This is a genomic window from uncultured Modestobacter sp., assembly GCF_947486615.1.
GTDB lineage: Bacteria > Actinomycetota > Actinomycetes > Mycobacteriales > Geodermatophilaceae > Modestobacter.
This window is the reverse complement of sequence record NZ_CANKUD010000008.1, coordinates 172354-227168: the sequence shown is the minus strand read 5'-3', so window position 1 is coordinate 227168 and position 54815 is coordinate 172354. Positions and strand designations below refer to the sequence as shown.

Annotated in this window: 58 protein-coding genes and 1 tRNA gene (2 of these 59 only partly in view); 23 read left to right on the top strand and 36 right to left on the bottom strand. The window is 73.1% G+C overall.

Going from position 1 to position 54815, the window contains the following annotated elements:
* The 4 genes from Q1A09_RS16075 to Q1A09_RS16060 all read left to right on the top strand — a co-directional run.
* Positions 1-17, top strand: partial view of a CBASS oligonucleotide cyclase gene (locus Q1A09_RS16075; protein ID WP_299956907.1) — the final stretch only. It extends 901 nt beyond the left edge of the window; the window shows 17 of its 918 coding nt (coding positions 902-918); the start codon falls outside the window, past its left edge; the stop codon is at positions 15-17.
* Positions 18-78: 61 nt separating this feature from the next.
* Complete coding sequence (locus tag Q1A09_RS16070; protein ID WP_299956904.1) at positions 79-579, top strand: hypothetical protein; 501 nt, start codon at positions 79-81, stop codon at positions 577-579.
* Positions 580-653: 74 nt separating this feature from the next.
* Positions 654-1331 carry a hypothetical protein gene (locus Q1A09_RS16065; RefSeq protein WP_299956902.1) on the top strand — a complete coding sequence of 226 codons (678 nt, stop codon included), beginning with the start codon at positions 654-656 and terminating at the stop codon, positions 1329-1331.
* 796 nt (positions 1332-2127) lie between these two features.
* Entirely contained in the window at positions 2128-3051 is a 924-nt protein-coding gene (locus tag Q1A09_RS16060) for a hypothetical protein (RefSeq protein ID WP_299956899.1), read from the top strand.
* Between the two features lie 147 nt (positions 3052-3198).
* Here the strand turns inward: Q1A09_RS16060 and Q1A09_RS16055 are convergent, their stop codons facing one another.
* The gene (locus tag Q1A09_RS16055; protein ID WP_299956897.1) at positions 3199-3792 is read right to left on the bottom strand and encodes a hypothetical protein; all 594 of its coding nucleotides are present in this window, start codon (positions 3790-3792) and stop codon (positions 3199-3201) included.
* A gap of 853 nt (positions 3793-4645) precedes the next feature.
* On the opposite strand from Q1A09_RS16055, the gene Q1A09_RS16050 reads away from it, so the two are divergent.
* Together Q1A09_RS16050 and Q1A09_RS16045 are read left to right on the top strand one after the other, a co-directional pair.
* Positions 4646-4798 (top strand): hypothetical protein, encoded by a 153-nt coding sequence (locus Q1A09_RS16050; RefSeq protein ID WP_299956893.1) that lies wholly within the window; start codon positions 4646-4648, stop codon positions 4796-4798.
* A gap of 154 nt (positions 4799-4952) precedes the next feature.
* Complete coding sequence (locus tag Q1A09_RS16045) at positions 4953-5147, top strand: AlpA family transcriptional regulator (RefSeq protein WP_299956890.1); 195 nt, start codon at positions 4953-4955, stop codon at positions 5145-5147.
* Positions 5148-5416: 269 nt separating this feature from the next.
* Here Q1A09_RS16045 and Q1A09_RS16040 read toward each other — a convergent pair whose 3' ends face one another.
* The 4 genes from Q1A09_RS16040 to Q1A09_RS16025 form a co-directional block, all read right to left on the bottom strand.
* Entirely contained in the window at positions 5417-6448 is a 1032-nt protein-coding gene (locus Q1A09_RS16040) for a M48 family metalloprotease (RefSeq protein ID WP_299956887.1), read from the bottom strand.
* A 201-nt stretch (positions 6449-6649) separates the two neighbouring features.
* Positions 6650-7102, bottom strand: a complete 453-nt coding sequence (locus Q1A09_RS16035) for a hypothetical protein (protein WP_299956884.1) — start codon at positions 7100-7102, stop codon at positions 6650-6652.
* Between the two features lie 379 nt (positions 7103-7481).
* Positions 7482-8717 (bottom strand): tyrosine recombinase XerC, encoded by a 1236-nt coding sequence (locus tag Q1A09_RS16030; RefSeq protein ID WP_299956881.1) that lies wholly within the window; start codon positions 8715-8717, stop codon positions 7482-7484.
* A gap of 80 nt (positions 8718-8797) precedes the next feature.
* Positions 8798-8870: transfer RNA gene (locus tag Q1A09_RS16025), tRNA-Asn, on the bottom strand.
* A gap of 93 nt (positions 8871-8963) precedes the next feature.
* On the opposite strand from Q1A09_RS16025, the gene Q1A09_RS16020 reads away from it, so the two are divergent.
* Positions 8964-10088 carry a diguanylate cyclase gene (locus Q1A09_RS16020; protein ID WP_299956879.1) on the top strand — a complete coding sequence of 375 codons (1125 nt, stop codon included), beginning with the start codon at positions 8964-8966 and terminating at the stop codon, positions 10086-10088.
* Positions 10089-10161: 73 nt separating this feature from the next.
* Positions 10162-10374 (top strand): hypothetical protein, encoded by a 213-nt coding sequence (locus tag Q1A09_RS16015; RefSeq protein WP_222193290.1) that lies wholly within the window; start codon positions 10162-10164, stop codon positions 10372-10374.
* A gap of 21 nt (positions 10375-10395) precedes the next feature.
* Here Q1A09_RS16015 and Q1A09_RS16010 read toward each other — a convergent pair whose 3' ends face one another.
* The 6 genes from Q1A09_RS16010 to dusB form a co-directional block, all read right to left on the bottom strand.
* The gene (locus tag Q1A09_RS16010; RefSeq protein ID WP_299956876.1) at positions 10396-10956 is read right to left on the bottom strand and encodes a hypothetical protein; all 561 of its coding nucleotides are present in this window, start codon (positions 10954-10956) and stop codon (positions 10396-10398) included.
* Positions 10953-13784, bottom strand: coding sequence for a DNA primase (gene dnaG, locus Q1A09_RS16005; RefSeq protein WP_299956873.1), 2832 nt, complete (start codon positions 13782-13784; stop codon positions 10953-10955). The genes Q1A09_RS16010 and dnaG overlap by 4 nt, the downstream gene beginning before the upstream one ends.
* Positions 13784-14293 carry a hypothetical protein gene (locus tag Q1A09_RS16000; protein WP_299956870.1) on the bottom strand — a complete coding sequence of 170 codons (510 nt, stop codon included), beginning with the start codon at positions 14291-14293 and terminating at the stop codon, positions 13784-13786. Before Q1A09_RS16000 ends, dnaG begins: the two co-directional genes overlap by 1 nt.
* A gap of 11 nt (positions 14294-14304) precedes the next feature.
* A complete protein-coding gene (locus Q1A09_RS15995) occupies positions 14305-14925 on the bottom strand; it encodes a YdcF family protein (protein ID WP_299956956.1) in 621 nt (206 codons plus the stop codon).
* Positions 14926-14992: 67 nt separating this feature from the next.
* Positions 14993-15451 (bottom strand): hypothetical protein, encoded by a 459-nt coding sequence (locus tag Q1A09_RS15990; RefSeq protein ID WP_299956867.1) that lies wholly within the window; start codon positions 15449-15451, stop codon positions 14993-14995.
* Positions 15452-15476: 25 nt separating this feature from the next.
* The gene (gene dusB / locus Q1A09_RS15985) at positions 15477-16634 is read right to left on the bottom strand and encodes a tRNA dihydrouridine synthase DusB (RefSeq protein WP_299956864.1); all 1158 of its coding nucleotides are present in this window, start codon (positions 16632-16634) and stop codon (positions 15477-15479) included.
* Between the two features lie 343 nt (positions 16635-16977).
* Between dusB and Q1A09_RS15980 the strand changes: the two genes are divergently transcribed.
* The gene (locus Q1A09_RS15980) at positions 16978-18093 is read left to right on the top strand and encodes a type IV toxin-antitoxin system AbiEi family antitoxin domain-containing protein (RefSeq protein WP_299956861.1); all 1116 of its coding nucleotides are present in this window, start codon (positions 16978-16980) and stop codon (positions 18091-18093) included.
* Between the two features lie 90 nt (positions 18094-18183).
* Here Q1A09_RS15980 and Q1A09_RS15975 read toward each other — a convergent pair whose 3' ends face one another.
* Complete coding sequence (locus Q1A09_RS15975) at positions 18184-19596, bottom strand: glycine--tRNA ligase (RefSeq protein ID WP_299956858.1); 1413 nt, start codon at positions 19594-19596, stop codon at positions 18184-18186.
* Between the two features lie 143 nt (positions 19597-19739).
* Between Q1A09_RS15975 and Q1A09_RS15970 the strand changes: the two genes are divergently transcribed.
* On the top strand, positions 19740-20252 hold the full coding sequence (locus tag Q1A09_RS15970; protein ID WP_299956855.1) for a hypothetical protein: 513 nt from the start codon (positions 19740-19742) through the stop codon (positions 20250-20252).
* 122 nt (positions 20253-20374) lie between these two features.
* Complete coding sequence (locus Q1A09_RS15965) at positions 20375-22348, top strand: methyl-accepting chemotaxis protein (protein WP_299956852.1); 1974 nt, start codon at positions 20375-20377, stop codon at positions 22346-22348.
* Between the two features lie 4 nt (positions 22349-22352).
* Here the strand turns inward: Q1A09_RS15965 and Q1A09_RS15960 are convergent, their stop codons facing one another.
* A complete protein-coding gene (locus Q1A09_RS15960; RefSeq protein WP_299956849.1) occupies positions 22353-22631 on the bottom strand; it encodes an antibiotic biosynthesis monooxygenase in 279 nt (92 codons plus the stop codon).
* A gap of 64 nt (positions 22632-22695) precedes the next feature.
* Between Q1A09_RS15960 and Q1A09_RS15955 the strand changes: the two genes are divergently transcribed.
* Positions 22696-23031, top strand: coding sequence for a helix-turn-helix transcriptional regulator (locus Q1A09_RS15955; RefSeq protein WP_299956846.1), 336 nt, complete (start codon positions 22696-22698; stop codon positions 23029-23031).
* Positions 23032-23073: 42 nt separating this feature from the next.
* Here Q1A09_RS15955 and Q1A09_RS15950 read toward each other — a convergent pair whose 3' ends face one another.
* The 4 genes from Q1A09_RS15950 to era form a co-directional block, all read right to left on the bottom strand.
* Positions 23074-23358, bottom strand: coding sequence for a hypothetical protein (locus tag Q1A09_RS15950; protein ID WP_299956843.1), 285 nt, complete (start codon positions 23356-23358; stop codon positions 23074-23076).
* Positions 23355-24107 carry an isoprenyl transferase gene (locus Q1A09_RS15945; RefSeq protein ID WP_299956840.1) on the bottom strand — a complete coding sequence of 251 codons (753 nt, stop codon included), beginning with the start codon at positions 24105-24107 and terminating at the stop codon, positions 23355-23357. Before Q1A09_RS15945 ends, Q1A09_RS15950 begins: the two co-directional genes overlap by 4 nt.
* A gap of 77 nt (positions 24108-24184) precedes the next feature.
* Positions 24185-24931: a DNA repair protein RecO gene (gene recO / locus Q1A09_RS15940; RefSeq protein WP_299956837.1), complete on the bottom strand. Its 747-nt coding sequence runs from the start codon at positions 24929-24931 to the stop codon at positions 24185-24187.
* Positions 24932-25011: 80 nt separating this feature from the next.
* Positions 25012-25929: a GTPase Era gene (era, locus tag Q1A09_RS15935; protein ID WP_299956834.1), complete on the bottom strand. Its 918-nt coding sequence runs from the start codon at positions 25927-25929 to the stop codon at positions 25012-25014.
* Positions 25930-26005: 76 nt separating this feature from the next.
* Between era and Q1A09_RS15930 the strand changes: the two genes are divergently transcribed.
* Positions 26006-26602, top strand: coding sequence for a hypothetical protein (locus Q1A09_RS15930; RefSeq protein ID WP_299956832.1), 597 nt, complete (start codon positions 26006-26008; stop codon positions 26600-26602).
* 74 nt (positions 26603-26676) lie between these two features.
* On the opposite strand, the gene Q1A09_RS15925 is transcribed toward Q1A09_RS15930, so the two are convergent.
* From Q1A09_RS15925 to Q1A09_RS15905, 5 genes are all read right to left on the bottom strand, one after another.
* Complete coding sequence (locus tag Q1A09_RS15925) at positions 26677-27009, bottom strand: cytidine deaminase (protein ID WP_299956829.1); 333 nt, start codon at positions 27007-27009, stop codon at positions 26677-26679.
* 86 nt (positions 27010-27095) lie between these two features.
* On the bottom strand, positions 27096-28436 hold the full coding sequence (locus tag Q1A09_RS15920; RefSeq protein WP_299956826.1) for a hemolysin family protein: 1341 nt from the start codon (positions 28434-28436) through the stop codon (positions 27096-27098).
* On the bottom strand, positions 28433-28930 hold the full coding sequence (gene ybeY, locus Q1A09_RS15915) for an rRNA maturation RNase YbeY (RefSeq protein ID WP_299956823.1): 498 nt from the start codon (positions 28928-28930) through the stop codon (positions 28433-28435). Before ybeY ends, Q1A09_RS15920 begins: the two co-directional genes overlap by 4 nt.
* 2 nt (positions 28931-28932) lie before the next feature.
* A complete protein-coding gene (locus Q1A09_RS15910; RefSeq protein ID WP_299956953.1) occupies positions 28933-29916 on the bottom strand; it encodes a PhoH family protein in 984 nt (327 codons plus the stop codon).
* A gap of 249 nt (positions 29917-30165) precedes the next feature.
* Positions 30166-30537: a histidine triad nucleotide-binding protein gene (locus Q1A09_RS15905; protein WP_299956820.1), complete on the bottom strand. Its 372-nt coding sequence runs from the start codon at positions 30535-30537 to the stop codon at positions 30166-30168.
* 174 nt (positions 30538-30711) lie between these two features.
* Between Q1A09_RS15905 and Q1A09_RS15900 the strand changes: the two genes are divergently transcribed.
* The 4 genes from Q1A09_RS15900 (at position 30712) to Q1A09_RS15885 (ending at position 35705) form a co-directional block, all read left to right on the top strand.
* Positions 30712-32271 (top strand): GAF domain-containing protein, encoded by a 1560-nt coding sequence (locus tag Q1A09_RS15900; RefSeq protein WP_299956817.1) that lies wholly within the window; start codon positions 30712-30714, stop codon positions 32269-32271.
* A 118-nt stretch (positions 32272-32389) separates the two neighbouring features.
* Positions 32390-33361 (top strand): putative selenate ABC transporter substrate-binding protein, encoded by a 972-nt coding sequence (locus tag Q1A09_RS15895; protein ID WP_299956814.1) that lies wholly within the window; start codon positions 32390-32392, stop codon positions 33359-33361.
* Positions 33358-34104 (top strand): phosphonate ABC transporter ATP-binding protein, encoded by a 747-nt coding sequence (locus Q1A09_RS15890; RefSeq protein ID WP_299956950.1) that lies wholly within the window; start codon positions 33358-33360, stop codon positions 34102-34104. The genes Q1A09_RS15895 and Q1A09_RS15890 overlap by 4 nt, the downstream gene beginning before the upstream one ends.
* Positions 34101-35705: an ABC transporter permease gene (locus Q1A09_RS15885; protein WP_299956811.1), complete on the top strand. Its 1605-nt coding sequence runs from the start codon at positions 34101-34103 to the stop codon at positions 35703-35705. The genes Q1A09_RS15890 and Q1A09_RS15885 overlap by 4 nt, the downstream gene beginning before the upstream one ends.
* 78 nt (positions 35706-35783) lie before the next feature.
* Here the strand turns inward: Q1A09_RS15885 and Q1A09_RS15880 are convergent, their stop codons facing one another.
* The 3 genes from Q1A09_RS15880 to hrcA are packed head-to-tail and all read right to left on the bottom strand — an operon-like array spanning position 35784 to position 38711.
* The gene (locus Q1A09_RS15880) at positions 35784-36536 is read right to left on the bottom strand and encodes a 16S rRNA (uracil(1498)-N(3))-methyltransferase (protein WP_299956808.1); all 753 of its coding nucleotides are present in this window, start codon (positions 36534-36536) and stop codon (positions 35784-35786) included.
* The gene (dnaJ, locus tag Q1A09_RS15875) at positions 36533-37672 is read right to left on the bottom strand and encodes a molecular chaperone DnaJ (RefSeq protein ID WP_299956804.1); all 1140 of its coding nucleotides are present in this window, start codon (positions 37670-37672) and stop codon (positions 36533-36535) included. The genes Q1A09_RS15880 and dnaJ overlap by 4 nt, the downstream gene beginning before the upstream one ends.
* Before the next feature lie 16 nt (positions 37673-37688).
* Positions 37689-38711, bottom strand: coding sequence for a heat-inducible transcriptional repressor HrcA (hrcA, locus tag Q1A09_RS15870; protein WP_299956802.1), 1023 nt, complete (start codon positions 38709-38711; stop codon positions 37689-37691).
* Between the two features lie 170 nt (positions 38712-38881).
* Between hrcA and Q1A09_RS15865 the strand changes: the two genes are divergently transcribed.
* The 3 genes from Q1A09_RS15865 (at position 38882) to Q1A09_RS15855 (ending at position 40030) form a co-directional block, all read left to right on the top strand.
* Positions 38882-39127, top strand: a complete 246-nt coding sequence (locus Q1A09_RS15865; RefSeq protein ID WP_299956800.1) for a hypothetical protein — start codon at positions 38882-38884, stop codon at positions 39125-39127.
* The gene (locus Q1A09_RS15860) at positions 39124-39465 is read left to right on the top strand and encodes a type II toxin-antitoxin system PemK/MazF family toxin (protein ID WP_299956795.1); all 342 of its coding nucleotides are present in this window, start codon (positions 39124-39126) and stop codon (positions 39463-39465) included. Before Q1A09_RS15865 ends, Q1A09_RS15860 begins: the two co-directional genes overlap by 4 nt.
* Before the next feature lie 229 nt (positions 39466-39694).
* Positions 39695-40030, top strand: coding sequence for a type II toxin-antitoxin system VapB family antitoxin (locus tag Q1A09_RS15855; protein WP_299956947.1), 336 nt, complete (start codon positions 39695-39697; stop codon positions 40028-40030).
* Between the two features lie 86 nt (positions 40031-40116).
* Here the strand turns inward: Q1A09_RS15855 and Q1A09_RS15850 are convergent, their stop codons facing one another.
* The 4 genes from Q1A09_RS15850 to Q1A09_RS15835 all read right to left on the bottom strand — a co-directional run bounded on the left by Q1A09_RS15850 (position 40117) and on the right by Q1A09_RS15835 (position 43569).
* Positions 40117-40725, bottom strand: coding sequence for a response regulator transcription factor (locus Q1A09_RS15850; RefSeq protein ID WP_299956792.1), 609 nt, complete (start codon positions 40723-40725; stop codon positions 40117-40119).
* Positions 40722-41849: a sensor histidine kinase gene (locus tag Q1A09_RS15845; RefSeq protein ID WP_299956789.1), complete on the bottom strand. Its 1128-nt coding sequence runs from the start codon at positions 41847-41849 to the stop codon at positions 40722-40724. The genes Q1A09_RS15850 and Q1A09_RS15845 overlap by 4 nt, the downstream gene beginning before the upstream one ends.
* A gap of 83 nt (positions 41850-41932) precedes the next feature.
* On the bottom strand, positions 41933-42673 hold the full coding sequence (locus Q1A09_RS15840) for an ABC transporter permease (RefSeq protein WP_299956787.1): 741 nt from the start codon (positions 42671-42673) through the stop codon (positions 41933-41935).
* Positions 42670-43569 carry an ATP-binding cassette domain-containing protein gene (locus Q1A09_RS15835; protein ID WP_299956784.1) on the bottom strand — a complete coding sequence of 300 codons (900 nt, stop codon included), beginning with the start codon at positions 43567-43569 and terminating at the stop codon, positions 42670-42672. The genes Q1A09_RS15840 and Q1A09_RS15835 overlap by 4 nt, the downstream gene beginning before the upstream one ends.
* 105 nt (positions 43570-43674) lie before the next feature.
* On the opposite strand from Q1A09_RS15835, the gene recQ reads away from it, so the two are divergent.
* Complete coding sequence (gene recQ / locus Q1A09_RS15830) at positions 43675-45531, top strand: DNA helicase RecQ (RefSeq protein WP_299956781.1); 1857 nt, start codon at positions 43675-43677, stop codon at positions 45529-45531.
* A gap of 118 nt (positions 45532-45649) precedes the next feature.
* On the opposite strand, the gene hemW is transcribed toward recQ, so the two are convergent.
* Positions 45650-46882, bottom strand: a complete 1233-nt coding sequence (hemW, locus tag Q1A09_RS15825) for a radical SAM family heme chaperone HemW (RefSeq protein WP_299956778.1) — start codon at positions 46880-46882, stop codon at positions 45650-45652.
* Positions 46883-46921: 39 nt separating this feature from the next.
* Here hemW and Q1A09_RS15820 point away from each other — a divergent pair, with 39 nt between their 5' ends.
* Together Q1A09_RS15820 and Q1A09_RS15815 are read left to right on the top strand one after the other, a co-directional pair.
* The gene (locus tag Q1A09_RS15820; RefSeq protein WP_299956775.1) at positions 46922-47707 is read left to right on the top strand and encodes an enoyl-CoA hydratase-related protein; all 786 of its coding nucleotides are present in this window, start codon (positions 46922-46924) and stop codon (positions 47705-47707) included.
* Between the two features lie 155 nt (positions 47708-47862).
* Entirely contained in the window at positions 47863-48018 is a 156-nt protein-coding gene (locus Q1A09_RS15815; RefSeq protein ID WP_299956772.1) for a hypothetical protein, read from the top strand.
* Between the two features lie 6 nt (positions 48019-48024).
* Here the strand turns inward: Q1A09_RS15815 and selB are convergent, their stop codons facing one another.
* The 6 genes from selB to Q1A09_RS15785 form a co-directional block, all read right to left on the bottom strand.
* Positions 48025-49770, bottom strand: coding sequence for a selenocysteine-specific translation elongation factor (gene selB / locus Q1A09_RS15810; protein ID WP_299956769.1), 1746 nt, complete (start codon positions 49768-49770; stop codon positions 48025-48027).
* Positions 49761-51071 carry an L-seryl-tRNA(Sec) selenium transferase gene (gene selA, locus Q1A09_RS15805; protein ID WP_299956766.1) on the bottom strand — a complete coding sequence of 437 codons (1311 nt, stop codon included), beginning with the start codon at positions 51069-51071 and terminating at the stop codon, positions 49761-49763. The genes selB and selA overlap by 10 nt, the downstream gene beginning before the upstream one ends.
* A 59-nt stretch (positions 51072-51130) precedes the next feature.
* Positions 51131-52204: an ABC transporter ATP-binding protein gene (gene ugpC, locus Q1A09_RS15800; RefSeq protein WP_299956763.1), complete on the bottom strand. Its 1074-nt coding sequence runs from the start codon at positions 52202-52204 to the stop codon at positions 51131-51133.
* Between the two features lie 56 nt (positions 52205-52260).
* On the bottom strand, positions 52261-53772 hold the full coding sequence (locus Q1A09_RS15795; protein ID WP_299956760.1) for an alpha-N-arabinofuranosidase: 1512 nt from the start codon (positions 53770-53772) through the stop codon (positions 52261-52263).
* Positions 53773-53888: 116 nt separating this feature from the next.
* Positions 53889-54809: a carbohydrate ABC transporter permease gene (locus Q1A09_RS15790; RefSeq protein ID WP_299956757.1), complete on the bottom strand. Its 921-nt coding sequence runs from the start codon at positions 54807-54809 to the stop codon at positions 53889-53891.
* Positions 54806-54815 carry the 3' portion of a carbohydrate ABC transporter permease gene (locus Q1A09_RS15785; protein ID WP_299956754.1) on the bottom strand. Its footprint extends 938 nt past the window's final position, so the window shows 10 of its 948 coding nt (coding positions 939-948); the start codon falls outside the window, past its right edge; the stop codon is at positions 54806-54808. The genes Q1A09_RS15790 and Q1A09_RS15785 overlap by 4 nt, the downstream gene beginning before the upstream one ends.

The window sequence follows — 54815 nt, the reverse complement described above, 5'->3', positions numbered from 1 at the left end:
TCGACGGCGGCGACTGACGTGGCAGCAAGCCAGACGGAGCTCGAGAGGCAGCGCCGGCTAGTCGACACGGCGGTGTCCATGCATGCCGCCCTGCGCGATCGGTACAACCGATTCGGCATCGGGCTGCTCCTCGTCGTTCTCGGCGCGTCGGCGTTAGGGCTGGCATTCGCCTTCGCTCCAGGCGACGCCAAGGTGACCGTCCTCAGCGTCGAGACCGAGCGCTCCACATGGCTCGGCTGGCTGGCTCTGTGCACCTTCGTAGTCACAGTCGCGGATCTCGTCCTGGACCTGCGCGGCAAGGGCAGGGAGCGCGACAGTGCGGTTCGGGCCTTGGCCGCGCTCAAGGCCGAGTACCGCTCCGCAGACCTGGCCGACCTTGATGACGCCGCGCGGCTCGCCGCCCGGTACGCCGCCGTGACCGATGCGGTGCCGCCCATCCCGGAACGGCGGTTCCTGGCGCTTAAGGCCGCTCACCTGCGCAAGGTTGAGCTAAGCAAGATCATCAGCGCCAGGCCCGGCATCGGGACCCTGCGTGCGCGCTGGGTCCTCTGGCGCCGCAACGCCTCCTCCGGCAGCTGACGTCCCGCCGCGCGCCGAACGCGACGTCCGGTGCTCGGACAGGGCAGTATCGACCTGTGGCGGCCACTCCTGCGATGCCGACCGACGTCCTCGTCGTTCGGTACTTGCAAGCCAAGCGCGCCGTGCTCGAGGCCGGCCACGCCGCGGAGATCGCGTGGCAGGCCCGGGCCGGCGGTGCGCGCCTGACCGCCGCCGCGTTCGTCCGGGAGGCCGCGTGGGTTGTCCTCTCGGCCGGAATGAGCGAGGCCGTGGTCCGCGCGAAGTTTCCAGCGCTGGAGCGAGCCCTGCACCACTTTCACCCTGGACGCATCGCCGCTGACCCCTTCGCTGCCCGGACCGCTGCTTTGGCCGTGTTCGGTCACGCGCGAAAGGTCGACGCCATTCTGTCCATCGCCACCACCGCCCTCGAACTGGGCGACGCGGAGCTGCGCGCGCGCATAAAGGGGGACCCTGAAGAGTTCCTGCGCGCGTTGCCCTACATCGGTCCCGTCACATGGCGCCACCTCGCGAAGAATCTGGGCGCGCCCGTCGCTAAGGCGGACCGGCACCTCGTCCGGCTGGCCGCCGCGACCGGCAGGCCGGACGTCGACACGCTGTGCGACGAGATATCCGGGTGGCTCGGTGAGCCTGTCGCTGTTGTGGACGTCGTCCTGTGGCGTTGGGCGGTCCTGCACGCGGCGGCCTGCCCGGCAACGTGCGACGGCGTTCCCCACGCTCCCGGCCAGGATCGACGGGAGACCAACCTCGTCTGACTCGGGGCGCGCACCGAAAGCCCCGGCGGGCCTCCAGAGCTCAGCGAACGGGTCGTGGCCGAGGGTGGTCCGCTCGACGGCACGGAGATCGACCTCGCAGGTAGGTCAGGAGAGGCCACCGCCGAGATGGCGGATCGCTCGCTCCACCGTTATGGGCGAACGAGTGTTGTACGCCCCCTCCAGTCCAGGACGGGCGGAGCAGTGTTCCGGTGGTCCGGCCGCCCATAGCGCGAACTGCGAAAGAGCCCGGTTGAGGATCGGTAAGCGAGCATCCTGCGACGCCAGGAGGCCGGAGTCGATGGGCGTCCCCTAGGGGATCCCTTTCTGAAATGTCAACAGCTGTGGACATGGGAGGGAGAGGCTGACCCGCCGGCCTTGCCTCCGCGGGATCGTCGCTGCCCCGCTCCTGTGGGTCTGGGCCCCCGTTGCGGCAGCCCGCTGCGAAGCAGTCGGCCTGGCGACGACACAGTCACCCCAGTGCCGACTGCATGCTGGCTCACGCCCCCGACCTCATCGCCGCCACCAACCTCTGCTTGGACCGCATGTCGACCCCCCATTGCAGGCCGACAGCGGGGATGCTTTTGACGTGATGGTGAAACGACGGCGAGGAAGGAACCCACAGGGACTCACTCGTAGGAACCGCGGCCAGCGATCCCAATCGGTCGCGCAGAACGCCGCGGAACACGACGCTGCCGCGCTGGTCGCGACGCCGCCAACCGAGGCAACGGGACGGAAAAGTGTCGTTCGCCGGTGGTGGCCGTTGATTGTCACGGTCTGCGGAGCCGTGGCCGTTGCTGTGAGCGCCGTCAACGACGGTTGGGGCATCCTGGACCGATTCTCCGAGGAGAACCCCTCAGGAGAAGTGTCGCTGCAGTTCGTCTCGGAGTCACCGGAAAGTCGGACGTTCGACGTCCGCTATCGCGCGGAGTCCCCCGACAGCAACGCAGGCCCTGTTCGACTGTTCCTAGAACTGCCGCGGAGCCGGCCCGCGGAGGGTCCTGAGCTGGAACCTACAGCAGATTTGGTTGCGGCTCTCCGCCTTGGGGGCCGCCTCCTCGACGAGGATCACCAGCGCATCGGGCCGCCCCCGCAATTATTCACCCAGATGTCGGTGCAACGAGACACCCTCGACTGGCGCCCCGCCGCAGGAGCTCCGGCGGGCTCGTCCGCCACGGTCGCGGAGCTGACCCGATACGGCCTGGTTGTGGGCTCGCCCGCCCCGAACTCGCCGACCGAGGGGGTTCTCTCCGTCGAGATCGACAAGAATCCGGAGGAGCGGCCGATCAGCGTGGACACCTACATCCGAACCGCAGGACAGGAAGAATGGTCGCGTCGCGTTGAGGCGCGACCGGGCGGCGTCGTCGAAGTCATGATCCGATTCGAGAATCGAGGGCCAGACGAGGCGCAGTCCGTAGTCGTGGGGAGCAACCTCCCCGACTATGTTCGCTACCTTTCCGGATCGACGGTCATGATCAACACGAACTATCCGAGCGGTACCGCCGCAAGCAGCAACAACGTCGCGGCGGGTGGAATCAACGTCGGCTCGTACGCCGCCGGTTCAGCCGGTTACGTCCGCTTCGACGTCGAGGTGGACAACGCCGGGGCGTTCGAACAGCTGGGCACGTACTCCCTCCGGCTGGTCGGTGTGGCCCGGCCGCGATCCGAGGACGAGGAGATCTGGGACGTCGCGTCGATCGATGTCGCGATCGGCGACGAATGACGCGCAGATCTCGGGCATCCCCTTGTGCGCGTCCCGCGCGGCGATCGTCTGCCGGAACCAGCATCAAGCCTGCTTCAACTTATGCCACCGGGCTGCAGTGGTCCGATCTCGAGGGCCTCGTCTACACCGCTGCCACCTGTTCAACGGCTAGAACACTGTTCCCCAGAGCGCAACGCCTCCCGCGACCAGGCCCGCCGCCAACAGCGAAGCCACGATCCCGACCAGGATCTGGCCCACTATGCCGATGACTCCGGCTGCGGTCCGTTGCGCCGAGTGATCGGGCCCCACAGCCTCGCGGAGGTTGGACGGCCAGCGGAGGAACGCCGCGAGTAGGCCAGTCAGTCCGCGCTCACGTTCGGCTGCCTCTACCGACGCCTGCCGCGACCGGGAAATCGCGGCCTCGACGGTGGAGACGATCGTTGTCGGTTCAAGCTGCTGCGGGTCCTGGATGCTCATCTGCCAGTTCGCGACCGGGTCAACGTTGTGCATGATGTACGCCGCGTTGCGCAGAGTGAAGGTGCCGCCATATCGGGGATAGGCGGATGCCGCGGCGCCGGCTGCCTGAGACACCTCCGAGTAGAGGCGCGTCCACTCGCTTTGGCTCACCCCAGGCGCCGCCTTGAGCACCGTCAGGGTGAGGCCCGTAGGGGCCGCGTGAGCGTGGTTGATCAGCTCCACGTAGGCGTTGCGGAACTCCATCATCAGGTTGGAGTCCTGCAAGTAGCGCTGACTCGGCTTCATGGGGTCAGTCTGCCGAAGCTATCCCACAGGCGAGCGGCTCGCCGAGAGTGGTTCGATCGCTCCGCTTCGACCTAGAGACGCCGTGCCTGCCTTACATCGCCCATGCGTCCCCGCATGCCCAATCGCCATCGGGAAACTGACAGCACCAATTTGGTTCATCCGGCGAGTCGTCCCGAATAGGCCGCCCGGAAGCGTGTCCGGGATCGGAGCGGTGTACGGCACGCTCCTTCAGCAGGAGCGACCCGGAGTGGGAATCGACCTCCCGACGGCCAGTCGGACACTCGCAGGCCCTCCGGAGTCCCCGGGCGACACGGACAGGCGCAATCAAGCTCCTCCTGCGCGGAGCGGCGCCAGACCGTCTGCGGAGCACCTCGGCCCGCCTCTGACCGCCCTCACCAAGAAACAAGACCACGACCTGACACACCTCTTGCACTCAGGGTTTGCCCGATTCGTGGTGACGAGTCCATGCACCTTGATACGGACAGTGGCCTGCATGGGTACCCGACGAACCGACGACTACCGCGCTCGCCGACGAGAGCGGAAGCGTCACCGTCGTCATCAGCAGGAGCGCGCCGTGGCTCGCCAGAACCGTGCACCGGTCCGGGAGCCGGTACCGACTCCCGCGAGCGGCAGCGCGCGGCGGGCCGCCGCCACGGCCTGCGGCTGGTGCAGCGGTCCCATCACACCGCGGGCGAGTGGACCGATCCCGAAGTGGTGCTCAAGCACCTGCCGGAAGCGCGCCTGGGAGCAGAAGCGGGCGGCAGCCTCGGGCCGGTCCGCGGTTGAAGTCGTCGAGCGAGTAGTTGCGGTGCCCACCCAGCAGCCTCCCCCGCTCCCTCGCCAGCTCGCCTGGGTGGATTTGCTCGGCGCACTCGTTCAGCAGCTGGACAGCGGAGCGGTCTACGACCGGCACCTGTTGGCCATCGCCGTCGCCGCGCAGGACGTCGTCCGCGCCGCTCAGCGGCGCAGCCTGGGAGCTCATGCGCCCGTCGGTCGATGGGCGTGACCGCACCGGTCGGGGTGACAACGGGGTGACGCCTCCGCAGGCCGCCCCGGGAGCACCCGAAGCGGTCTCACCCCGACGTGGCTGGCAGCAATCGAACGACACCAGCGCCTCCTGGGGGTGACCGGCACTACCCGTCGTCGACTGAGGAGATGCCATGACCGTTCGTCTGCTGACCACCGAAGAGGTCGCCGCCCGTTTCCGCACCAGCCCGGCCACCGTCCGCTACTGGCGTCACGTCGGCATCGGCCCCACCGGGGTCAAGGTCGGCCGTCGGGTGCTCTACGACGAGGCGGAGTGCGACCGGTGGTGGGAAACCAAGGTCGCGGCGTCGCTGCACGGCACCCGCTGAGCCGATCGAGCCGCCACCGGACCATCGCTGCTAACCGAAAGCCCTGTCCGCTGCGCTGCCATAGCTCGGCCTGGTGAACCTTCGGATAGGTGACCCAGCCGAATCGACCGACACCCCGTCAGGTCCTGGACCTCCTCGACCACGTTCGCGCCGCCGGCAACCTCCGTCCCTGAAGGCGGCTTCAAGGACTCATACGTATGACCTCTTTAGTCACGTTCACCGGTCGTGCCCGCTGACGCATTCGGTGGACGAGGGCCAGCGGGCACTGTTTACGCGAGGATGTCACTCAGCAGCAAGGCAAGTGGCGAGACCCAGGCCGAGGCAACCATAACGGCAGCGATGGTGCTTTGAATCCCCATCATCCGGAAGTCGAACTCATCACCGTCGCGGCGGCTAATGAACCACAGAGCGAAGCTGACTGCCACTAAGATTGCTGCAACCATAACGCTGAAGACGCCGGCTGACGCAAACAGAGCTGCCAGCTCAAGCCAACTCCGACGAGGTGAGGTCAGGACTACAGTCGCCAGAAATGACCCGGCTACAAGCGAAAGGAGCCACCATGGCGTCCATCTCGGCCTGAGTAGCGATCCGAAGGACAGGGTCCGCGCCACGGCGCCGCCAACTAGTGCAGCGGCCAGAATGGCTGAAAGTGGAATATCGAAGATCGGGAATGCTGCCCTGGACAGTAGTACGTTGAGTTGTCCTGCGAGCACAACGGCGATGCCACCCAGTGTGGCACATGGAAGCGACAAGCCTGAAAAGATGGCTTTAGGATTGCCCAGGGCCTCTACTCGCTTGGTGACGGACGGGTGAAACGCGAGCAGTCCGAACCGAGGAGTGTCGAGGATCGTATGGTTGGCAAGTTGATCTCGAACTGCGTCGCCAACGACTCCCGCAGAAATGGCGTCTGCAGCCAATTCCCTGGCACGGCTATACCCGCGGGAGTTGGCTGCGGCCAGTACCGCGATCAATAGCAGAGCTACAGTCGTGTATGGATCGCTGCGCACCAGTGTCAGTTGGACAAGAACCGCGATGACCAAAGCGCTGGATAGGTGATAGTAGACGAGCGAGTCTGCCAGCCCGATGTGCGCGCACTCGTGGGCCCACTGAGATTCACGGGCCATCGGATTGCGTTGCCAATGTAGTGCAGCTGCTCTGCTGAGCACGACGACCGGGCGATTGAAGGGGCCGCGCACACTGGCCGATGGGCGCGTCCCGGGGACAATCACAACGCTCGGGGTGATAGACCGTCCTTCGAAGTGGTCGGACAGGTGGCCATGCTGTTCAACGTCCCACGCCACGGCGCCCTTGGGGACTCTCCGACGCCACCGTGAGAGCTGGCCTGCGAGCAGTACGTTTGTGACCACTAGCAGGAGACCAGCATTGATCTCGGCATGAATCCAAAAGGTGAGAGTTGCGACGGCACTTGGCCAGGCGTGGATGTTTGCTGATGATCGAACAAAGGCGACCGTGTTCCTGCCGCGCCCGCGAGGACGCACTGCCTATGCCTGCCCTTTCTGAATTCGGCTAACTATTGCGGCAGCCAGCACACGCGCCTTTTCTGGTTTCATATTGAGGTCGCCGGCGAGGCGGGCGATCTCCTGCTCCAACTCATCCATGCTCAGCGACTCTGTCGCACGACCCGCCGTCTGTGGCGGTTCTACGTGGCGTCCAAGAACCTTGCGCGTCCAAAACTTCAGCTTTTCATCGAGGATCGCTTTAGCTTCGCCATGGACGACGCCAAAGGCCCAAGCTCCAACCACAATCGCGTAAGGAGCTACCAGATCGACTACGGCTTCCGCACCGAAACCCGCGGGACCAGAATTGCGATGAAACGTGACCCACCGACTCGGGGGCCGCAACAATTCTTGTGCGAGTTCGGTTTCGTCTGGCTGCGTCGCCTGCACCACGTCAAGGACAAGGGCGGTTTCCTGCGGCGACAGGTCATGCTTCATGAGGTCCGCCCTCGGGGTTGTTGCCATGATGGACAAGGATGCCCACCGCTGGGTAGCCCAGGGCCGACAACCGGACAGGCTCAGGCTGCATCACTAGGGCTCGGGTAATCAAGCGCCGACTCGCCGGTACGGGGTCGAGCTGAGGAGTTGCGACGGCAGGGGTGTCGTGGTCAGGCAGCCATCCTCTACTCCGTTGCGATGGCAGCCGTCCGTAACGCCGCCGGCTTCTGCGCCCGGGCCTACCTGGAGGGTGTCCCAGAGTGGGCCGCTTAGGGATACCCCAAGCCCCTGCCGATCTGCAGCAGCCGGGCGAACGTCGGCGGTCGCGGTTGCAAGTCAGCGTCAATCAGGTCGCCTAACCGTCGCAGCAGGTGACCCGTCATCGACCGAGCACCCGGGCGGCTTCGGCGCTGACCACCTGGCGGCCGAAATAGACGTCCAGAGTCATCGACGGGTTGGCGTGGCCGAGCTGATCAGCGACCTGGCGCGGGGTGAAGCCTGCTTCGTCCAGCCGGGTGGCCACGGTCTTGCGGAAGGTGTGCGAGGTGACCCACGACCACGGCCCCTCAGCGCAGCGAACCGGGCGGCCGGCCGCCGTCTTGCTCGTCGCCGGCTGGAGGCCGGTCCCGTCGCAGACCTCGCACTCGAAGGAGTCCAGCAGCTGGCGCAGGTCGCCGGAGACGCTGTTCGGGTCGCGCAACGTCCCGGCGAACGGGGCCGGGAACACCAGCGCGGTGTCCGGCCGCAGGGGTGACGTCAGCCGGCGGCGCACCATTTCGACCGCGAAGTCCGGCACCGCGACGATCCGCCAGCCGGCGGCGGTCTTGGTCCGCGGTTGCACGACCATCCCTTGCTTGGGCACCCGCACCGCGGTGGCGTTGACCTCCCAGGTGCCGGCGTCCAGGTCCAGCAGCGGCCGACCGGCGGTCTCCCCCGTCCGCAGCGCCACCGCCTCGCCGATCCGGGCGCCGGTCGCGAGCATCCAGTCGACCAGGTCGGGCAGGTCCAGGTCGTTGGCCCGGCCACTCCCCCGGAGCAGCTCGACCAGCCGCGCGGTCTGCTCAACCGTGAGCGCCCGCGGCGCCTTCTTCGCGGTGGTGTCGATCCGGACGGTGACGTCGCGCACGGGGTTGGCGGTGATGGCGCCGTCGTCGATGGCCTGGGAGAACATGCCCGACAAGCACGCCCGGGCAGTCTTGGCCGCCCCGGGCCCACTGGCCTTGGCGATCGCGGTGAGCGCCCGGCCGACCCGCCCGGGGGTGACCTCCTGCAGCGTCAGCTGGCCGAAGGCGGGCAGCACTGACGTGCGGATGACGGAGCGGTAGGTGCGCTCAGTACCGGTCGACCAGCCGTGGTCGGTGGCCAGCCAGGCCTCGACGAGCGCGGACACCCGGGAGCTGGCGGTGATGACCCCGGCTCCCCCGGGGCCACGGCGGGCGGCCAGCTCGGTCTTCAGCGCCCGCTCGGCGGCGGCGCGACTGGTTCCGGTCTTGGAGACCAGCCGGGTGCGGCCGTCGAAGTCCCGGAAGCGGGCGCGGGCCTGCACCTCACCGCTGGGCAGGAGCAGGAAGCCGATCTTGCCGAACGTACCCACCGGCAGCGGTGGTCGTCCCATGCGGCGCCGCCCCCTCATCGGTTTCCGATGAGTTGATGATGCCTGGTTGGAAGCCCCAAAGCTATAAGCCCTGGTCAGAGCTCCCCCGATAGGACTTGAACCTATAACCCTGCGATTAACAGTCGCATGCTCTGCCAATTGAGCTACGGGGGAACGACGGGTGGTGTGCCCGCGCGCTCGTAGAGGTTACCCCACCGCCGGCGATGCTCCCGGCGGGGGTCTCCGGGCGCGTCGTCCCCCACCAGGGTGACGACGCTCCAGCCACCAGCCGCCGATGCCGACGTCCTCTCCATGGTGACGGCGTGGCGATCGGTGGTGGCGAGGGCCACCGCCCGCATGGAGTGGGGCGCCGCCACCATCCTCGTCATCTGCCTCACCGCCGCGCTGCCGCTGTACGCACTCAGCGCCTACCGGTGGTCGGTCGGCGCGCTCGGCGACGCCCGCCTCGGCGTCGCCGGCGCGACGGTGTGGACGGCGATGGCCGGCTACGTGGCGTTGCGCCGCCGCCTCGGCCCCTGGGACAGCGGCACGCTGGTCGCCCTCGCCAGCACCGTGATGGTCGTCCTGGGCGTCGGCCTCGACGACCTCAACGTCCGCTGGATGTGCGCCACCGCCCTGGTCGTCGTCCCGGTGGCATCGGCCATGCTGCTGCGCGCCCGCGGCGTGGCGATCACCACGGCCGTCGCCGTCGTCGGGGTCGTCGCGATCAGCCTCAACCTGCCGGCACCGCCCGTGCTGCGGGCCTACGCGGCGCTCATGATGGTCGCCATGGTGGTCGCGCCGATCAGCGTCGTCACCGTCCTGGTCCGCCGCATGCAAGCCGCCCGCGACCTGGCCCGCACCCTGGCCGTCACCGACCCGCTCACCGGGCTGGCCAACCGGCGCGGGATCGAGGAGCGGGCCGGCGCCTTGCTGCGCGCGGCTGCCGCGGCCGGCCAGCCGGTGACCGTGATGGCCATCGACCTCGACCACTTCAAGAGCGTGAACGACACCCACGGGCACGCGGTCGGCGACCGGGTGCTCACCGCCGTCGCCCAGACGCTCACCCGGGTCGCCCGCGCCGAGGACCTGCTGGTCCGGCTCGGCGGCGAGGAGCTCGGCTGGATCTCCCACTTCCCGACCGCCGCGGACGTCGTCGCCGCCGCTGAGCGGCTGCGCACCGCCGTGCACGAGACCACCGGACCCGACCTCCCCGCGGTCTCGGTCAGCGTCGGCGTGGCCACCGCCCACCTGGCCGCCGACTCCGACCCGGCGGCCGCCGTCCTCGGCCTGCTCAGCACCGCCGACCGGGCGCTGTACGCGGCCAAGCGGGCCGGGCGCGACCGCGTCGTCCACGCACGGCCGGGCCGCGAGCCCGCGCTCGCCCGGTGACCTGCGGCCTCACCGGGTGACCTCGGGAGCTGGCCGGTAGCGTCATCGCTTCCCCGAGACCAGGAGGTCCCCCGTGGCCAAGCTGTCCTTCCTCGCCGGCTTCGGTGCCGGCTACGTCCTCGGCGCCCGGGCCGGCCGTGAGCGCTACGAGCAGATCCGCCGCGTCTACCAGCACGCCAAGGACGACCCGCGCCTGCAGACCGCTGCCGGCATGGCCCAGGCCCGCGCCGACGCCGCGGTCGACTCGGTCAAGACCCGGCTGGGCAACGAGACCGGCCCGCGCTGACCCACTGAGGCGGCCCGGCGGTCAGCGGGTCGGGTCGTCGGCGTCGACCGCCGCGGCCAGCCGCTGCCTGGCCGCCTCGCGAGCCGCCGGGTCGTCCCGGTCGGCGTCGTCGTCGAACACGACCGTCCACTCCCGGGCCGCCTGACCGGGCACCCGTCGGGCCACCAGCAGCACTGCGCCACCGCCGGGCAGCGGGTGCCGCTGGCTGGTCACCACGGTGCGGTCGACCCGGGTGCGCAGCACGCCGGGCAGCTCGCCGGCGGTGCGCAACACGTGCCGCTGCGCCGGCTGGCGGGCCTGCACCCCCGGCTCCACCTCGGTCAGCGGCACCACCGTGAAGGTGCCGCCCGCACCGGCCGCCGCCCAGCGCGCGGTGGCGATCTCGTGCCACCCCAGCACCGGAGGCGTGCTGGACCCCGGCCCCGGGACGACGCGCAGCCCCCGCGAGGTGGCCACTGTCCAGCCGCCGTCGACCCGCTCCCCCCAGGCCAGCACCCGCTCGTCGGCGTCCGTGTCGACGGCGGCGCGCACCGGCTCGGGCGGGCGGGCGAACCGCGCACGCACCGCCCCGATCAGGCTCACGGGGTCAGGCCGCCGGCCGCACGCTTGCGCAGCGAGATGGCCAGCTGTTCCAGGTCCATCAGCTTCTTGAACGCCCGCATGTACTCGTCCTGGGCCTCGATCGGGTTCGTGCGCTGCAGCTTGCCCTTCAGCGCCGCGATCTCCCGGACCGTCGCCATCTCGTGCAGCCGGGCCATCAGCGCGTTGACGTAGGTCGGGTCGTTCTCCCCCACCGCGTGCAACGGCTCCACCGCCAGCGCGGTCAGCATCGCCTTCGCCGTCTCCCGGTCGCAGTGCGCCGACACCTCGTCCAGCCACTCCGGCCCGGTCGCCGTCGCACTCGCCGCTCCCCCGGCCGCCTGCACCGCCGCGGCCACCGCTGCATAGTCCGGGTGGGTGTAGAGGCTCGGTTCCACCGCGTCGAACTGCGGCCCGGCGATCTCCGGGCACTGCAGCGCCGCCTTGACCGCCTCCCGCTCCACCTCCACCGCGGCGTCGTCCGGGGTGCGCTGTGGCGTCCGCGGCCGCTGCTTGGGGCGGCTGCCGCCGGTGTCCCCCGCCAGTGCCCGCACCCGGGCGACGACCTCGCTCTCGTCGGGCAGGCCGAGCAGGCCGGCCAGCCGGCGGGCGTAGGCCGGGCGCAGCGCGTGGTCCTTGATCTGGGCCAGCAGCGGGGCGGTCTTCTCCAGCGCGGCGACCCGGCCCTCCACGGTGTCCAGGTCGTACTCGCCCAGCATCGTCCGCAGCACGAACTCGATCAGCGGCGTGCGCCGGGCGATCAGGTCACGCACCGCGGCGTCCCCGTGCGCCTGGCGCAGCTCGCACGGGTCGCGGCCCTCCTGCTCGACCGCGACGAAGGTCTGCGCCACGAAGCGCTGGTCCTCCTTGAACGACTTCATCGCCGCCGCCTGACCGGCCGCGTCGCCGTCGAAGGTGTAGACCACCTCCCCGCGGAACTCGTCCTGGTCCATCAGCAGCCGGCGCAGCACGTTGATGTGCTCCGGGCCGAACGCCGTGCCGCAGGAGGCGACCGCCGTGGTCACCCCGGCGACGTGGCAGGCCATCACGTCGGTGTAGCCCTCGACGACGACGGCCTGGTGGTTGCGGGCGATGTCGCGCTTGGCCCGCTCCACGCCGTACAGCACCGAGCTCTTCTTGTAGAGCGGGGTCTCCGGGGTGTTCAGGTACTTCGGGCCCGGGTCGTCGTCCATCAGCTTGCGGGCACCGAAGCCGATCACGTCACCGGTGAGGTCGCGGATCGGCCAGATCAGCCGGCGGTGGAACCGGTCGATCAACGTGCCCCGCGACGACTCCTTGGCCAGGCCGCCGGTGACCAGCTCGTCCTGGGAGTAGCCCAGCCCGCGCAGGTGCCGGGTCAGCGTGTCCCAGCCGCCGGGGGCGTAGCCGCAGTGGAAGTCCAGCGCCACCTGCCGGTCGAAGCCACGATCGGCGAGGAAGCTGCGCGCCGGTGCGGCCTCGGGGGTCATCAGCTGGGCGGCGTAGAACTCCGCGGCCGCGGCGTTCGCGGCCACCAGCCGGGCCCGCTGACCGGCGTGCGCCCGGTCCGGGCCCGCGGTCGCGCGGCCCCCCTCGTCCTCGTACTTGAGCTGCACCCCGGCCCGGCCGGCCAGCAGCTCCACCGACTCGGAGAACGACAGGTGGTCGATCTCCTGCACGAACCGGATGACGTCGCCGCCGACCCCGCACCCGAAGCAGTTGCCGGTGAGCAGGTTGTCCTCGAGCGTGAACGCGTGGGTGCCGGGCACCTCGGCGCAGTAGACCTCCTCGACCCGGTCGCTCCACTCGACCGACTGGACGACCCAGTTCTTCCGCTCGTACTTCTTGTCACGGGCCAGGTGCCGCTCGCGGTGCTGGTCGATCAGGAAGAACGACTCGGGCAAGCCCTTGGTCATGAAGCGCAGGTTGTAGATGTCGCTCGGGACGCCGTCGATGCCGACCCGGTTCTGCTTCGCGATGCCGAAGGTGCCGATGCCCAGTCGGGTGCACAGCCGCCGCACGTACTCCAGGTCGTCCGGGTTCGCGGAGTTCAGAATCGCGTCGCCGTCCTCGGCCACACAGCCGTCGGCAGCGAAGTAGCCGGCCAGCCAGCCGAGCAGATAGGACGTGTCGTCGTCCAGCGACGGGCGCTCGTCCTTGAAGTACGCGGGCAGCCCGTAGAAGCGGGTGCCGCGCTCGTCGGACCAGCTTCGGCAGCCGTCGAAGAAGTGGGCGAGCTGCGCGTCCTTGTCGCCGTACAGGACGGCGATGGACCCGGCCCCTGAACGCGTGCCGTCGCCGTAGACCAGCCCACGCGCCACCCCGAACGGCGAGGGCCGGGTGGCCGGGTTGAGCACGCGGCTGACCGGGAACGAGTGCGAGAGCCGGTCGCCGGGGCGCAGGTCCTTGGTGAGCTTCTCGCGGCGCTGCTGCCGCAGTGCACCCGACGGGACGAACCACCGGTGCTCGTCCGTGGCGTGCACGATCTTGGTCCGGCCGTTCCGGGTCAGCGTCAGGCGCATCAACCGCTGGACGCCGTAGCTCCGAAACGGCGCCTCGACCCAGCCACCGTCCCCGTTCAGCACCCGCACGGTCTTGCCGGCGAGCTCGCGGATCGGGATGGTGCCGTCCTCGGTGAGCACCCCGGTCTCGCCCGCCAGGCAGTGGTACAGCCCTCGCGACGGGGTCACCTGGAAGGACGGCGACTTCTCGTCGTGGAACGGGCACAGCCCCTTGAGGCTGCCGCCGCCGGCGCGCTTGAGCTGCAGGTGCTCGCCGATGATCTCGTCGATCTTGGTGCGCTCGCGGACCAGCGCGATGTCCGCAGCACGGATGCGTCCCCGGCCGGCCATCAGCTGCTCCCGCCGATGACCGCCGCGGACGTCGCGCCGACGACCACGGCGTTGTTCCGCCGGGTGACCACCAGCTCGATCCACAGCAGGAACACCCGGGTGGCCAGCGGCAGGTCGTCGTCCGCGGTCAGCGTCGGGCGCGGCGACCAGCCACCGGTGGTGCCGCTCTCGGCCACGGTGCGGCCGCCGGTGGTGTAGCGGTGCGTGCCCTGCCACCACGAGCTGCTGGTCATCTCCACGGTCGCGCCGTCCAGCTCCAGCTGCCAGGTGCCCTTCCACAACGACGTCTGCCGCGCGCGCAGCCGCACGGCGTCGTCCGGCTCGGCCTCCCAGCGGGCGGTCAGCTCACGCCCCCGCTTGCCGAACACCCAGGTGCGGTCGCCGATGACGGCGGTCGCGGCCTCCTTCCAGTTCGACGCGTGCAGCGTCGCCACCACGGCCTCGCCCTCCAGCACCGGCACGGTGCCCTTCGGGGTGCCGTGCGACCCGCTCTTGCCCAGCTCCAGCACGGTCCTCCTCCTCAGCCGATCCCCGGCGCGCCGGCGACGCTCTCGCCGGTGGCGCGGTAGAGCAGGTACGCGGCCGTCTCGCGCAGGATGTACCTGAACTGCGTCGTACGGGTGTGCACCGCCGGGCCCTGCCGGGTCGGCGAGCTGCTGGCGGTGATGCCGGCGTCCTCGGCCATCCGCTCGGCGCGCAGCACGTGCCACGGGTCGGTCACCAGCACGGCGGTCTGCCAGCCGCGATCGTCGAACTCCGCGCCCACCGCCCGCATGCTCTCCAGGGTGTCCACGCCCTCCTCGACGGCGAGCAGCGCGTCCTCGTCCACGCCGGCCTCGGCCAGGTACTGCCGGCCGGCTTCGGCCTCGCTGAACTCGTCACCGGCGGCGCGGCCGCCTACGGTGACGATCCGCGGCGCGACGCCGTCCTCGTAGAGCCGCAGGGCGTGCTCCAGCCGGGCCTCGAAGATCGAGGACGGGACGCCGTTGTACTGCGCGGACCCGAGCACCACGATCGCGTCGGAGTCCGGGCGGGCGTCCTGCCGCGCCGTCCACCAGATGGCCAGTGCCGTGGACCCGGTCAGCAGCACCGCCGCCGTCACCAACGCCCCCGCCACCCGGACGGCCAGCCGCCCTGCCATCCCTGCCACGCGTCATGGGTACCACGCCCGGCTGACCTCGGTGCCGGGCCTGGGGACGGCGTGCCGCTCAGCCCGCCGTGCTGGTGCCGCAGACCTTCGTGCCGCCCTCCGGGACGACGGTCAGCTCCGTGGTGGTGACCGCCCCGTCGTCGTCCCAGCGCACCTGGACCAGCCGCGCCGGTTCGCCGTCGACCTCGGTCTCGGTCGACCCGGTCACCTCCGGGTCGCCCGGCTGCAGGTACTCCGCCGCCAGCTGGTCGGGCGGCACCTGCGCCCGGACGTCGTCGCAGATCAGCCCGTAGGCGGTCTCGAGGTCGCCCTGGGACAGCGCGGCGGTGAAGACGCCGGCCACCTCGCGCGACTGGTCGTCCCCCGACCCCTTGTAGAGGGTCATGCCCCCCACCATGACGACCGCGATCAGCACCGTGACGCCGAGCAGGGCCAGCAGCGTGCCGTTGCGGTTGCGCGGCGTGCCGGTGTGCAGCGGCGCCGGGTCGTCGTCGTAGAGGAACGGGCCTTGCGTCACTGGTCGGCTCCTGTCCCGGTGGGGGTCATCCGCCGCCCACCAGCAGTTCGGCCCCGGCCGGTGGGCGCGGGTCGTCACGGTCGGCCAGCCAGCCCTCGGGCAGCGCCACCGGCCGCGGCGGGCTGGTGCGCCCGCGCGGGGCACCGAGCACCGCCTCCGGGTAGGGCTGGTCGGGGATGCGGTCCAGCAGCTCGGCCAGCTCGTCCAGCCCGGACACCATGGCCAGCGCCCGCCGGACGTCGGAGCCGACCGAGAACCCCTTGAGGTACCAGGCGACGTGCTTGCGGAAGTCGGTGCAGCCGTGCACCTCGCCCTGGTCGGCGGCCAGCAGCGTGGCGTGCCGGTGCATGATCGCGGCCACCTCGCGGAAGGTCGGCATCGTGCGCCGCGCCGAGCTGGCGAACGCGGCCGCCAGGTCGCCGAACAGCCACGGCCGGCCCAGGCAGCCCCGGCCGACCACGACGCCGGCGCAGCCGGTCTCGGCGACCATCCGCAGCGCGTCGTCGGCCTCCCAGAGGTCGCCGTTGCCGAGCACCGGGATGTCGACGGCCTCCACCAGCCGGGCGATCGGCGCCCAGTCGGCGGTGCCGCTGTAGAGCTGGTCGGCGGTGCGGCCGTGCAGGGTGATCGCGGCCGCGCCCTCGTCCTGGGCGATCCGGCCGGCGTCGAGGTAGGTGACGTGGTCGGCGTCGATCCCGATCCGGGTCTTGATCGTCACCGGGACGTCGCGCGCGGCCCCGACCGCGGCGCGGACGATGTCGCGCAGCAGCACGCGGTGCCAGGGCAGGGCCGAACCGCCGCCCTTGCGGGTCACCTTGGGCACCGGGCAGCCGAAGTTCAGGTCGATGTGCGCCGGGCGGGTGCCGGCGACGTGCTCGTCGACCAGCATCTCCACCGCGCGGCCCACGGTGGCCGGGTCGACGCCGTACAACTGCACGCTGAACGCGTCGGCCTCACCGGGCGCGGCCTGCACCATCTGCAGGGTCTTCTCGTTGCGCTCCACCAGCGCCCGCGTGGTGATCATCTCGCAGACGTAGAGGCCGGCGCCGAACTCGCGGCACAGCGTCCGGAACGCCGGGTTGGTGATGCCGGCCATCGGCGCGAGCACCACCGCCGGCTCGACGGTCAGCCCGCCGAGCTGCAACGGGGGCAGCGCCGCCGTCCGCTCGAGGGTGCTGGTCACGGCTCCCAGGGTAGGTGGCTGCGCCGTGTGCCCGGGCTCACGGCCGGCCCCCGGCTCGGCGGGGTGGCCGAGACGGCCGGGTGACCGAGACGGAGGGGTGGGTCAACCCGGTTCGCCTGACGTTGAGCCGTCCCATGACGCGGCTCAACGTCAGCTCCGGCGGGTTGACCCGGTCGCCGGCTCACGGCCAGTGCCCGGCTCGGCGTCGGGTGCAGCAGGTTGACCCGGTCGGCGGTTAGCAGGCTGGCGGCTCAGGTGCCCGGCGCTGTCCCCCGGCGAGCGGTCCGTCCACCGGCGGTTCCGAGCGCCCGTCTCGGGTCCAGCGGGCGGTCAGGCTGCCGGGATGACCGTCTCGGTGCCCGTCCCGATGACCGTCGACGAGCCAGGACGTCGTCGGTTGGGGGTCTTCACCACCGCCGAGCTGACCGGAGCCGGGATCGGGGAGCGCGAGGTCCGGACGGCGGTCCGGGCCGGGACGTGGGTGCGGCTCCGCACCGGCGTCTTCATCACCGCACGCGACCTGGCCGAGGTCGAGCGGACCGGACGGCGCCCCGGGCTCGACGCGCTGGCCGTCACGACCGGCTTGGCCCGGCCGTCCGCCGTCCTGAGTGGGGCGACGGCGGCGTGGGTCTGGGGCCTGCCCCGTCCGAGGTCCGTCCCGCCGACGGTCGAGCTGACCGACCCGCACCGGTGGCGCCGGGGACGCGGGTGGCTGATGACCCGGGCCGAGCTGCCGGACGACGAGGTCACAGTGCGCGGCGCCTACCGGGTCACGACCGCGGCCCGCACCGTCGTAGATCTCGCCCGGGACTGGCCGGAGGTGGACGCTGTGGCCGCCGCCGACGCCGCCCTGCTGCGCGGGCTGACCACTCGCGAGGAGCTGGGCCGGGTCCTGCAGCGGCAGTCGTGCGTGCCCGGCGTGCCGCGGAGCGTGCGGGCGGTCGCACTCGCGGACGGCCGGGCCGAGTCGTGGCTGGAGACCCACGGGCGGCTGACCATCGCCGCGCTGGGCCTGCCGCCATTCGTCCCGCAGGTGGAGCTCTGGGTCGACGGTCGGCTGGTGAAGGTCGTCGACGGCTGGTACCCCGAGCAGGCAGTCGCCCTGGAGTTCGACGGCCGGGTGAAGTACCGCCGTCCGGCGTTCGGGCGGACCCCCGAAGAGGAGCTCTGGCGAGAGAAGCGGGCCGAGGACGAGCTCCGGTCCCGGGGCATCCGGTTCGTCCGTGCTGCCGCCGTCGACCTGGGCAGCCGGCGTGCCGACTTCGACCGGCTGGTCCGGCGGATGCTGTCCACCCCCGGACCGCCGATCCGGGACTGGACCGAGATCCCCCGATCCACCGGCCGGCACTGGGACCCGTCGGACGGGGACGCCGGTTGGCTGGCCCGGGTCGACGACCTGGTGGGGGTGGATCGAACCGGTCACCTGGTCGGGGTGGATCGAGCCGGACAGGTGGGTTGAGCCGCCTGACCTGACGTTGAGCCGCGCCGTGGCACGGCTCAACGTCAGGTCAGCCGGGTTGACCCGGGCGACAGCAGGCTGCGCTGGCCGTCAGCAGCCGGGGAGGCGGGACCCCAGGTAGCTGACGACCTGGGAGAGGGCGACCCGCTCCTGGGACATGGTGTCCCGCTCCCGGATGGTCACCGCGTCGTCCTCGAGGGTGTCGAAGTCGACCGTGATGCAGAACGGGGTGCCGACCTCGTCCTGGCGGCGGTAACGGCGGCCGATCGCGCCGGCGTCGTCGAAGTCGACGTTCCAGTTCTTGCGCAGCTCGGCGGCCAGGCCGCGGGCCTTCGGCGAGAGGTCGGCGTTGCGCGACAGCGGCAGGACGGCGGCCTTCACCGGCGCCAGCCGCGGGTCGAGCTTGAGCACCGTGCGGGTGTCGACGCCGCCCTTGGCGTTGGGCGCCTCGTCCTCGGTGTAGGCCTCGACCAGGAAGGCCATCAGCGAGCGGGTCAGCCCGGCCGCGGGCTCGATGACGTAGGGCGTCCAGCGCTCGCCGGAGGCCTGGTCGAAGTAGGACAGGTCGGTGCCGGAGTGCTCCGAGTGCGTCTTCAGGTCGAAGTCGGTGCGGTTGGCGATGCCCTCCAGCTCGCCCCACTCCGAGCCGGTGAACCCGAACCGGTACTCGATGTCGACGGTGCGCGTCGAGTAGTGGCTCAGCTTCTCCTTCGGGTGCTCGTAGTGCCGCAGGTTGTCCGGGGAGATGCCCAGGTCGGTGTACCAGCGGGTGCGCTCGGTGATCCAGTAGTCGTGCCACTCGGCGTCCTCGCCGGGCTTGACGAAGAACTCCATCTCCATCTGCTCGAACTCACGAGTGCGGAAGATGAAGTTGCCGGGGGTGATCTCGTTGCGGAAGGACTTGCCGATCTGGCCGATGCCGAACGGCGGCTTCTTCCGGGCCGCGCCCATCACGTTGGCGAAGCTGACGAAGATGCCCTGCGCGGTTTCCGGGCGCAGGTAGTGCAGCCCCGACTCGTCCTCGACCGGGCCGAGGTGGGTCCGCAGCATCATGTTGAAGTCGCGCGGCTCGGTCCACTGGCCCTTGACGCCGCAGTTCGGGCAGGTGATGTCGAGCAGGCCGTTCTCCGGGGCGCGGCCCTTCTTCTCCTCGAACTCCTCCTCGAGGTGGTCGGCCCGGAACCGCTTGTGGCAGTTCTGGCACTCGGTCAGCGGGTCGGTGAACACACCGACGTGACCGGAGGCCACCCACACCTGGCGGGGCAGGATCACCGAGGAGTCCAGGCCGACGACGTCGTCCCGGCTCTGGACGACGGTGCGCCACCACTGCTTCTTGATGTTCTCCTTCAGCTCCACGCCCAGCGGCCCGTAGTCCCAGGCGGAGCGGGTGCCGCCGTAGATCTCACCGGAGGGGAAGACGAACCCCCGGCGCTTGCAGAGGTTGACCACCTTCTCCAGGCGGGCGGGGTCGGCGGTACGGGCGGGGGCGGTGTCGCTGGGCACGGGGGCTCCATCCGGCTGGGGTGTCGGCGAGTGACCCCCAGACGGTAGTCGGCGCCCCGGTCCGGGTCCCGGCCGCACCGGCCACCGGGAGTTCACCGACAGATGGTGGTCGTCGTCGTGACGGCGTCCCTACGGTCCGTGGCATGACCGCTCCCTCGACGGCCGTCCCGCCCACCGCCCGGCCGGCGGCGGTCGACCAGCGACTGGCCCGCGCCACGGCCGGTCTCTGTCGCGACCACCCGCACGTCGCCCCGGCGGTGCGCGGCGTGCTGGCGCCGCTGCGCGACCGGGTGCGCCGGGTGCACGCACAGTGCCAGGACGCCGAGGCCGCTGCCTGGGCGGTCTACACCGCCGACCTGGACCGAGGGCTCGACGAGCTGTCGGTGGAGATCGGCCGCGCCGCCCAGCAGCCCGGCCGCGCGGTGGACGACGCGCTGGCCACCGCCGCCGTCCGGCTGGAGCTGCGGGCCTGGCAGCTGCGGCTGCGCACCCTGCGCGGCGAGGGCCAGGACGCGCGCGAGGCCGAGCAGCTGGCCGACCAGCTGGACCGGCGACTGGCCGAGCCCGGCGACGCCACGACCGCACTGGCGGACGACCTGGCCGCCCTCCGGCAGGCGGTCACCGCCGTCGAGCGCACGGGGCCGATCCGGAACTGAGAGGTCTTCGCGCAGGTCAGCGGCCGGTTCGGGTCACGTCGGGCGGGCCGACTGCCGATCTCCCGGGTGTACACCTGCGCCCCGGGGTCCCGGGGCGAGGTGGCGTCCCGGAGCGAGGAACGATGACCGGCCACCGCATCACGACGGCCCTGCGACTGCGCTCCCTGCGCGTCCTGCTGGTGCTGGTGGTGCTCGCCTGTTCCACCGTCCCGCTGGCCGCCCTCGGCGTCTTCGCCTGGCAGCGCAGCGAGGGCGACTGGGTCCGCAACTCCGGCGAGCTGCTGCAGAGCGAGGCCCGGTCCACGATCGACAAGATCGACCGGAACCTCTTCGAGCGCTACGGCGACGTGCAGGCCTTCGCGTTCAACCCCGACGCCTCCGCCGACCCGGCCACCGTCGCCGCGGCCGCGGACTTCTACAGCACCAACTACGTCATCTACGACCTGCTGCTGGTCGTCGACCTGACCGGCCGGGTGGTCGCCGGCAACAGCGTCACCGGGGACGGCGAGGCGATCGACCCGGCCAGCTACGCCGGCGCCGACCTGTCCACCCGCCCGTGGTTCGCCGAGGCGCTGGCGCTGCCCGCCGGCAAGACCTACGTGCAGGACCCCGAGGTCGACCCGCTGGTCGCCACCGCCACCGGCCGGGACGACGCCACGCTCGTCTTCGCCGCACCCGTGTACGGCCCGGACGGCAGCGTGCAGCGGCTGTGGGTCAACTGGGCCTCGGTGCCCCGGGTGATCGGGCAGATCATGGACGAACAGGTCGCCGGGCTGCAGACCCGCGGCCTGGACGTGACCGCGCAGATGCTGCGCAGCGACGGCGTCGTCCTGGTCGGGCCGGGCGCCGAGGACGGGCTGGACCTGACCGCCGGCGACTCCCCCGCCGCGACTGCCCTGGTCGGCGGGGAGTCCGGGCACGGCACCGACGAGCTCGCCGACGGCACCGGTTCCGCCGCGGAGAAGGTCCGCGGCTGGTCGGCGTCCCAGGGGGCGCTCGGGTTCGCCGGCTACGGATGGGGCGTCGTGCTCAGCGAGGACCTCGCCGACGCGGTCGCCCCGGCGTCGTCCTTGCTGCGGGCAGTGCTGCTGGTGGCGGTGATCGTCGCCGCGATCGTCGCCGTCATCGCCCTGCTGGTGGCCCGCGCCCTGACCCGGCCGCTGGACCGCGCCGTCGCCGCGCTCGAGCAGGTCGCCGAGGGCGACCTGCGGCCCCGGCTGCCGGAGTCGGGCACCGACGAGGTGCGCACGCTGGCGGCCGCGCTGAACCGGTCGCTGGAGAAGATGGGCGGCGCGCTGAACGCCGTGCGCGACCGCACCAGCGACCTGTCCGGTGCCTCCGAGCAGCTGCGCGGGCTCTCCGAGGACGTCGCCCGGGACGCCGCCCGCGGCACCGAGCTCGCCGGCGACGCCCGGGCCGCCACCGAGGCGGTCAGCGACAACGTGCGCACCGTCGCCGCCGGCGCGGACCAGATGGGCGCCTCGATCCGGGAGATCGCGCACTCCACCTCGGAGGCCGCCCGGGTCGGCGCCTCGGCCGTGGCCGCCGCCCAGGAGACGACCGCGATGGTCGCCCGGCTCGGGGAGTCCTCCCGGCAGATCGGCGACGTCGTCGGTGCGATCACCTCGATCGCCGAGCAGACCAACCTCCTCGCCCTCAACGCGACGATCGAGGCGGCTCGCGCCGGGGAGGCGGGCAAGGGCTTCGCGGTCGTGGCCAACGAGGTCAAGGAGCTGGCCCAGGAGACCCAGCGGGCCACCGAGGACATCGTCCGGCGGGTCGAGGCGATCCAGGCCGACACGGCCGGCGCGGCGGAGTCCATCGCCGGGATCGCCGCGGTCGTCGGGCAGGTCAACGACTTCCAGCAGACGATCGCCTCCGCGGTGGAGGAGCAGAGCGCGACGACGGCGGAGATGAGCCGCAACGTCGCCGAGGCCGCCAGCGGCACCGACGGGGTCAGCGCCAACGTGCGGTCGGTGACCGAGGCGGCGCGGTCGACGGCGGACTCCACCGAGTCGACCCGGGAGACGGCGGTGGCGCTGGCCTCGATCACCGAGGAGCTGCGCGGGCTGGTCGCGCGCTTCGAGCTGCCCTGAGGGATCAGTCGGTGAGGTAGACGCCGGGCTCGTCCAGGGCGTGCACCCACACCGGCGCCCCGGCGATCTTCACCTCTGCCGCGGACAGGCCACGGCGGTAGGCACCGACGCCGTCCCAGGTGGTGCACAGCGCGAACAGCTGCGGGGCGTCGGCGGACCGGCCGAGCTCTCCGCGGACGAAGCCGGGGCGCTCGCCCAGCGCGGCCAGCAGCTCGCCGGCAGCGGTCAGGAACGCCGGGACGGCGGCCTCGTCGGGCACGAGCAGACGGGTGACGGCGAACAACGGGGCAGCCTCCTCGTGGGCGACAGAGTTGACAATCGTTCTCAGCCGCTCGGACGATGGTCCCATGTCCGCGTCCGTGACCCCGTCGACCCGGCCGGTGGCCCGGACCGTGCCCGCCGACGTCCAGGCCGCCAGCGAGCTGCTGGCCGCCCTCGCCTCACCGCTGCGGATGTCGATCGTGACCCTGCTCGACGAGCACGGCTCACGCTGCGTGCACCAGCTGGTGGACGCGCTCGGCGTGCCGCAGCCGCTGGTCTCCCAGCACCTGCGGGTGCTGCGCGACACCGGCCTGGTGACCGGGGTGCGCCGGCACCGGGAGGTCGACTACCGGCTGGTCGACGGGCACGTGGCGCACATCGTCCGCGACGCCCTCGCCCACGCCGCCCACGGCACCGACTGAGCACCCGGCCGATCGCGGGCCGCGCCACCGGCAGCGCAGCAGCTACGGCTCGTGGGGCGGCTCGCCCGGATCTCCGCCTCCCCGGCGGGAGCTGCGGCGGGTCATCTGCTCCCCGCGGTCCTGTCGCCACCACTGGAACCTGATCGCCAGGTACCCCAGCACCACCACGACGCAGCCGGCGATGACGACGCCGGCGATCACCGCCGTGGCGACGGGGCCGTAGCCCAGCCCGGGGCCGTACTCCCGGGCCAGGACGACCGTGCCGGTCCGGTCCGCGACGAGCACCCCCGCAGCGCGCTCAGCGAGTGCCTCGGCGGTGATGCTCACGCGCTGCCGAAGCGGCGTTGCCGGCTGGCGTACTCCTCGCACGCCTGCCACAGGTGCCGGCGGTCGAAGTCCGGCCACAGGGTGTCCAGGAAGACCAGCTCGGCGTAGGCCGCCTGCCAGAGCAGGAAGTTGCTGGTCCGGTTCTCCCCGGAGCTGCGCACGAACAGGTCGACGTCGGGCATGTCCGGCTCGTCGAGGAACCGGGCGACGGTCTCCTCGGTGACCTTGTCCGGCTTGATCCGCCCGGCGGCGACCTCGCGGGCGATCGCCGCGGCGGCGTCGGCGATCTCGGCCCGGCCGCCGTAGTTCACGCACATCGTGAGGGTCAGGACGTCGTTGTCCTGGGTCAGCTCCTCGGCGATCTCCAGCTCCTTGATCACGCTGCGCCAGAGCTTCGGACGGCGCCCGGCCCAGCGCACCCGCACACCGAGGTCGTGCATCTCGTCGCGCCGGCGGCGGATCACGTCACGGTTGAAGCCCATCAGGAACTTCACCTCGTCGGGACTGCGCTTCCAGTTCTCGGTGGAGAACGCGTAGGCGCTGATCGCCCCGATGCCCAGCTCGATGGCGCCCTCGACGCAGTCGAACAGCGAGGCCTCGCCCGCCTCGTGCCCGGCGGTGCGCGGCAGCCCCCGCTGCTTCGCCCACCGGCCGTTGCCGTCCATCACGATCGCGACGTGGTGCGGCACCTTGTCCGCCGGGATCGCCGGCGGCGTGGCGCCCGAGGGGTGCGGGTTCGGCTGCTTCACCTCGCGCCTCACCCTGTCACCGGTTCGCTCCCGCGGATCGCTCCGCTCCTCGCTGCGATGCCCACGACCCTCTCCGCTCACGTTCGGTCCACCAGCGGCAGCGAGCGCAGGCCGCGCTCCAGGTGCCACTGCAGCAGCGCGGCGACCAGGCCGCTGCCCTCCCGCCGGTTGGTGCCGAGGCTGGCCTCGGCATGCCCCCAGTCGCCGGACAACAGCGCCTCCATGAGCTCGATGGTGACCGGGCTGGGCATCGCCGAGCCGGTGGGCCGGCAGGACGGGCAGACGGTGCCCCCGGCCGGGACGGAGAAGTGCCGGTGCGGGCCGGCCTCGCCGCAGCGGGCGCAGTCGCCCAGGGCCGGTTCCCAGCCGGCCACCGACATCGCCCGCAGCAGGAACGCGTCGAGCACCAGCGCCGGCGGCTTCTCCCCCTCGGCCAGGGTGCGCAACGCACCGACGACGAGCAGGAACATCCGCAGCGAGGGTTCCTTCTCCTCCACCGTCAGCCGGTCGGCGGTCTCCAGCACCGCGGTGCCGGCGGTGTAGGCGCGGTAGTCGCCGACGATCTCGGTGCCGTAGGAGCGGATCGACTCGGTCTGGCTGACGATGTCGAGGTTGCGGCCGGTGTAGAGCTGCAGGTCGACGTGGCTGAACGGCTCGAGCCGGGCGCCGAACTTGCTCTTGGTGCGCCGCACGCCCTTGGCCACCGCCCGCACCTTGCCCGTGCGGCGGGTGAGCACGGTGACGATGCGGTCGGCCTCGCCGAGCTTCTGGGTCCGCAGCACGACGCCCTCGTCGCGGTAGAGCGCCTGCGGTGTGGTGCTCACTAGTAGCCCCGTCCCCCGGCGACGGATCGCTCCGCTCCTCGGTCGCTGGCGCTCCCTGCGATGCTCACTCGCCCGCCGCCTCAGTAGCCAAGCCGCTGGAGCTTCTTCGGGTCGTCCTGCCACTCCCCCAGCACCGTCACGTGCAGGGCCAGGTGCACCCGGCCGCCCAGCAGCGTCTCCAGCCCGACCCGGGCCTCGCTGCCGATCGCCTTGATCGTGGCGCCGCCCTTGCCCAGCAGCATCGGCTTCTGGCTGGGCCGCTCGACGTGCAGCAGCGCGTGCACCTCGGTGAACACCGCGTCCGGGTTGCGCGGGTCGGGCTTGCGGTTGATCTCCTCGACGGTGACGGCCAGGGAGTGCGGCACCTCCTGGCGCACCTTCTCCAGCGCCGCCTCGCGGACCAGCTCGGCGATCTGCCGCTCGACGTCCTCGTCGGTGGTCTGCTCGTCGGGGTACATCGGCGGCCCCTCGGGCAGCAGCCCGATCAGCAGGTCCTCCAGCAGCTCGACCTGGTCGCCGGCGACCGCGCTGACCGGCACGATCTCCTGGGCCTCGACCAGCTTGCTGGCGGCGACGAGCTGCTCGGTGACCTGCTTCTTGCTGGCCGCGTCGGTCTTGGTCACCACCAGCACGATCGGGGTGGTGACCTCCTTGAGCTGCCGGGCGATGAACGCGTCACCGGTGCCGACGGGCTGGTCTGCGGGGATGCAGAAGACGATCACGTCGACCTCGGACAGCGTGTCCCGGACGACGTCGTTGAGCCGCTGGCCCAGCAGGCTCTTGGGCTTGTGCAGCCCGGGGGTGTCGACGAGCACCAGCTGGCCGGCCGGCCGGTGGACGACGCCGCGGATGGCGTGCCGGGTGGTCTGCGGCCGGTTGCTGACGATGCCGACCTTCTCACCGACCAGGGCGTTCGTCAGCGTGGTCTTGCCGGCGTTGGGCCGGCCGACCAGGCAGGCGAAGCCGCTGCGGTACGGCGGCTGATCGGAGGAGGTCACGCCGTCCAGTCTCCCACTGCGCACCGACAGCACCGCCGCGGCAGCCGCCGGGTGCGTTCCTGGGATCATGACGGGCATGCCTCCCCGGTCCCGCCGCAACGACGGTGAGCCCCTGGTCGTGACCGCGGCCCGGGCCCGCGAGCAGCACGTCACCCAGGTGACCAGCTACGGCTACTTCGCCGGCCGCGGGCCCAAGCGCAGCGTCACGGTCACCCCGCGGCCGCTGCGCTACTGGCAGTACGACCCGGCCGGCCCGACCGTCGTCGCGCTCACCGTGCTGGCGGTGGCGGCGTGGCTGGGCTTCCTGGCCTGGCGGGACGGCGGCGCGGCGGTCGCCGACGAGGCCCCCATCGCCCTGGGCCTGGGGCTGCTCGTGCTGGTCGTCTCCACCGGCCGGTTCACCATCGGCGACCACGCGCTGTCCACCGACATCGCCGGGCTGCGGCAGACGTCGTCCTTCGGGATCGTGCCGCTGGCGCTGGTCACCGAGGTGGTCACCGGTCCCCCGCCGGCCGGCTGGCCGAAGGCGAAGCGCCGGGGTGGCTGGCGGCCGGGCCGCCGGAAGATCAGCGTGCGGCACCTGGGCATGGACGGCCAGACCGACGAGGCCCTCACCCGCTGGGTGCGCGACCCGGCAGCCGTCGCCGACGCCCTGGACCGCCCGCTCGCCTGAGCCCGGCGCCAGTCGGCCCCCTTCCCGGGGCCCGCCCTGAGCCTGCGAAGGGTGGGGAGGAAGGGGGTCCTTCTTCAGGCGGTGGTGCGGACGGCGCCGTCGGGGCCGGCGAGCAGCACGGGGGCGGACGGCGTCAGGTCGTGCACGGCGGCCAGGCCGGCCGGCTCGACCGACTCCGCGGCGCTGACAACCGCCGCCGCCTCCAACCCGTCGACCCCGCTGGAGACCGCGGCGGCCACCGCGGCCTGCAGCGCCGACAGCTGCAGCGAGGGCAGCGCGACGGTGGCGGCGAGGTAGGTGCGGCCGTCGGTGTCGCGGACCGCGGCGCCCTCGGCGGCGCCGGTGCGGCCGCGGGCGGATCGGGCCAGCGTGATCAGCTTGGCGTCCTCGGGGTCCAGCTCAGCCACCGGCTCGTTCTCCTGTCCGTCGGTCCGGCCCTTCCGCAGGGGCCCGCCGCGAGCTTGCGAGGGGTGGGGGGCGGGAGGGTCCTTCGTCAGCCTTCCACGGTGGCCGGCTCGGGCTCCCGCGCGGGCTCCTCGGCCGTCTCCTCGTCGCCGGGCTCGGGCACCCGGCAGACCAGGATGGTGTCGATCTGGTTGCGTCGTCCGCCGGTGCTCTCGGCGACCAGCCGCAGCCCACCGACCTCGGCCTCGGAGCCCTCGATCGGCACGACGCCCAGCTCGCGGGCCAGCAGGCCGCCGACGGTCTCGACGCCGTCGTCGTCGGGGAGCTCGACCTTGAACAGGTCGGCGAGGTCCTCGACCGGCAGCCGGGCGGTGATCCGGGCCGAGCCGTCCTCGAGCTCCTCGATCGGCGGGCGCTGCACCGTGTCGTGCTCGTCGTCGATCTCGCCGACGATCTCCTCGAGGATGTCCTCGATGGTGACCAGCCCGGCGAAGCCGCCGTACTCGTCGACCACGACGGCCATGTGGGTGCGCGAGGCCTGCATCTCCCGCAGCAGCTCGTCGACCGGCTTGGACTCGGGCACGAAGCTGGCCGGGCGGAGCAGGTCCTCCACCTTCGGCTCGGTGGCCCGGGAGTCCGAGGAACCCTGCGAGCGGCGCACCAGGTCCTTCATGAAGACGACGCCGATGATGTCGTCGACGTTCTCCCCGATCACCGGGAGCCGGCTGAACCCGCTGCGCAGGCAGAGCGCCAGCGCCTGGCGCAGGGTCTTGCCGCGCTCGATCCAGACGACGTCGGGCCGGGGCACCATCACCTCGCGGGCGATCGTGTCGCCCAGCTCGAAGACGCCGTGGATCATGTTCCGCTCGCCGGACTCGACGACCCCGCGCTCCTCGGCCATGTCGACCAGCTCGCGCAGCTCGACCTCACTGCTGAACGGGCCGTCGCGGTAGCCCTTGCCCGGGGTGATCGCGTTGCCGATCAGGATCAGCAGCGTGGCGACCGGGCCGAGCACCCGGCCCAGCAGCCGGATCAGCGGCGCGGCGGCCAGCGCGACCGGGTAGGCGTGCTGCCGGCCGATGGTGCGGGGCCCCACGCCGATGAGCACGTAGCTGACCACGGTCATCACCGCGACGGCGACGAGCACGCCGAGGGTGAAGCCGTCGAGCAGCACGTAGAAGATCAGGGCCACCAGCACGGTGGCCGCGGTCTCGCAGAGGATGCGGAGCAGCAGGAGCAGCGCGACGTGCCGGGCCCGGTCCTCCATGACCAGCACCAGGGCGTCGGCGCGCTTGGCGCCGTCCCGGCGGAGCTCGTCCACCCGCGCCTTGGACAGCCGCTGCAACGCGGCGTCCAGCGCGGCGAAGACCCCGGCGACCAGCACCAGGACGACGGCGATCACCAGCAGGACGATCGACGTCGAGCTCATCGCTGCTCGGGCTCCACCGGCTCGCCCGTCACCGACTCGCGGGGGATGGAGCGCCAGCCCTCGAGCAGCTTGGACTGCAGGCCGAACATCTCCTTCTCCTCGTCGGGCTCCATGTGGTCGTAGCCCAGCAGGTGGAGCACGCCGTGGGTGGCCAGCAGCAGCAGCTCGTCGGCCATCGAGTGGCCGGCGGCCCGGGCCTGCCGGACGGCGACGGCCGGGCAGAGCACGACGTCACCGAGCAGCGCCGGCCCGGGGTCCGGGTCGTCGGGTCGGCCGGTGTCCAGCTCGTCCATCGGGAAGGCGAGCACGTCGGTGGGGCCCTTCTCGCCCATCCACCGCTCGTGCAGGCTGGCCATGTAGTCGACGTCGACGCACAGCACGGAGAGCTCGGCGAGCGGGCTGACCTCCATGGCGTCCAGCACGTACCGGCAGACGCCGGCCAGCGCGCCCTCGTCGACGGAGATCTCGGACTCGTTGGCGACCTCGACGGCCACGCTCAGCTCCCCTGCTGCCGGGTCGGACGGGCGGGCCGGCCGGTGCGGGCCGGTCCGGCGCCCGCGGCGGGCTGCCGGGTGGCGTCCCAGCGCTCGTAGGCGTCGACGATGTCGCCGACCAGCCGGTGCCGGACGACGTCGGTGCTGGTCAGCGTGGAGAAGTGCACGTCGTCGATGCCCTCGAGGATGTCGCGGACGACCCGCAGGCCGCTCTGCGCGCCGCCGGGCAGGTCGACCTGGGTGACGTCACCGGTGACGACCATCTTGGAGCCGAACCCGAGCCGGGTGAGGAACATCTTCATCTGCTCGGCGGTGGTGTTCTGCGCCTCGTCGAGGATGACGAACGCGTCGTTGAGCGTGCGGCCGCGCATGTAGGCCAGCGGGGCGACCTCGATGGTGCCGGCCTGCATGAGGCGAGGGATCGACTCGGGGTCGACCATGTCGTGCAGCGCGTCGTAGAGCGGGCGCAGGTAGGGGTCGATCTTCTCCGACAGCGAGCCGGGCAGGTAGCCCAGCCGCTCGCCGGCCTCCACCGCGGGGCGGGTGAGGATGATCCGGTTCACCTGCTTGGTGGTCAGCGCCTGCACGGCCTTGGCCATCGCCAGGTAGGTCTTGCCGGTACCGGCCGGGCCGATGCCGAAGACCACGCTGTGGGTGTCGATGGCGTCGACGTAGCGCTTCTGGTTCAGCGTCTTGGGCCGGATGGTGCGGCCCCGGCGGCTGATGATGTCGAGGCTGAGCACCTCCGCGGGGCGCTCGGAGCCGCCGGCCCGCAGCATGCCGACGACGCGGCGGACCGAGTCCGGGCGCAGCGCCTGGCCGGTGGCCAGCAGCGCGATCAGCTCGTCGAAGACCCGGACGGCAAAGGCGTTGTCGGCCGGCTGCCCGGTGATCGCGATCTCGTTGCCGCGCACGTGCACGTCGGCGGCGAGCTCGGTCTCGACCAGGCGGAGGAGCTCGTCCCCGGACCCCAGCAGGGCCACCATGGAGACGCTCTCGGGGACGGTGATGGAGGTGCGGACGTCGGCCGGTACGGCCGGGCTGTCCGGGACGCCGGCTGCCGCGGCACGCGCGGAGAGCTCACGGGAGGACGCGATGGTCTCCGGTGCGGCGTCTGGTGAGGTGTCGGGCAAGAACGCTCGACCCTGCCTTCCTGCGACGGGGTTGTGACCTGGGCCAGCGTACCCGCGCGGGCTACCCCGACGCCCCGCTCGACCCGGTGGGGGCGGCGGCGCTCAGCCGGGGGGCCAGCCCAGGCCGCGGCCCCCGAGCACGTGCAGGTGCACGTGGCGCACCGTCTGCCCGGCCTGCGGGCCGCTGTTGGCCACCAGACGCCAGCCCGGCTCGGGGCCGTCGTCGGTGACCAGGCCCTCCTGGCGGGCGACCGCGTGCGCGGCCGCGACCAGCTCGGCGGTCAGCTCCGGATCGGCCTGCGCGAGTTCACCGAGGGTGGCGTGGTGCGCCTTCGGGATCACCAGCACGTGGGTGGGCGCCTGCGGGTTGACGTCCCGGAAGGCCATCGTCCGGTCGGTCTCCCGGACGACGTCCGGCTGGATCTCCCCGGCCACCATCCGGCAGAAGAGGCAGTCGCTCGCGGGCGCGGTCATGCCCCCGACCCTAGGACGGGCGCCGCCACGGCGGCAGACCGGCCAGCAGCGGAACGAGAGAGTCCGGTTGTGCGCCGCAGAGATTGTCCGACTCGACTCAAACACCCGGGGCGGCGTCCGAGGACGGAGAGGAGCGTCGAGGAACCGGCGGCTCCCAGCACCGGAGGAGCGACCATGCGCATCACCTCGTCCCGCCGCACCGCACCGGACCACACCGCGGAGCTGGCCGAGGCCCGGTCCGACGTCACGGCCGTGACCCGCGTGCTGGCCGCACTCGACCGCGCCACCACCGCCGAGGACGTCGCCCGGGTCGCCCTGGACACCGTGCGGGACAGCTTCGGCTGGGCGTACGGCTCCTACTGGCGGATCGCCGCCGAGGACGGCCGGCTGCACTTCGTCGTCGAGTCCGGCGACGCCGGCGAGGAGTTCCGCCAGGTCACCCTGGCCGCTTCCTTCGCCGAGGGCGTCGGGCTGTCCGGCCGGGCCTGGAAGGCGCGCGACCTGGTCTTCGTCCCCGACCTCGGCGAACTGACCGACTGCGTGCGGGCGCCGGCCGCCCAGCGGGCCGGGGTGCGCAGCGGGGTGTGCTTCCCCGTCGTCCGCCGCGGCGCCGTGGTCGGCACGATGGACTTCTTCACCACCGAGACACTGACCCCCTCGGCCGAGCGGCTGGCCGCGCTGCGCGCGGTAGGGCAGCTGGTGTCCCAGGCGTTCGGCCGGGTCGCCGATGCCGAGGACCAGCGCCGGGCGGCCGGTGACGTGGCAGCGATCAACAGCCTGCTCCGCGAGCTGAGCGGGGCCCGCACCGCCGAGGAGACGGTGAGCACGGCCCTGGCCACCATCCGGCGGGAGTTCGACTGGCACTACGGCTCGTACTGGACGCTGGACGACGTGGGCACCGCGCTGACCCTCTCCCTGGAGTCCGGTGAGCTGGGCGCGGAGTTCCAGGCGGTCAGCCGGGAGGCCAGCTTCGCCAAGGGCGTCGGCGTGGCCGGGCGCACCTGGGCCGCCGGCGACCTGGTGTTCGTGGAGGACCTCGGCGAGGTCACCGACTGCGTCCGCGCGCCGGCCGCCCGCAACGCCGGGGTCAAGTCCGGGGTGTGCCTGCCGATCACCGTCGACGGCCGGATCGTCGGCACGATGGACTTCTTCGCCACCCGCACGCTGATCATGAGCGACAGCCGGCGCGACGCGCTGCGCAACACCGCGTTCCTGATCTCCCAGACGGTGCAGCGGCTGGCGGCGGCGGGCCGGGTGGCCGAGGCCGGGCGTGAGCTGGTCGCCTCGATCGACGAGGTGGAGCGCAACGTCGCGGAGGCCACCCGCGTCGCCGGGGACGGGCAGCGCGTCGCCGGCGAGGCGACCGAGTTCGTCGCCGGCCTGGGCCGTTCCAGCGCGGAGATCGACAAGGTGGTCAAGGTGATCACCGGCATCGCCGAGCAGACCAACCTGCTGGCCCTGAACGCGACCATCGAGGCTGCCCGCGCCGGGGAGGCCGGCAAGGGCTTCGCGGTCGTCGCCGGCGAGGTCAAGGAACTGGCCCGGGAGACCGCCCAGGCCACCGAGGACGTCAGCAGCCGGGTCGCGACCATCCAGGGCGACGTGCAGAACGTGGTGGGTGCGCTCGCCTCGATCCGGGAGATCGTCGAGCGGATCAACGAGACCCAGCACCTGATCGGCGGCGTGCTCACCGAGCAGGCGGCGGTGACCCGCAGCATCGTCGACGTGGCCTGACGCGCCGGGCGGGCCCGCCGGGTGGCCGGCCGGCGGGCATGGGCGACGATGAGCCCGTCCCCCGTCGTCCGTCCCTGGAGGTACCCGTGTCCGCTGTCCAGCCCCATCCGAGGACGTAGTGAGCAGCCGTCGCGCCGTCCGGTCGGGTGGCTCACCACAACAGTTCCAGTCCTTCTCGCGCCGTGGCTTCCTCACCGGCGCAGCGGCCACCGCCGCCGCGGCCGTGCTCGCCGCCTGTGGCCGCACCTCCCCCGTGTCGTCGTCCGGGGGGTCGGCCGGTTCGTCGTCCGGCTCGCGGGGCTCGCTGACCATCGGCGCGATCCCCGACCAGGACCCCGAGGTGCTGCAGCGGCTCTACGGCACGGTCGCCGACTCGATGTCCGCCGCACTCGACCTCGACGTCCGCTACACCCCGGTCACCGACTACGGCGCCGCGGTCTCCCTCTTCCGCACCGGTGACCTCGACCTGGTCTGGTTCGGCGGGCTCACCGGCGTGCAGGCCCGGCTGCAGACCCCCGGCGCCGAGCCGATCGCCCAGCGGGACATCGACGAGTCGTTCACCTCGGTGTTCATCGTGAACCCGAGCACCGGGCTCGCCCCCGCCGACGACCTGACCCCGCTGGCCGGCCTGCGGTTCACCTACGGCAGCGAGACCTCGACGTCGGGCCGGCTGATGCCGGCGTACTTCCTCACCGAGCAGGGGGTCGACCCGCAGGGCTTCCCCGGCGGCCCCGGGTTCTCCGGGTCGCACGACGCGACGATCTCGCTGGTCGCCAGCGGCAGCTACCAGGCCGGCGTGCTCAACGAGCAGGTGTGGGCCTCCCGCACCGAGGACGGCACGGTCGACCCGGCCACCGTCGTCCAGTACGCCCGGACGCCGGAGTACCACGACTACCACTGGCTGCTCGGGCCGCAGGCGGTCGAGCGGCTCGGCGACGACCTCCCCGACCGGCTGCTCGACTACTTCACCGGCCTGCCCGCCGGCGACGAGGTGCTGCAGCTGTTCGGGGCCGGGTCGTTCATCCCGACCGAGGCGTCGAACTACACCCAGATCGAGGCGGTCGGCCGCGACCTGGGGCTGATCAGCTGACCGCCGTCCTCCGGCTGGACGGCGTCACGGTCCGCTACGGCGACACCACCGCGCTCACCGGCGTCGACCTCACCGTCGGCGCCGGCGAGCGGGTGGCCCTCGTGGGTGCGTCCGGCGCCGGGAAGTCGACGCTGCTCGGGCTGGCCAACGGCGCGGTGCTGCCCTCGGCCGGGTCGGTGCGGGTGCTCGGCGCGGACCCCGCGGCGCTTCGCGGCCGTGCGCTGCGGGAGCTGCGCGCCCGGGTGGGCACGGTGCACCAGCACCTGGAGCTGGTCGGCCAGCTGCGGGTGGTGCACAACGTCAACGCCGGGCGGCTGTCCAGCTGGCCGGCCTGGCGGTCGGCGTGGTCGCTGGCCCGGCCACAGGGGCTGCCCGAGGTGCTCGACGCGCTGGGCCGGGTCGGGCTGGCCGACCGGGTGTTCGAGCGCACCGAGCGGCTCTCCGGGGGGCAGCGGCAGCGGGTGGCGGTGGCCAGGGTGCTGGTGCAGCGACCGGAGCTGGTGCTCGCCGACGAACCCGCGTCGGCACTGGACCCGCTGCTGGCCGGGCGGACGCTGGAGCTGCTGGCCGGCCTGGCCGCCGACCGCGGTGGCGCGCTGGTGGCCTCGCTGCACGACCCGGTGCTGGCGCTGCGGCACTGCACCCGGGTGGTCGGCCTGGTCGACGGGCGGATCACCCTCGACGCCCCCGCCGCCTCACTGACCGCCGGCGACCTGGCCGACTTCTACGGCGCCCCGCGGTGACCACCGTGCTCGACCGGCCGCCGGCGCTCCGGCGGGTGCGGGCCCGCTGGGGCTGGGGCGTCGGCGCGCTCGCCCTGGTGCTCTGGTCGCTGGCCGGCGCCGGAGCGTTCGCCGGCGAGGTGGTCAACCCGGCCGGGACGGCGCAGTTCGGCCGGTTCGCCGCCGCCGCCCTCTCCCCCGCCCTGGACGGCGACTTCCTGCGGGTGCTGGCCGGCTCGGTGCTGGTCACCGTCGCCTACGCCGCGCTGGGCGCCGCACTGGCCGTGCTGCTCGGTGCGGTCGGTGCGGTCGCGCTGGCTCGCACCACCTGGGGACGACGTCGGCTGGGCTGGACGCTGGCCCGGGGCGCGCTCGCCGTCCCGCGCGGGCTGCACGAGGCGGTGTGGGGGTTGCTGCTGGTCAACCTGCTGGGCCTGGACCCGTGGGTGGGTGTGCTGGCGATCGGCATCCCGTACGGCGCGGTGACCGCCAAGGTGTTCGCCGACCTGCTCGACGAGGTGCCGCGCGGTGCGTACGACGCGCTGCTCGGCGCGGGCGCGGGCCGGGCGACGGCGGCGCTGTACGGGCTGCTGCCCCCGGCGTCCGGCGGGCTGCTGTCGTACTCGTTCTACCGGCTGGAGTGCGCCGTCCGGTCGGCCGTGGTGCTCGGGCTGATCGGCGCCGGCGGGCTGGGCTACCAGCTGTCGCTGTCGTTCAGCTCGCTGCGCTGGGCGCAGGTGTGGTCCTGCGTCTACGCCCTCGCCCTGCTGTGCCTGGCTGCCGACGTGGGTGGCCGGGCGGTGCGCCGGCGGGTGGCGGCACCCCGCGCGTCCGGCGATCGGCTGCGCCGCGACCCGTCGCTGAGCACCGCCGTCGCCGTCGTGCTGGTCGGGGTGGTGTGGTCGTGGTGGTACCTGGCGATCTCCCCGGCCACGCTGGTCAGCGACCGCACCGGTGCGCAGCTGCGCTACGTGCTCTCGGCCGCCTGGCCGCCGGACGTCGACGGTCCGCTGCTGTCCGCGGTGGGGCGGGCCGCGGTCGACACGGTGCAGATGTCGGTGATCGCGATCGCGGTGGCCACGGTCGGCGCGGTGCTGCTGGCCGGGCTGGCCGCCCGCCCCGCGCAGGCCTCGGCCGGACGGCGACTCGTGGGCGCCGTCGTGCGGCTGGGGTTGCTGCTGCTGCGCGCGGTGCCGCCGCCGGTGTGGGCGCTGGTGCTGCTGTTCGTGCTGCTGCCGGGCGTGCTGCCCGGCGCGCTGGCGCTGGGCGTCTACACGCTGGGCGTGCTCGGCCGGCTGGCCGCGGAGGCGACCGAGGAGCTGGACCCCCGGCCGCGGGCCGCGCTGACCGCGCTGGGCGCCGGACCGGTGGGCGGCTGGCTGTACGGGGTGCTGCCGGCCGCGACCGGGCCGGTGCTGGCGTTCGCGCTGTACCGCTGGGAGGTGGCGATCCGGGACACCGTGCTGGTCGGGCTGCTCGGCGCCGGCGGGCTCGGGGCGCTGCTGGCCAGCCGGGTTGCCGCCTTCGACTGGGGCGCGGTGACCACGGTGCTCGCTGCCCTGGTCGTGCTGACCGCCGCGGTCGACCTGCTCAGCGCCCGCGCCCGCGCCGCCCTCCGGTAGCCGAGCCGGTGTTCATCGGATGCGTGCACGCCCAGCCGGCGAGTCCGGCCGTGTCGCTGGCGAGCGACCCGAGTGCGGTCAGGCCCAGCGGGTGCGGGCGGAGAGGGCGGCGAGGGCGGCGGCGCCGGCGGTCGACGTCCGGAGGACCTCGGCGCCCAGGCGCACCGAGTGGGCGCCGGCGGCGCGGAAGGCAACCACCTCACCGTCGGTGAGCCCGCCCTCGGGGCCGACGATGACCGCGACCGTGCCGGTGGCCGGCACGTCCAGCTTGGCAAAGGGCTGGCGGGCCTGCTCGTGCAGCACCAGCGCCAGATCGACGTCGGCGAGCATGCCGCACACCTGGCGGGTGCTCATCGGCTCGGTCACCTCGGGCACCCGCGGCCGGCGGGCCTGCTTGGTGGCCGCGCGGGCGGCCGAGCGCCACTTGGCGAGGCCCTTGTCCACGCGGTCCTCGCGCCACTTGGTGACGCAGCGGGCCGCCGTCCACGGCACGATCCGGTCGACACCGAGCTCGGTGGCCAGGTCGACGGCGAGCGGCCCGCGGTCGCCCTTGGGCAGCGCCTGCACCAGCACGAACTCCGGCTGCGGGGCCGGGACGTCGTGCCGGGCCAGCACCTGCACGTGCAACGCGGACCCCTCGGCGGCGAGCACCGCGCCCTCGACCAGCAGGCCCTGCCCGTCGCTGACCCGCACCCGCTCCCCGGCGGCGAGCCGCAGCACGTCGACGGCGTGCCGGCCCTCGGCGCCGTCCACGGTGAGCACGTCACCGTCGGGCACCTGGTCGAGCAGGAAGAGCGGGGCGCCGTCGGCCTCGGGGGCGGCCGCGGTCATCGGCCGTTGAACGCGTCGCGGACCCGGGTGAACAGGCCGCCGTGGTGGGCGCTGCTGCCCTCGGTGAGGTCCTCGCCGCGCAGCCCGGCCAGCTCGCGCAGCAGCTCCTGCTGGCGGGCGTCGAGCCGGGTGGGGGTCTGCACGTCCAGGTGCACCATCAGGTTGCCGCGGCCGGTGCCGCGCAGCCGCGGGGCGCCGTGCGCGCGCAGGGTGAGCACGCTGCCGGACTGGGTGCCCGGCTTGATCGTCAGGTCCTCGTTGCCGTCGAGGGTCTCCAGCTTCAGCGTGGTGCCCAGCGCGGCGGCGGCCATCGGCAGGGTGACCCGGCAGTGCAGGTCCTCGCCGTCCCGGGTGAAGACGTCGTGCGGGCGCTCGTGCACCTCGACGTAGAGGTCACCGGCGGGTCCACCGCCGCGGCCGACCTCGCCGTAGCCGGCGAGCCGGATCCGCATGCCGTCCTCGACGCCGGCCGGGACCTTGATCGGGATGGTGCGGCGGGCGCGCACCCGGCCGTCGCCACCGCACTGCGCGCAGGGGCTGGGGATGACCTGGCCGGTGGCCTGGCAGGTGGGGCACGGGCGGCTGGCGATGACCTGGCCGAGGAAGGAGCGCTGCACGCTCTGCACCTCACCGCGGCCGTTGCAGGTGGAGCAGGTCTCCGGGTGGGTGCCCGGCGCCGTCCCCGCGCCGGTGCACACGTCGCAGAGCACGGCGGTGTCGACGGTGATGTCGGTCGTCGTCCCGAACACCGTCTCGTGCAGGTCGAGGTCGACCCGGATGAGCGCGTCCTCGCCCTCGCGGGTGCGGCTGCGCGGCCCGCGCGCGCCACCGGCGCCGCCGAAGAAGGCGTCCATGATGTCGCCGAGGCCACCGAAGCCCGCGGCGTTGCCGAACGGGCTGCCGCCGCGACCGCCGCCGGTGTCGTAGGGGTCACCGCCGAGGTCGATGATCCGCCGCTTCTCCGGGTCGGTCAGCGCCTCGTAGGCCCGGCTGACCTCGCCGAACTTCTCCTTCGCACCCGGGTCGGGGTTGACGTCGGGGTGCAGGTCGCGGGCCATCTTGCGGTAGGCGCGCTTGATCTCGGTGTCGCTGGCGCCCTGCGCCAGGCCCAGCACGCCGTAGTAGTCGGTTGCCATTCGGTGGTCTCAGTCCTCAGCTCTCGGCCAGCAGGTGGCCGACGTAGCGGGCCACGGCTCGTACCGCGGCGATGTTCCCTGCGTAGTCCATCCGGGTGGGGCCGACGACGCCGAGGCCGCCGAGGGCCTGGTCACCGGACCCGTAGCCCACGGAGACGAACGACGCGGCGGTCAGCGCCTCGTGCTCGTTCTCCTCACCGATGCTCACCGTCACCGTGCTGGGCCCCACCTCGGCCATCAACCGCAGGACGACCACCTGTTCTTCCAGCGCCTCCAACAGCGGCCGGAAGGTGCCGGGGAAGTCCAGCGCGCTGCCCTGCGCGAGGTTCGCCGTCCCGCCGATGACCAGCCGGTCCTCCGAGGGCTCGACCAGGGTCTCCAGCAGGGTGGCGCTGACCGCGGCCACGAGCGGGCGCAGGTGCGGCGCGGCGCTGTCGACCAGGTCACCGACCTTGTCGCTGGCCTCGCCCAGCTTGGCGCCGGTGAAGGCGGTGTTGAGCAGGGTGCGCAGCTCGGCGACCGTGTCGGCCTCGGTGTCGACCGGCACCTCCACCACCCGCTGCTCGACCCGGCCGGTGTCGGTGATCAGCACCATCAGCAGCCGGGACGTCGACAGCGGCACCAGCTCCAGGTGCCGGACGGCGCTGCGCGACAGCGTCGGGTACTGGACGACGGCGACCTGGCGGGTCAGCTGGGCCAGCAACCGCACGCTGCGGCCCAGCACGTCGTGCAGGTCGACCGCGCCGTCGAGGAACTTCTCGATCGCCTTGCGCTCGGCGGCCGACAGCGGCTTGATCGCGCTGAGCCGGTCGACGAAGAAGCGGTAGCCCTTGTCGGTGGGCACCCGGCCGGCACTGGTGTGCGGCTGGGTGATGTAGCCCTCCTCCTCCAGCACCGCCATGTCGTTACGGATGGTGGCTGGTGAGACGCCCAGGTCGTAGCGGGCGGCCAGGGCCTTGCTCCCCACCGGGTCGTTGGTGGAGACGTAGTCCTGGACGATCGCCCGCAGCACCCGCAGGCGCCGGTCGTCGTGCGCCACGGCTGACACCTCCCGTACCGGATCGACGTGGTCGGCGGTGGCTGCCCAGGGCAGGTGCCTGGCACTCGCGCGGACCGAGTGCCAGCATACGACCGGGCTCAGCGGCCGTCTTCCGGCTCGCGGGCGCGAACCACTGGACGGTCGCGGTATTACCGAGTAATACTCGTCGTGTGAAGACGGCGATCTCCCTGCCCGACGACACCTTCGACCGAGCCTCGCGACGCGCCACCGAGCTGGGCATGAGCCGCTCCGAGTTCTTCGCCACCGCAGCACGCCGCTACCTCGACGAGCTCGACGCCGCATCGCTGACGAGCCAGATCGACGCGGCGCTGGACACCGCGACCGAACCCGACACCTCCAGCAGCGATGCCGTCACCGCCGGACGGCGCCTGCTCGACACCGGCGACGACTGGTGATCGAACGTGGCGCCATCCACTGGGCCGACCTGGGGCCAGCTGCCGGGAGTCGACCGGCCAAGCGCCGCCCCGTGCTGGTCATCCAGGCAGACGCCTACAACGCCAGCCGACTGTCCACGGTCCTCACCGCGGTGATCACATCGAACACGGCACTGGCCGCCATGCCGGGCAACGTGTTCCTCCCCGCCGCCGCCACCGGACTCCCGCGGGACTCCGCCGTGAACGTGACTGCCCTGGCCACCCTCGACCGCGGCGACCTCGACGACGTGGCCGGCCACGTGCCCGCCGCACTCATGCAGGACGTCGACCGGGGACTGCGCCGCGTGCTCGGACTCTGACCCATCCGACCACCGGACCTCCTGACGGCCGCGACCTGGCCGGTCAGCAGCCGCACACCCATCCGTGGCCTTGCACCGCCACGTCCGGACCGCGCGCCGACGAGGGCTCTCGGCCAGCGCCCATGGGATCGATACCGCTGCGGCGGCGTCGGCGACGGGTGGGGAATCCCACTAGGCTGGCTCCGGTCGACGGACCCCACCAGGGGGCCGGGGAGCGGGAGGCTCAGCCCTGATCTTCAAGGCGGTGCGCGACGGACGCCCCTATCCCGACCACGGCTTCTCCACCCGCGACTGGGCGATGATCCCGCCCCGGCAGATCCGGATGGACACCCTCGTCACCACCAAGCGCGAACTGGCCCTCGACGCGCTGCTGGCCGATGACTCGACGTTCTACGGCGACCTGTTCCCGCACGCGGTGCAGTGGCACGGCGAGCTGTACCTGGAGGACGGTCTGCACCGCGCGCTGCGCGCGGCCCTGCAGCAGCGCAACGTCATCCACGTGCGCGTCCTCGACCTGGACGCGCTGATGCCCGCCGAGCAGGCCACCACCGCCGAAGCGCACTGACGGCCCTCTCGCAGCAACCCGACGTCGGCCCCCTCGCAGGGCCCCGGCGCCGAGCGGAGCGATGGGGTGGGGGGGCGGGGGGTCCTTCAGAGCCAGCCCTTCTCCTCGGCGACCCGCGCGGCCTCGACCCGGGTGCGGGCGCCGGTCTTGCCGATCGCCGAGGACAGGTAGTTCCGCACCGTCCCCTCGCTGAGGTACAGCCGGCCAGCGATGTCGGCGACGGTCGCGCCGTCGGCAGCGGCCCGCAGCACGTCGGCCTCCCGCACCGACAGCGGGGTCGCTCCCAGCGCCAGCGCGGCCGCGGCCAGGTCGCGGTCGATCACCCGCTCCCCCGCCATGACCGCGCGGATCGCCGTGGCCAGCTCCGCGACGGGTGAGTCCTTCACCAGGAACCCGGCCGCGCCGACCTCCATCGCCCGGCGCAGGAACCCCGGCCGGCCGAACGTGGTGAGGACGACGGCGCGCACCCCAGGCAGCTCCGTGGCGAGCTCCCGGGCGGCCTCGATGCCGTCCTGGCCGGGCATCTCGATGTCCAGCAGCGCCACGTCGGGTCGGTGTTCGCGGGCGGCGGCCAGCACCAGGTCACCGCGGCCGACCTCGGCGACCACCTCGATGTCGTCCTCCAGGTCCAGCAGGGTGCGCAGTGCCCCGCGCACCATGGCCTGGTCCTCGGCCAGCAGCACCCGGATCGTCATGCGCTCACCCGGCCGGCGGGTGCCTCGGCCGGCAGCAGCGGGACGGTGGCGCGCACCCGGTAGCCGCCGCCGTCCAGCGGGCCGGCCTGGAGCTCACCGCCCAGCGCGGTCACCCGCTCGCGCAGCCCGGCCAGGCCCGACCCCGACGAGCTGCCCAGCACGGTGATCCGCTCCCCCGCTCCCGCGGCGCCGTCGTCGGTCACCGTCAGCACCGCCCGGACGCCGTCCTCGGCGAGGTCGACGGTGACCGTGCCGGCCCGGCTGTGCCGCAGCACGTTGGTGGTCGCCTCGCGCACCACCCAGCCGAGGGCGGCGTCCGCTCCGCCGGGCAGCGCCGGCACCCGGTCGGGCAGCCGCACAGTGATCCCCGCACCGGTCAGCGCCGCCCGCGCCTCGGCCAGCGCCTGCCCGCAGCTGACCTGCCGGTAGCCGCTGACGGCGTCCCGCACCTCGGCCAGCGCCCGCCGGGCGGCCTCCTCGACGTCGGCCATCTCCTGCTGCGCGCGGACCGGGTCCTTCTCGGCCAGCCGGCGGGCCACCTCGCTCTTGAGCGCGATCAGCGACAGCGAGTGGCCGAGCAGGTCGTGCAGGTCGCGGGCGAAGCGCAGCCGCTCCTCGGCGACGGCGTTGCGGGCCAGCTCGTCGCGGGCCTCCTGCAGCTCCCGGTTGACGGTGATCAGGTAGCCGGTGCCGCTGATGCCGAAGGCGGTGAGCAGGCAGATCGGCGGCAGGAAGAACAGCCCCGCGCCGTCGTCGGCGACGAGCACCGCCAGGCAGACCAGCGCCGCGGCGACCACGGCCGGCCACACCCACCGCCATGGCAGCGCGGCGGCGGCCGCGGCCGACACGTAGATCATCAGCCCGGCCCAGTTGGCGCCGAAGCCGACCGCGAGCGCGACGGCGAGTGTGGTCATCACCGCGAAGTCCGGCCGCAGCGCGCGCGGCCGGCCGAGCTGGCCGATCACCCGCAGGTAGACGACGGTGAAAGCGACCAGGCCCAGCGCGCCGACCCAGCGGGCCGCGGTGGGGCGGTCGGTGGTGACCAGGTCGGCGACCGGGAAGTACTGGAACAGCAGCCACGGCACCGCCCAGATCGCCTGACCCCACCAGCTCGACCGGTTCACCGGAGCGACGCTAGCGCCCGTCGGCCCCGCTGCAGGGAGCCCGCCGCGAGCGTGCGAGTGGTGGGGGGCGAGGGCGCCCTTCATCAGCCCGCCACGGCGTGCAGCGGGCGCCGCCGGGCGACGGCCAGCGCCGCCACGGCGAACAGGACGCCGTAGCCGCCCAGCACCGCCACCGGCGCACTGGCCGGCGTCCCACCCGCAATGTCCCGGCCGAGCTCGGCGAACCAGTAGGAGGGCAGGGTGCGCGCCACCGTCGCCATCCCCTCAGGGAACTGCTCGACCGGGAACCACAGCCCGCCCAGCGCGGCGAGCACGGTGCCCAGGATGCCGATCGCCGCGCCCGCGGCCTGGGCCTCCAGCGCCAGCCCGACCGCGACGCCCAGGGCGACGAACACCACCGAGCCGGCCCACAGCGACCCGACCAGCGCCAGCCAGGTGCCCAGACCGAACTGGACGCCGTTGACGAACCGCCCCACCAACGCCACGACGACCAGACTGGGCAGCACCAGCAGCGCACCGACGGCGACGTCGACGGCGAACACCGACCCGCTGGGCACCGGGGTCACCCGTAGCTGCCGCAGCCAGCCGGAGGAGCGGTCGAAGGCGATGCGGATGGTGGCGCCCAGGGCCGCGCCGATCGCGCCGTAGGCGAGCATCGAGACCAGCACCGAACCGGCGACGTCCTGGTAGTCGCCGGGGGCCAGCTGCCCACCGATGACCTTGGTGAAGAAGACGGTGAACAGCGCCGGCAGCAGCACCGTGAAGAACAGGTATTGCTTGTTGCGGCCCACCCGGCGGAGCTGGAAGAGGAGCAGTTCGGTCATCGGAGGGCGCCCATCTCGGTGGTGAGGTGCAGGAAGGCCTGTTCCAGGCTGGCGCCGCGGACCTCCAGGTCGGGCAGCCCGGCGCGGGTGCCCAGCAACGCCCGGAGAGTGGCCTCGGCGTCGGTGGTGGCGAGCTCGACGAGGTCGCCGTCCCCGCCGATCCCGGTCACGCCGGGCAGCGCGGCGAGGCCGTCGCGCGGGCCCGGGCAGCGGAACCGGACGGTGCGCCCGGCGATGCGCGACTTGATCTCCGCCGCCGTCCCGTCGGCCAGCACGCGCCCGCCGGCGACGACCACGACCCGGTCGGCGACCGCGTCGGCCTCGTCGAGGTGGTGGGTGGCGAAGACGACGGTGTGCCCGCGGTCGGCCAGCCCGCGCATCGTCGTCCAGAAGGCCTGCCGGCCCGCGACGTCCATCGCCGAGGTGGGCTCGTCGAGCAGCAGCAGCGGCGGGGCGCCGGCGAGGGCCAGGGCGAGCAGGACCCGCTGCCGCTGGCCGCCGGACAGGGCGTCGACCCCACGGTCGAGCAGCCCGGCGATGCCGGCGGTGGCGGCCAGGTCGTCGAGCGGCCACGGGTCGGCGTGCCGGCGGCGGACCAGCGCCAGCACCTCACCGACGCGGGCCTCGCTGGGCAGGCCGCCGTGCTGCAGCATCGCGCCGACCCCGCCGGCCTGCACCGCCTCGGCAGGGGTGCGGCCGAGCAGCCGGACCTGGCCGGCGGCCGGGCGGAACAGACCGAGCGCGGCGTTGACGATCGAGGACTTGCCGGCGCCGTTGGAGCCGAGCAGGGCGACCGTCTCACCGGCACCGATCCGCAGGTCGAGCGCGTCCACGGCCAGCGTCCCGCCGTAGCGGACGGTCAGTCCGTCGATCTCCAGAACCGGTGTCGAGGGCATGGCACGAGCCTGGCGTTCGACCAGGTGCCGGCGGCAGTGCGAGACGTCGTCCACACCATCTGACGGATGTCAGACGACGGGTCCGCGCCCGCCTACCCTCGCCTCGTGGACGGAACCGAGGCACTCGTGCTCGATGACCGCGCGCGCACCGACCCCGCGCTCGAGGTGCTGGAGCGGGTGTTCGGCTACGACGCCTTCCGCGGCCCGCAGCGCGAGGTAGTCGACCACGTGGTCGCCGGGGGCGACGCCCTGGTGCTCATGCCGACCGGCGGCGGCAAGTCGCTCTGCTACCAGGTCCCGGCGCTGCTGCGCGAGGGCGTGGGCGTCGTCATCTCGCCGCTGATCGCGCTGATGCAGGACCAGGTCGACGCGCTGCGCGCCCTCGGCGTCCGGGCCGGGTTCCTCAACTCCAGCCAGGACCGGGACGAGCGCCGGGCGGTCGAAGAAGCGTTCCTCGCCCAGGAGCTCGACCTCCTCTACGTCGCCCCCGAGTCCCTCGGCGGCGGCTCCTCACCCACCGCGCGGCTGCTGGAGCGCGGCAAGATCGCGCTGTTCGCCATCGACGAGGCGCACTGCGTCGCGCAGTGGGGCCACGACTTCCGGCCCGACTACCTGGCCCTGTCGATGCTGCACGAGCGCTGGCCCGACGTCCCGCGGATCGCGCTGACCGCGACCGCCACCCGGGCCACGCACACCGAGATCAGCACCCGGCTGCAGCTGGACGACGCCCTGCACGTGGTCGCCGGCTTCGACCGGCCGAACATCCAGTACCGGATCGCGCCGAAGAACGAGCCGCGCAAGCAGCTGCTGGACCTGCTGCGCACCGAGCACCCCGGCGATGCCGGCATCGTCTACTGCCTGTCCCGCGCCTCGGTGGAGAAGACCGCGGAGTTCCTGGTCGGCCAGGGCATCGCCGCGCTGCCCTACCACGCCGGCCTGGACCAGCGGCTTCGCGCCAAGAACCAGTCGCGGTTCCTGCGCGAGGACGGGCTGGTGATGGTGGCGACCATCGCGTTCGGCATGGGCATCGACAAGCCCGACGTCCGCTTCGTCGCCCACCTGGACCTGCCCAAGTCGGTGGAGGGCTACTACCAGGAGACCGGCCGCGCCGGCCGGGACGGGCTGCCGTCGACGGCGTGGCTGGCCTACGGGCTCGCCGACGTCGTCCAGCAGCGGAAGATGATCGACTCATCCGAGGGCGACGCCGCCCACCGCCGGGTGCTGTCGGCGCAGCTGGACGCGATGCTGGCGCTCTGCGAGACCGTGGAGTGCCGGCGGGTGCGGCTGCTGGCCCACTTCGGGCAGGAGAGCTCACCCTGCGGCAACTGCGACACCTGCCTGACCCCGCCGGAGTCCTGGGACGCCACCGTGCCGGCGCAGATGCTGCTGTCCACGGTGCTGCGGTTGCAGCGGGAGCGCGGGCAGTCCTTCGGCGCCGGTCAGTCGATCGACATCCTGCTCGGCAAGCGCACCGACAAGGTCGCCCAGCACTCCCACGACGAGCTGACCACCTTCGGCATCGGCACCGACCTGTCCGAGGGCCAGTGGCGCGGCGTCGTGCGGCAGCTGCTGGCCCAGGGGCTGCTGGCGGTGCAGGGCGAGTACGGGACGCTGGCCCTCAACGAGGCCAGCGGGCCGGTGCTCCGCCGGGAGCGCGAGGTGCTGATGCGCCGCGAGCCCGACCGCCCGGCACGCTCCGCGCGGACACCGAAGGGCAACCGGGCTACCGCGCCGGAGCTGCCCGCCTCGGCGGCCGGCGCCTTCGAGCGGCTGCGCGCCTGGCGGGCCGCGACGGCCAAGGAGCAGGGCGTGCCGGCCTACGTGGTCTTCCACGACGCGACGCTGCGGCAGGTCGCCACCGAGGAGCCGGGCGACCTGGCGGCGCTGGGCACGGTCAGCGGCGTCGGCGCGGCCAAGCTCGAGCGCTACGGCGAGTCGCTCCTGGCTGCTCTGCACGCCTAGGCTCTTCGGCCCCGCTGCGGGGGCCCGCCGCGAGCCTGCGAGCGGTGGGGGCAGCGGTCAGGCCCCGTCCCGAGGCTCGCCCCGAGCCTGCGAGGGGTGCGGAGGACGGGGTACTTCCTCAGTCGGTGAGGTCGCGGACGACGGCGTCGGCGAGCAGCCGGCCGCGGTCGGTGAGCACGGCGAGCCCGGCAGCGTGCGGCTCGGCCGCCAGCAGCCCCCGGACGACGGCCTCCGCCGCCCGAGCCCGCCCGACGTCGCTCAGCGCGGTCAGCGGCAGGCCGTCGCGCAGCCGCAGGCCGAGCATCACCCGCTCCAGCGCCTGGTCGTCCGCGGTCAGCAGCTCGGTGTCGGCGGCCGGGTGCAGGCCGGCGGCGAGGCGGTCGGCGTAGGCGGCCGGGTGCTTGACGTTCCACCAGCGCAGCCCGCCGACGTGCGAGTGCGCACCGGGCCCGATCCCCCACCAGTTGGCGTTGGCCCAGTACAGCTCGTTGTGCCGGCAGCGAGCCGCGCGGTCGCGGGCCCAGTTGGACACCTCGTACCAGCCCAGCCCGGCACCGCCGAACGCCCGGTCGGCCTGCTCGTAGCGGTCGGCGAGCACGTCGTCGTCCGGCATCGGCAGTTCGCCGCGGGTGACCCGGCGGGCCAGCCGGGTGCCCTGCTCCACGATGAGCGCGTAGGCGCTGACGTGGTCGACCGGCGCGGCCAGGACGGCGTCGAGCGAGGCCTGCCAGTCGGCGTCGGTCTCCCCCGGTGCGCCGTAGATCAGGTCGAGGTTGACGTGCTCGAACCCGGCGGCCCGGGCCTCGTGCGCGGCCTGCACCGCCCGGCCGGGGGTGTGCCGGCGGTCCAGCACGGCGAGCACGTGCTCGGCTGCGGACTGCATGCCCAGGCTGATCCGGGTGAAGCCGCCCTCCCGCAGCACGGCCAGCGACTCCGGCGTCACCGACTCGGGGTTGGCCTCGGTGGTCACCTCCATGTCCGGCGCCACCGGGAACAGCTCACGGACGGCGTCCAGCACGGCCACCAGGTCGTGCGCCGGCAGCAGAGTCGGAGTGCCGCCGCCGACGAAGACGGTCTGCACCGGCGGCCGGTCCGGGCCCAGCACCTCAGCGGCCAGCCGCAGCTCGGCGATCGCGGTGCCGGCGTACTCGCTGCGGTTGGCGCCGGGGCCCAGCTCGTCGGAGGTGTAGGTGTTGAAGTCGCAGTAGCCGCAGCGGGTCGCGCAGAACGGCACGTGCACGTAGAGCCCGAACGGCGTCGTCCCGACGGTGTCGCGGGCGGAGGCCGGGAGCATCGAGGGGTCCGCGGGCAGCGCCGGGGTCTGGCCGAGGAGAGGGAGGGTCGTGGTCATCGCTGCTCCCAGTGTGACGGCTCCCGGCAGGATGGCGGCGTGACCTCCGCGACCGATGACGCCCGCGTGCTCTCCGTCGAGGTGACCGCCGGCGTGGCCCGGCTGACCCTCGACTCCCCCGCCAACCGCAACGCCCTCTCCCGCGCCATGCGCGCCCAGCTGCGCACCGCTCTCACCGAGGCGCTCGCCGACGACGCCGTGCGGGTGGTGGTGCTCGACCACACCGGCCGGGTGTTCTGCTCCGGCATGGACCTCACCGAGGCCACCGGCGGCTCGGCGGCCGACCAGGGGGTCAACGAGTTCCCCGAGCTGCTGCGGCTGATCTGGGACGCGCCCAAGCCGGTGCTCGCCGCCGTCCGCGGCCCGGCTCGCGCCGGTGGGGTCGGCCTGGCCGCGGCCTGCGACGTGGTGGTGGCCGGGGCGAGCGCCACCTTCGCGTTCAGCGAGGTGCGGATCGGCGTCGTCCCGGCGGTGATCTCGGCGGTGTGCCGGCCGCGGATGCTGCCGCACGCCGTGCACCGGCTGATGCTCACCGGCGAGGTGTTCGACGCCGCGACCGCCGCCGCGGGCGGGCTGGTCGACCTGGCGGTACCGGACGACGAGGTGGACGCCACCGTCGCCGCGCAGGTCACCGCGCTGGCTGCCGGGGCACCGACCGCGCTGGCCGAGACCAAGCGGCTGCTGCGCTCGGGCACCGACCTGGCCGGGCAGTTCCCGGCGTTGCTGGAGCTGTCGGCGCGGTTCTTCGCCGGCGAAGAGGGCCAGGAGGGCATCGCCGCGTTCCGGGAGAAGCGCCCCGCCCGCTGGGTGCCCGCCGAGGAGTGACTCGGGACGCTGGTGCTCTGCGTCGTCCTCGCACGCAGAGCACCAGCGTCGCAGGACCACCGCCGATCGGCGCGCGCACTGCGTCGTCCTGGCGCGGACCGCCGCCGTCGCCGGAACGGGTACCGACCGGGGCTGCCCACCGGGACCATGGGCCCATGACCGAGGACGACCCACGCGCGCGGTACCGCCGCCTGCCCGAGCCGGTGCGACCGGAGGACGCCGTCGAGACCGAGGAGGCGTCCGCGCGCCGGGTCGTGGAGACCCCACCCGAGATCGCCCTGCGGATCATCGCCGGCGGCAGCTCCGGCTGACCCGGGTCAGCGCAGGCGGCGGGTGTTGTCCGGCTGGCGCACGGTGACCCCGCGGGCGTCCAGCCACTCGGCCAGCGGGACGGCGACCCGGCGGGTGGTGTCCCAGGCCCGGCGGGCCTCGCTCAACGTGAACGGCTGCGGCAGCGCGGCCAGCCGGGCGCGGGCCTGCTCGGCGACGCCAGGGGCCAGGTAGATGCCGTCGGCGATGCGCACCAGCTGCTCGTCGCGCACCGCCGCGGCCAGCTCCCGCGGCCCCAGCCCGGCGGCCACCAGGTCACCGGCCTCGGGTGCGGCGAACGGGGCGGCAGCCAGCCGCGCGCGGATCCCGTCGACCGCGCGCTGCACCTCCGGCGGCAGCGCCGCCGCCCCCGAGACCACCCGGCCGTCGCGCAGCGCCAGCGGCTCCCGGACGAGCGCGGGCACCAGCTCCACGTCGGGGAGCTCCAGCGCCGAGCGGAGCACCGCGGTCGGCGGGCCGGGCTCCAGCGGGCGCAGCTGCCGGTACCGGGCGACCACCTGCGGTACCCGGGCGGCCAGCTCGTCGGCCAGCCCGGGCGCGATCAACCACGGGCCGACCTCCGTCGTCCCGGCGGGCACCGGCCAGCCCATCGCCACGAAGTCCGTCCGTCGCACGAAGCGGCGGCGCCGCAGGTCGGCGAGCGCGCCCCCCTCCCCGGTGGGCTGCTCGGCCAGCTCGGCGGCGCGGGTGCGGGCGGCGCCGCGGCGGCGCAGCTCCGGCGGGTCGACGTCCCGGACGTCGGCGCCGAACACCCGGCGGGCGCCGGGGTCGCGCAACAACAGCCGGTCGCCGACCCGCACCGGCAGCTCGGTGGCCAGCCGTAGCCGCAGCGCTGCGCCGTCCAGCGGGCGCACCCGGGCGGCGACCGTGGCCGAGCCGATGTGCACCACCAGCTCCGCGGGCAGCTTCTCCTCCACCGGCCGCACCAGGGTGACGTCCAGGTCGGCGGTGCGGCGGAACGCCTCGGGGGTGAGCAGCGCGTCGCCGCGGGACAGCTCCTCGACCGCGACGCCGCGCAGGTTCAGCGCCACCCGAGCGGTCGCCCCCGCCGACTCGACCGGCTCACCCAGCGACTGCAGCCCGCGCACCGTCACGGCCCGCCCGGCCAGGTCCAGCCGGTCACCGGCCCACACCGTCCCGGCGGCCAGCGTCCCGGTGACGACCGTGCCGGCGCCGCGGATGCTGAAGGCCCGGTCGACCCACAGCCGCACCGGCGCGGCCGGGTCGGGCGCCGGCAGGCCGGCGAGCACCTGTTCCAGCGCGGCGGAGAGCTCCGGCAGCCCGGCGCCGGTGCGGGCGCTGACCGCGACCGCCGGCACCCGGCCCAGCGAGGTGCCGGCCAGCCGCTCGGCCGCGTCGGCGAGCACCGGGCCTGCGTCGGCGAGGTCGGCCTTGGTGACCGCGAGCAGCCCGTGCCGCACCCCGAGGGCGTCCAGCACCGCGACGTGCTCCTCGGTCTGCGCCGACCAGCCGTCGTCGGCGGCGACCACGACCAGCGCGGTGGGCACCGAGCCGACGCCGGCGAGCATGTTGCCGACGAACCGCTCGTGCCCGGGGACGTCGACCACGGCCACCCGCCGGCCCGAGGGCAACGTCGTCCAGGCGAACCCCAGGTCGATGGTCAGCCCGCGCCGGCGCTCCTCCTCCCAGCGGTCCGGCTCCATCCCGGTGAGCGCCCGCACCAGCGTCGACTTGCCGTGGTCGACGTGGCCGGCGGTGGCGATCACGTCCACCGGTCGGCCACCTCCCGCACCGCGGCGACCAGGCGGGCGTCGTCGTCCGGGGCCAGGCTGCGCAGGTCGAGCAGCGTCCGGCCGCTCTCCAGGTAGCCGACCACCGGCCGGCTGCCGCGCCGCAGCGGCTCGGCGAACCGGGCGTCCAGGGCCACGGCCGCGCTGGGCAGCTCGAACTCCGGCGCCCCTCCCCCGCCGACCCGCGCGGTGGCCGGCACCGCCTCCGCCGCGACGCCTGCGGTTCGCAGCGCCTCGGCCACCGCGGCGGCCCGGGACCGCAACCCGGTCAGGTCGGCGTCCAGCATCGCGCGCACCGGCGGCACCGGGCCGCGCAGCGTCGCCTCCAGCGCCGCCAACGTCGTCTTGTCCACTCGCAGCGCGCGGTACAGCGGGTGCCGGCGCAGCCGCTGCACCAGGTCGGCGCGGCCCAGCACGATGCCGGCCTGCGGCCCGCCGAGCAGCTTGTCGCCGCTGCACAGCACCAGGTCCGCCCCGGCGGCCAGCGTGGTCTGCAGGTCGGGCTCGTCGGGCAGCAGCGGGTGCGGGCGCAGCAGGCCGCTGCCCACGTCGGCCACCAACGGCACGCCGGTGCCGGCCAGCGCCGGGGCGAGCTCGGCGACGTCCACGGCGCGGGTGAACCCCCGGACGACGAAGTTCGACGGGTGCACCTTGAGCACCGCGCCGGTGTCCGGGCCCAGCGCCGCGGTGTAGTCGGCCAGCGCCGCCCGGTTCGTCGTGCCGACCTCGCGCAGCCGCGCACCGGTGGAGACCAGCAGCTCCGGGATCCGGAACCCGTCGCCGATCTCGACGAGCTCGCCGCGGGCGATGACCAGCTCACCACCGAACGCCGTCGCCACCAGCGCGAGCGCCGCGGCGCAGTTGTTCACCACGATCGCGGCCTCGGCGGCGGGGACGGCCGCCAGCAGCGCGTCGAGCGCTCCGGCCCCGCGCGGCCCGCGACGTCCGGTGCCCAGGTCGAGCTCGACGTCGGTGGTGCCGCTGGCCGCCACCACCGCGTCGACGGCGGCGGCGGACAGCGGGGCCCGGCCGAGGTTGGTGTGCACCAGCACCCCGGTGGCGTTGAGCACCGGCGACAGGCTGCTGGCGGTGCCCGGCAGCTCGCGCAGCACGGTCGCCACGACGTCGTCCGGGCCGAGCCCGCCGTCCCGGACCCGTTGCTGCACCGACTGGACGGCGGCCTTGACCAGGTCCCTCCCCAGCCGGGCGACGGCGGCGGCGACCTCGGGTTCGGCGAGCACGGCATCGGTCCGCGGCACCGCGCGGCGGGGATCGGTGGTCATCTCGTCACCCAGCCTAGGGCGGCGTCGCGGGGCCGGTCCGGGCCCGGCCCCGCGTGCGGTCAGGCGGCCAGCCGCGTCCCGTCGGCCCCGAACAGGTGCACCCGCTCTGCCTGCGGCGCGACGTGCACGACCGTGTCCCGCCGGGGCGGGCGCCGGCCGTCCACCCGCACGGTGATCGTGCGGTCCTCCCCGCCCTGCTCGGTCCGGCCGTAGACGTAGGCGTCGGCGCCCAGCTCCTCGACCACGTCGACGTGCACCGCGATCCCGTGGTCGGCGAGCGTCAGGTCCTCCGGTCGGACGCCGAGGGTCACCGCACTCCCGGCGACCTGACCCAGCACGGCTCGCCGGACCGGGACGACCAGGTCGCCGAAGCGCACCCCGCCGTCGCTGACCGGCAGCTCGAACAGGTTCATCGCCGGGGACCCGATGAACCCGGCGACGAAGACGTTCGCCGGCCGGTCGTACAGCACCCCGGGCGCGTCGCACTGCTGCAGGACGCCGTCCTTGAGCACCGCGACCCGGTCGCCCATGGTCATGGCCTCGACCTGGTCGTGGGTGACGTAGACGGTGGTGATGCCCAGCCGGCGCTGCAGCGAGGCGATCTGGGTGCGGGTCTGCACGCGCAGCTTGGCGTCGAGGTTGGACAGCGGCTCGTCCATCAGGAAGACCTGGGGCTTGCGGACGATCGCCCGGCCCATCGCGACGCGCTGGCGCTGACCACCGGAGAGGGCCTTGGGCTTGCGGTCCAGGTAGGGCTCCAGGTCCAGCAGCTTGGCCGCCTCGACGACCCGCTCCCGGCGCTCCTCCTTGCCCATCCCGGCGATCTTCAGCGCGAAGCCCATGTTGTCCGCGACGCTCATGTGCGGGTACAGGGCGTAGTTCTGGAACACCATCGCGATGTCCCGGTCCTTGGGTGGCATGTCGGTGACGTCGCGGCCGCCGATGCGGATCGCGCCCTCGGTGACGTCCTCCAGGCCGGCGAGCATCCGCAGCGACGTCGACTTGCCGCACCCGGAGGGGCCGACGAGGGCGAGGAACTCCCCGTCGGCCACCTCCAGTTCCAGCGAGTCGACCGCCCGGCGGTCGGCCCCGGCGTAGGCACACGTTGCTCGGTCGAAGGTGACGGTCGCCATCGGGCGCTCCCCTGGTGGTGGTGGATCCGGTGGATGGGGGTGGTGGTGCGGGTGGCTCAGCCGAGGGAGATCGCCGTCCAGGAGACCGGCGGCAGCTCCACGGTGAGCGAGCCGTTCTCCAGCAGGACGCTCTTGTTCTCGGCCGGGGTGATCCGGCTGGGCTCGGCCAGCGTGTTGGCTGCGTAGGGGTCCCCGTCGTGCAGCGTGTGGCTCTCCAGGACCTGGACGCCGGCCAGGGCAGCGGCGTCGACGGTCACCGTCACCGGGCCCTCGATGGCCCGGTTGACCAGGAACAGTGCGGTCCGGCCGGTCTCCGGGTCGTGGGTGGCCACCGCGTCCACGACCGGGACGTCACCGTGCTGGGACGTGCGGTAGGTGTCGCACGCCAGCTCCACCCGCAGGGCGTTGCCCCGGGCCAGCCGGGAGGTGAGCGCGAACGGGAAGAACGTCGTCTGCCGCCAGGCCGGGCCCCCCGGCTCGGTCATGATCGGCGCGATCACGTTCACCAGCTGCGCGAGGCTCGCCGAGGTCACCCGGTCGGCGTGCTTGAGCAGCGAGATCAGCAGGCTGCCGACCACCACGGCGTCGGCGACGGAGTAGACGTCCTCCAGCAGCCGGGGGGCGTAGGGCCACTGCTCGATGTCGGTGATCTGGTCCTCGCTGTGGAAGCGCTCCTGGTACCAGACGTTCCACTCGTCGAAGGAGATGTCGATCGTCTTCTCGCTGCGCAGCACCGCCTTGACGTGGTCGGCGGTGGCGACGACGGACTCGATGAAGCGGTCCATGTCCACCGCCGAGGCCAGGAAGCCGGCCAGGTCGCCGTCCTTCTCGGCGTAGTAGGCGTGGCAGGAGATGTAGTCGACGTCGGCGTAGGTGTGCTCGAGGACCGTCCGCTCCCAGGCGCCGAACGTGGGCATCGCCGAGTTGGAGCTGCCGCACACGACCAGCTGCACCGAGGGGTCCAGCTGACGCATGGCCTTGGCGGTCTGGCTGGCGAGCTTGCCGTAGTCCTCGGCGCTGCGGTGCCCGAGCTGCCAGGGGCCGTCCATCTCGTTGCCCAGGCACCACATCCGGACGCCGAAGGGCTCCGGCGTGCCGTCGGCGGCCCGCTGGTCCGACAGGGCCGAGCCGGACCGGACGTTGCTGTACTCCAGCAGGTCCAGCGCCTCCTGGACGCCGCGGGTGCCGAGGTTGACCGCCAGCATCAGCTCGCTGCCGGCCTTGTCGTTCCAGCGGGCGAACTCGTGCAGACCCACCTGGTTGGTCTCCACCGAGTGCCAGGCCAGGTCCAGCCGGCGGGGCCGGGACTCCCGCGGGCCGACGCCGTCCTCCCAGCGGTAGCCGGAGACGAAGTTGCCGCCCGGGTAGCGGATCGTCGAGACCCCCAGCTCGCGGACGAGGTCCAGGACGTCGGTCCGGAAGCCGTCCTCGTCGGCGGCCGGGTGGCCCGGCTCGTAGATGCCGTCGTAGACACATCGGCCCAGGTGCTCGACGAAGGAGCCGAAGACCCGACGGTGGACGGCGCCGACGGTGAAGCGCGGGTCGAGGGTGAGGCGTGCGGAGGGCATGGGGGAACTCCTCGAGAGCGCCGCGGAGCCGCGGTCGCGTGGGTGGGGTGGGGACGGCTCCGGCGTCGTGGGCCGGTCCGGCCTGGACGGCCCGCTCTGTGAGCGGGCGCCGCTCGCTACTTGAGGCTGCCGATGGACAGCCCGCCCTGCCAGTAGCGCTGGAGGCCGAGGAAGGCGGCGATCAGCGGGAGGATCGAGACCAGCGAACCGACGATGATCAGGGTGTAGAGCGAGACCCCGCCGCCGTTGTTGGCACCGGCCAGGCCCTGCCAGAGGTTGATGCCGACGGTCACCGGGAACAGCTGGGAGTCCGAGAGCACGGCCAGCGGCAGGAAGTAGTTGTTCCAGGTGCCCACGACCGACAGCAGCAGCACGGTCACCACCGCCGGGCGCATGAGCGGCAGCGCCACCTGCCGGAACACCCGGAACTCCCCGGCGCCGTCCATCCGGGCGGCGTCCAGCAGTTCGTCGGGGACGGCGTCGGCGCAGTAGACCCGCATCAGGTAGACGCCGAACGGGCTCAGCATCGACGGCAGGATCACCGCCCACACCGTGTTGGTCATCCCGACCTCCGACAGCATCACGAAGGTGGGGATCACCAGGGCCGTCATCGGCACCATCACCGCGCCCAGCAGCAGCGCGAAGGTCACCCGCCGGCCCGGGAAGTCGAACTTGGCGAAGGCGTAGCCGGCCAGGACCGCCAGGACGGTGGCCCCGACTCCCCCGCCGATGGCGTAGAGCAGCGAGTTGCCCAGCCAGCGGAGGTAGATGCCGTCGTTGTAGGTGAACAGCGTCCTGAGGTTGTCGAGCAGGTGGAAGCCGTCACCGAACCAGAGGGCGCCGTTGGGCGAGTTGAACAACCCGCCGCCGCTCTTGGTGCTCGCCACCAGCAGGAACCACAGCGGGAGCACGAAGTACAGGACCAGGAACGCCAGGAACACGTGCGAGGTCCAGGCGCGCCGGCCCCGGCGGCGGGGGGTGCCGGCCGCGCCGACCGGCGGGGCGTCGACGTCGGCGGTACGGGTCAGGACGCTCACTTGAGG

Excerpts from the sequence above, each read along its gene's own strand:
- Q1A09_RS16070 (WP_299956904.1), top strand. The coding sequence starts at position 79 with ATGCATGCCGCCCTGCGCGATCGGTACAACCGATTCGGCATCGGGCTG.
- Q1A09_RS16065 (WP_299956902.1), top strand. The coding sequence starts at position 654 with ATGCCGACCGACGTCCTCGTCGTTCGGTACTTGCAAGCCAAGCGCGCC.
- Q1A09_RS16055 (WP_299956897.1), bottom strand. The coding sequence starts at position 3,792 with ATGAAGCCGAGTCAGCGCTACTTGCAGGACTCCAACCTGATGATGGAG.
- Q1A09_RS16045 (WP_299956890.1), top strand. The coding sequence starts at position 4,953 with ATGACCGTTCGTCTGCTGACCACCGAAGAGGTCGCCGCCCGTTTCCGC.
- Q1A09_RS16035 (WP_299956884.1), bottom strand. The coding sequence starts at position 7,102 with ATGAAGCATGACCTGTCGCCGCAGGAAACCGCCCTTGTCCTTGACGTG.
- Q1A09_RS16030 (WP_299956881.1), bottom strand. The coding sequence starts at position 8,717 with ATGGGACGACCACCGCTGCCGGTGGGTACGTTCGGCAAGATCGGCTTC.
- dnaG (WP_299956873.1), bottom strand. The coding sequence starts at position 13,784 with ATGGCCGGCCGGGGACGCATCCGTGCTGCGGACATCGCGCTGGTCCGC.
- Q1A09_RS15995 (WP_299956956.1), bottom strand. The coding sequence starts at position 14,925 with ATGGCAGGGCGGCTGGCCGTCCGGGTGGCGGGGGCGTTGGTGACGGCG.
- Q1A09_RS15980 (WP_299956861.1), top strand. The coding sequence starts at position 16,978 with ATGACCGTCTCGGTGCCCGTCCCGATGACCGTCGACGAGCCAGGACGT.
- Q1A09_RS15970 (WP_299956855.1), top strand. The coding sequence starts at position 19,740 with ATGACCGCTCCCTCGACGGCCGTCCCGCCCACCGCCCGGCCGGCGGCG.
- Q1A09_RS15965 (WP_299956852.1), top strand. The coding sequence starts at position 20,375 with ATGACCGGCCACCGCATCACGACGGCCCTGCGACTGCGCTCCCTGCGC.
- Q1A09_RS15955 (WP_299956846.1), top strand. The coding sequence starts at position 22,696 with ATGTCCGCGTCCGTGACCCCGTCGACCCGGCCGGTGGCCCGGACCGTG.
- Q1A09_RS15930 (WP_299956832.1), top strand. The coding sequence starts at position 26,006 with ATGCCTCCCCGGTCCCGCCGCAACGACGGTGAGCCCCTGGTCGTGACC.
- Q1A09_RS15920 (WP_299956826.1), bottom strand. The coding sequence starts at position 28,436 with ATGAGCTCGACGTCGATCGTCCTGCTGGTGATCGCCGTCGTCCTGGTG.
- Q1A09_RS15910 (WP_299956953.1), bottom strand. The coding sequence starts at position 29,916 with ATGGTGGCCCTGCTGGGGTCCGGGGACGAGCTCCTCCGCCTGGTCGAG.
- Q1A09_RS15905 (WP_299956820.1), bottom strand. The coding sequence starts at position 30,537 with ATGACCGCGCCCGCGAGCGACTGCCTCTTCTGCCGGATGGTGGCCGGG.
- Q1A09_RS15900 (WP_299956817.1), top strand. The coding sequence starts at position 30,712 with ATGCGCATCACCTCGTCCCGCCGCACCGCACCGGACCACACCGCGGAG.
- Q1A09_RS15880 (WP_299956808.1), bottom strand. The coding sequence starts at position 36,536 with ATGACCGCGGCCGCCCCCGAGGCCGACGGCGCCCCGCTCTTCCTGCTC.
- dnaJ (WP_299956804.1), bottom strand. The coding sequence starts at position 37,672 with ATGGCAACCGACTACTACGGCGTGCTGGGCCTGGCGCAGGGCGCCAGC.
- Q1A09_RS15850 (WP_299956792.1), bottom strand. The coding sequence starts at position 40,725 with ATGACGATCCGGGTGCTGCTGGCCGAGGACCAGGCCATGGTGCGCGGG.
- Q1A09_RS15840 (WP_299956787.1), bottom strand. The coding sequence starts at position 42,673 with ATGACCGAACTGCTCCTCTTCCAGCTCCGCCGGGTGGGCCGCAACAAG.
- Q1A09_RS15835 (WP_299956784.1), bottom strand. The coding sequence starts at position 43,569 with ATGCCCTCGACACCGGTTCTGGAGATCGACGGACTGACCGTCCGCTAC.
- hemW (WP_299956778.1), bottom strand. The coding sequence starts at position 46,882 with ATGACCACGACCCTCCCTCTCCTCGGCCAGACCCCGGCGCTGCCCGCG.
- Q1A09_RS15815 (WP_299956772.1), top strand. The coding sequence starts at position 47,863 with ATGACCGAGGACGACCCACGCGCGCGGTACCGCCGCCTGCCCGAGCCG.
- selA (WP_299956766.1), bottom strand. The coding sequence starts at position 51,071 with ATGACCACCGATCCCCGCCGCGCGGTGCCGCGGACCGATGCCGTGCTC.
- ugpC (WP_299956763.1), bottom strand. The coding sequence starts at position 52,204 with ATGGCGACCGTCACCTTCGACCGAGCAACGTGTGCCTACGCCGGGGCC.
- Q1A09_RS15795 (WP_299956760.1), bottom strand. The coding sequence starts at position 53,772 with ATGCCCTCCGCACGCCTCACCCTCGACCCGCGCTTCACCGTCGGCGCC.